Annotated in this window: 55 protein-coding genes (1 of these 55 running past the window's edge); 30 read left to right on the top strand and 25 right to left on the bottom strand. The window is 72.3% G+C overall.

The window, feature by feature from the left end; genetic code table 11:
* On the top strand, nt 1–45 hold the 3' end of the coding sequence (locus Cba03nite_RS23930; RefSeq protein ID WP_203750368.1) for a S1 family peptidase. Its footprint begins 1,224 nt before the window's first position; only the last 45 of its 1,269 coding nucleotides appear in the window; its start codon lies beyond the left edge, outside the window; its stop codon occupies nt 43–45.
* 309 nt (nt 46–354) lie between these two features.
* The gene (locus Cba03nite_RS23925) at nt 355–1,230 is read left to right on the top strand and encodes a hypothetical protein (protein WP_203750366.1); all 876 of its coding nucleotides are present in this window, start codon (nt 355–357) and stop codon (nt 1,228–1,230) included.
* Nucleotides 1,231–1,382: 152 nt separating this feature from the next.
* On the opposite strand, the gene Cba03nite_RS23920 is transcribed toward Cba03nite_RS23925, so the two are convergent.
* Complete coding sequence (locus tag Cba03nite_RS23920) at nt 1,383–1,922, bottom strand: arsinothricin resistance N-acetyltransferase ArsN1 family B (protein ID WP_203750364.1); 540 nt, start codon at nt 1,920–1,922, stop codon at nt 1,383–1,385.
* Nucleotides 1,923–1,961: 39 nt separating this feature from the next.
* On the opposite strand from Cba03nite_RS23920, the gene Cba03nite_RS23915 reads away from it, so the two are divergent.
* Nucleotides 1,962–2,531: a helix-turn-helix domain-containing protein gene (locus Cba03nite_RS23915; protein WP_203750362.1), complete on the top strand. Its 570-nt coding sequence runs from the start codon at nt 1,962–1,964 to the stop codon at nt 2,529–2,531.
* Nucleotides 2,532–2,582: 51 nt separating this feature from the next.
* Here Cba03nite_RS23915 and Cba03nite_RS23910 read toward each other — a convergent pair whose 3' ends face one another.
* Complete coding sequence (locus Cba03nite_RS23910; RefSeq protein ID WP_203750360.1) at nt 2,583–2,894, bottom strand: HPF/RaiA family ribosome-associated protein; 312 nt, start codon at nt 2,892–2,894, stop codon at nt 2,583–2,585.
* Between the two features lie 218 nt (nt 2,895–3,112).
* Here Cba03nite_RS23910 and Cba03nite_RS23905 point away from each other — a divergent pair, with 218 nt between their 5' ends.
* The 4 genes from Cba03nite_RS23905 to Cba03nite_RS23890 all read left to right on the top strand — a co-directional run bounded on the left by Cba03nite_RS23905 (nt 3,113) and on the right by Cba03nite_RS23890 (nt 8,208).
* Nucleotides 3,113–4,540: a nitronate monooxygenase gene (locus tag Cba03nite_RS23905; RefSeq protein WP_203750357.1), complete on the top strand. Its 1,428-nt coding sequence runs from the start codon at nt 3,113–3,115 to the stop codon at nt 4,538–4,540.
* A 48-nt stretch (nt 4,541–4,588) separates the two neighbouring features.
* Nucleotides 4,589–7,144 (top strand): multicopper oxidase domain-containing protein, encoded by a 2,556-nt coding sequence (locus Cba03nite_RS39975; protein ID WP_239125981.1) that lies wholly within the window; start codon nt 4,589–4,591, stop codon nt 7,142–7,144.
* Between the two features lie 75 nt (nt 7,145–7,219).
* A complete protein-coding gene (locus Cba03nite_RS23895; protein WP_203750348.1) occupies nt 7,220–7,681 on the top strand; it encodes a hemerythrin domain-containing protein in 462 nt (153 codons plus the stop codon).
* Complete coding sequence (locus Cba03nite_RS23890) at nt 7,678–8,208, top strand: DoxX family protein (RefSeq protein ID WP_203750345.1); 531 nt, start codon at nt 7,678–7,680, stop codon at nt 8,206–8,208. The genes Cba03nite_RS23895 and Cba03nite_RS23890 overlap by 4 nt, the downstream gene beginning before the upstream one ends.
* A gap of 59 nt (nt 8,209–8,267) precedes the next feature.
* Here Cba03nite_RS23890 and cysK read toward each other — a convergent pair whose 3' ends face one another.
* The 9 genes from cysK to Cba03nite_RS23845 form a co-directional block, all read right to left on the bottom strand.
* Entirely contained in the window at nt 8,268–9,257 is a 990-nt protein-coding gene (gene cysK / locus Cba03nite_RS23885) for a cysteine synthase A (protein WP_203750342.1), read from the bottom strand.
* Entirely contained in the window at nt 9,187–9,819 is a 633-nt protein-coding gene (epsC, locus tag Cba03nite_RS23880; RefSeq protein ID WP_203750339.1) for a serine O-acetyltransferase EpsC, read from the bottom strand. Before epsC ends, cysK begins: the two co-directional genes overlap by 71 nt.
* 26 nt (nt 9,820–9,845) lie before the next feature.
* Nucleotides 9,846–10,559, bottom strand: a complete 714-nt coding sequence (locus Cba03nite_RS23875; protein WP_203750336.1) for a DsbA family protein — start codon at nt 10,557–10,559, stop codon at nt 9,846–9,848.
* On the bottom strand, nt 10,559–11,803 hold the full coding sequence (locus Cba03nite_RS23870; RefSeq protein ID WP_203750601.1) for a TIGR04053 family radical SAM/SPASM domain-containing protein: 1,245 nt from the start codon (nt 11,801–11,803) through the stop codon (nt 10,559–10,561). Before Cba03nite_RS23870 ends, Cba03nite_RS23875 begins: the two co-directional genes overlap by 1 nt.
* Nucleotides 11,804–12,069: 266 nt before the next feature.
* Nucleotides 12,070–12,831 (bottom strand): YwiC-like family protein, encoded by a 762-nt coding sequence (locus tag Cba03nite_RS23865; RefSeq protein ID WP_203750333.1) that lies wholly within the window; start codon nt 12,829–12,831, stop codon nt 12,070–12,072.
* A gap of 334 nt (nt 12,832–13,165) precedes the next feature.
* Nucleotides 13,166–14,572 carry a multicopper oxidase domain-containing protein gene (locus Cba03nite_RS23860; RefSeq protein ID WP_203750330.1) on the bottom strand — a complete coding sequence of 469 codons (1,407 nt, stop codon included), beginning with the start codon at nt 14,570–14,572 and terminating at the stop codon, nt 13,166–13,168.
* A 4-nt stretch (nt 14,573–14,576) separates the two neighbouring features.
* Nucleotides 14,577–15,872 carry a hypothetical protein gene (locus tag Cba03nite_RS23855; RefSeq protein WP_239125980.1) on the bottom strand — a complete coding sequence of 432 codons (1,296 nt, stop codon included), beginning with the start codon at nt 15,870–15,872 and terminating at the stop codon, nt 14,577–14,579.
* Nucleotides 15,869–16,996: a DUF8744 domain-containing protein gene (locus Cba03nite_RS23850; protein ID WP_203750319.1), complete on the bottom strand. Its 1,128-nt coding sequence runs from the start codon at nt 16,994–16,996 to the stop codon at nt 15,869–15,871. Before Cba03nite_RS23850 ends, Cba03nite_RS23855 begins: the two co-directional genes overlap by 4 nt.
* Nucleotides 16,993–17,703, bottom strand: a complete 711-nt coding sequence (locus tag Cba03nite_RS23845) for a helix-turn-helix transcriptional regulator (protein WP_239125979.1) — start codon at nt 17,701–17,703, stop codon at nt 16,993–16,995. The genes Cba03nite_RS23850 and Cba03nite_RS23845 overlap by 4 nt, the downstream gene beginning before the upstream one ends.
* Before the next feature lie 51 nt (nt 17,704–17,754).
* On the opposite strand from Cba03nite_RS23845, the gene Cba03nite_RS23840 reads away from it, so the two are divergent.
* The 9 genes from Cba03nite_RS23840 (at nt 17,755) to Cba03nite_RS23800 (ending at nt 30,016) form a co-directional block, all read left to right on the top strand.
* Nucleotides 17,755–18,111 carry a DUF2249 domain-containing protein gene (locus tag Cba03nite_RS23840; RefSeq protein WP_203750315.1) on the top strand — a complete coding sequence of 119 codons (357 nt, stop codon included), beginning with the start codon at nt 17,755–17,757 and terminating at the stop codon, nt 18,109–18,111.
* A 288-nt stretch (nt 18,112–18,399) separates the two neighbouring features.
* On the top strand, nt 18,400–22,032 hold the full coding sequence (locus tag Cba03nite_RS23835; RefSeq protein ID WP_203750597.1) for a nitrate reductase subunit alpha: 3,633 nt from the start codon (nt 18,400–18,402) through the stop codon (nt 22,030–22,032).
* Nucleotides 22,032–23,654 carry a nitrate reductase subunit beta gene (gene narH, locus Cba03nite_RS23830; RefSeq protein WP_203750311.1) on the top strand — a complete coding sequence of 541 codons (1,623 nt, stop codon included), beginning with the start codon at nt 22,032–22,034 and terminating at the stop codon, nt 23,652–23,654. The genes Cba03nite_RS23835 and narH overlap by 1 nt, the downstream gene beginning before the upstream one ends.
* Nucleotides 23,651–24,325 (top strand): nitrate reductase molybdenum cofactor assembly chaperone, encoded by a 675-nt coding sequence (gene narJ / locus Cba03nite_RS23825; protein WP_203750308.1) that lies wholly within the window; start codon nt 23,651–23,653, stop codon nt 24,323–24,325. The genes narH and narJ overlap by 4 nt, the downstream gene beginning before the upstream one ends.
* Nucleotides 24,322–25,068, top strand: a complete 747-nt coding sequence (narI, locus tag Cba03nite_RS23820; protein WP_203750305.1) for a respiratory nitrate reductase subunit gamma — start codon at nt 24,322–24,324, stop codon at nt 25,066–25,068. The genes narJ and narI overlap by 4 nt, the downstream gene beginning before the upstream one ends.
* A 55-nt stretch (nt 25,069–25,123) precedes the next feature.
* The gene (locus tag Cba03nite_RS23815) at nt 25,124–25,471 is read left to right on the top strand and encodes a carboxymuconolactone decarboxylase family protein (RefSeq protein WP_203750299.1); all 348 of its coding nucleotides are present in this window, start codon (nt 25,124–25,126) and stop codon (nt 25,469–25,471) included.
* A gap of 149 nt (nt 25,472–25,620) precedes the next feature.
* Complete coding sequence (locus Cba03nite_RS23810; RefSeq protein WP_203750297.1) at nt 25,621–27,003, top strand: MFS transporter; 1,383 nt, start codon at nt 25,621–25,623, stop codon at nt 27,001–27,003.
* On the top strand, nt 27,000–28,418 hold the full coding sequence (locus tag Cba03nite_RS23805) for an MFS transporter (RefSeq protein WP_203750294.1): 1,419 nt from the start codon (nt 27,000–27,002) through the stop codon (nt 28,416–28,418). Before Cba03nite_RS23810 ends, Cba03nite_RS23805 begins: the two co-directional genes overlap by 4 nt.
* Before the next feature lie 230 nt (nt 28,419–28,648).
* Entirely contained in the window at nt 28,649–30,016 is a 1,368-nt protein-coding gene (locus tag Cba03nite_RS23800) for an RICIN domain-containing protein (RefSeq protein WP_239125978.1), read from the top strand.
* A 58-nt stretch (nt 30,017–30,074) separates the two neighbouring features.
* On the opposite strand, the gene Cba03nite_RS23795 is transcribed toward Cba03nite_RS23800, so the two are convergent.
* The 3 genes from Cba03nite_RS23795 to Cba03nite_RS23785 all read right to left on the bottom strand — a co-directional run bounded on the left by Cba03nite_RS23795 (nt 30,075) and on the right by Cba03nite_RS23785 (nt 32,329).
* Nucleotides 30,075–30,623, bottom strand: coding sequence for a flavoprotein (locus tag Cba03nite_RS23795; protein WP_203750291.1), 549 nt, complete (start codon nt 30,621–30,623; stop codon nt 30,075–30,077).
* Nucleotides 30,620–30,802 (bottom strand): hypothetical protein, encoded by a 183-nt coding sequence (locus Cba03nite_RS23790; RefSeq protein WP_203750288.1) that lies wholly within the window; start codon nt 30,800–30,802, stop codon nt 30,620–30,622. The genes Cba03nite_RS23795 and Cba03nite_RS23790 overlap by 4 nt, the downstream gene beginning before the upstream one ends.
* Before the next feature lie 114 nt (nt 30,803–30,916).
* On the bottom strand, nt 30,917–32,329 hold the full coding sequence (locus Cba03nite_RS23785) for an RICIN domain-containing protein (protein ID WP_239125977.1): 1,413 nt from the start codon (nt 32,327–32,329) through the stop codon (nt 30,917–30,919).
* A 374-nt stretch (nt 32,330–32,703) separates the two neighbouring features.
* Between Cba03nite_RS23785 and Cba03nite_RS23780 the strand changes: the two genes are divergently transcribed.
* Nucleotides 32,704–33,279, top strand: coding sequence for a dihydrofolate reductase family protein (locus Cba03nite_RS23780; protein WP_203750284.1), 576 nt, complete (start codon nt 32,704–32,706; stop codon nt 33,277–33,279).
* On the opposite strand, the gene Cba03nite_RS23775 is transcribed toward Cba03nite_RS23780, so the two are convergent.
* Nucleotides 33,261–33,971: a helix-turn-helix domain-containing protein gene (locus Cba03nite_RS23775; protein WP_203750281.1), complete on the bottom strand. Its 711-nt coding sequence runs from the start codon at nt 33,969–33,971 to the stop codon at nt 33,261–33,263. The two genes, Cba03nite_RS23780 and Cba03nite_RS23775, sit on opposite strands and share 19 nt — an antisense overlap.
* A gap of 217 nt (nt 33,972–34,188) precedes the next feature.
* Between Cba03nite_RS23775 and Cba03nite_RS23770 the strand changes: the two genes are divergently transcribed.
* The 4 genes from Cba03nite_RS23770 (at nt 34,189) to Cba03nite_RS23755 (ending at nt 37,177) form a co-directional block, all read left to right on the top strand.
* Nucleotides 34,189–35,391 (top strand): hypothetical protein, encoded by a 1,203-nt coding sequence (locus tag Cba03nite_RS23770; protein ID WP_203750279.1) that lies wholly within the window; start codon nt 34,189–34,191, stop codon nt 35,389–35,391.
* Between the two features lie 239 nt (nt 35,392–35,630).
* Complete coding sequence (locus tag Cba03nite_RS23765; RefSeq protein ID WP_203750277.1) at nt 35,631–35,999, top strand: TraR/DksA family transcriptional regulator; 369 nt, start codon at nt 35,631–35,633, stop codon at nt 35,997–35,999.
* A 198-nt stretch (nt 36,000–36,197) separates the two neighbouring features.
* On the top strand, nt 36,198–36,500 hold the full coding sequence (locus Cba03nite_RS23760; protein WP_203750275.1) for a hypothetical protein: 303 nt from the start codon (nt 36,198–36,200) through the stop codon (nt 36,498–36,500).
* 134 nt (nt 36,501–36,634) lie between these two features.
* Nucleotides 36,635–37,177, top strand: a complete 543-nt coding sequence (locus Cba03nite_RS23755; RefSeq protein ID WP_203750272.1) for a DUF3558 family protein — start codon at nt 36,635–36,637, stop codon at nt 37,175–37,177.
* Between the two features lie 123 nt (nt 37,178–37,300).
* Here the strand turns inward: Cba03nite_RS23755 and Cba03nite_RS23750 are convergent, their stop codons facing one another.
* A complete protein-coding gene (locus tag Cba03nite_RS23750) occupies nt 37,301–38,143 on the bottom strand; it encodes an NAD-binding protein (protein ID WP_203750269.1) in 843 nt (280 codons plus the stop codon).
* Nucleotides 38,144–38,280: 137 nt separating this feature from the next.
* Complete coding sequence (locus tag Cba03nite_RS23745; RefSeq protein WP_203750265.1) at nt 38,281–39,843, bottom strand: amidohydrolase; 1,563 nt, start codon at nt 39,841–39,843, stop codon at nt 38,281–38,283.
* 94 nt (nt 39,844–39,937) lie between these two features.
* On the opposite strand from Cba03nite_RS23745, the gene Cba03nite_RS23740 reads away from it, so the two are divergent.
* Nucleotides 39,938–40,906, top strand: a complete 969-nt coding sequence (locus Cba03nite_RS23740; protein WP_203750262.1) for an aldo/keto reductase — start codon at nt 39,938–39,940, stop codon at nt 40,904–40,906.
* 30 nt (nt 40,907–40,936) lie between these two features.
* Here Cba03nite_RS23740 and Cba03nite_RS23735 read toward each other — a convergent pair whose 3' ends face one another.
* Nucleotides 40,937–41,452: a hypothetical protein gene (locus Cba03nite_RS23735; RefSeq protein WP_203750259.1), complete on the bottom strand. Its 516-nt coding sequence runs from the start codon at nt 41,450–41,452 to the stop codon at nt 40,937–40,939.
* A 78-nt stretch (nt 41,453–41,530) separates the two neighbouring features.
* Nucleotides 41,531–42,196, bottom strand: a complete 666-nt coding sequence (locus tag Cba03nite_RS23730; protein ID WP_203750256.1) for a rhomboid family intramembrane serine protease — start codon at nt 42,194–42,196, stop codon at nt 41,531–41,533.
* Between the two features lie 68 nt (nt 42,197–42,264).
* Here Cba03nite_RS23730 and Cba03nite_RS40405 point away from each other — a divergent pair, with 68 nt between their 5' ends.
* Nucleotides 42,265–42,981 carry a GNAT family N-acetyltransferase gene (locus Cba03nite_RS40405; protein ID WP_203750253.1) on the top strand — a complete coding sequence of 239 codons (717 nt, stop codon included), beginning with the start codon at nt 42,265–42,267 and terminating at the stop codon, nt 42,979–42,981.
* A 20-nt stretch (nt 42,982–43,001) separates the two neighbouring features.
* Here Cba03nite_RS40405 and Cba03nite_RS23720 read toward each other — a convergent pair whose 3' ends face one another.
* The 4 genes from Cba03nite_RS23720 to Cba03nite_RS23705 form a co-directional block, all read right to left on the bottom strand.
* Entirely contained in the window at nt 43,002–43,955 is a 954-nt protein-coding gene (locus tag Cba03nite_RS23720) for an ABC transporter permease (RefSeq protein ID WP_203750249.1), read from the bottom strand.
* Nucleotides 43,952–44,857 (bottom strand): ABC transporter ATP-binding protein, encoded by a 906-nt coding sequence (locus tag Cba03nite_RS23715; protein ID WP_203750246.1) that lies wholly within the window; start codon nt 44,855–44,857, stop codon nt 43,952–43,954. The genes Cba03nite_RS23720 and Cba03nite_RS23715 overlap by 4 nt, the downstream gene beginning before the upstream one ends.
* A 101-nt stretch (nt 44,858–44,958) precedes the next feature.
* Entirely contained in the window at nt 44,959–46,173 is a 1,215-nt protein-coding gene (locus Cba03nite_RS23710; protein WP_203750243.1) for a GNAT family N-acetyltransferase, read from the bottom strand.
* 89 nt (nt 46,174–46,262) lie between these two features.
* Nucleotides 46,263–47,642, bottom strand: a complete 1,380-nt coding sequence (locus tag Cba03nite_RS23705) for an FAD-dependent oxidoreductase (protein ID WP_203750240.1) — start codon at nt 47,640–47,642, stop codon at nt 46,263–46,265.
* A gap of 194 nt (nt 47,643–47,836) precedes the next feature.
* Between Cba03nite_RS23705 and Cba03nite_RS23700 the strand changes: the two genes are divergently transcribed.
* The 5 genes from Cba03nite_RS23700 (at nt 47,837) to Cba03nite_RS23680 (ending at nt 51,881) form a co-directional block, all read left to right on the top strand.
* Nucleotides 47,837–47,989: a hypothetical protein gene (locus tag Cba03nite_RS23700; protein ID WP_203750238.1), complete on the top strand. Its 153-nt coding sequence runs from the start codon at nt 47,837–47,839 to the stop codon at nt 47,987–47,989.
* A gap of 75 nt (nt 47,990–48,064) precedes the next feature.
* Nucleotides 48,065–49,021 (top strand): sulfotransferase family protein, encoded by a 957-nt coding sequence (locus tag Cba03nite_RS23695; protein WP_203750233.1) that lies wholly within the window; start codon nt 48,065–48,067, stop codon nt 49,019–49,021.
* Nucleotides 49,022–49,094: 73 nt separating this feature from the next.
* Entirely contained in the window at nt 49,095–49,952 is an 858-nt protein-coding gene (locus Cba03nite_RS23690; RefSeq protein WP_203750228.1) for a sulfotransferase family protein, read from the top strand.
* A 46-nt stretch (nt 49,953–49,998) separates the two neighbouring features.
* On the top strand, nt 49,999–51,219 hold the full coding sequence (locus tag Cba03nite_RS23685; protein ID WP_203750593.1) for a cytochrome P450: 1,221 nt from the start codon (nt 49,999–50,001) through the stop codon (nt 51,217–51,219).
* Between the two features lie 194 nt (nt 51,220–51,413).
* Complete coding sequence (locus Cba03nite_RS23680) at nt 51,414–51,881, top strand: hypothetical protein (protein ID WP_203750225.1); 468 nt, start codon at nt 51,414–51,416, stop codon at nt 51,879–51,881.
* A gap of 45 nt (nt 51,882–51,926) precedes the next feature.
* On the opposite strand, the gene Cba03nite_RS23675 is transcribed toward Cba03nite_RS23680, so the two are convergent.
* Complete coding sequence (locus Cba03nite_RS23675; protein ID WP_203750221.1) at nt 51,927–52,811, bottom strand: aminoglycoside phosphotransferase family protein; 885 nt, start codon at nt 52,809–52,811, stop codon at nt 51,927–51,929.
* Nucleotides 52,812–53,003: 192 nt separating this feature from the next.
* Here Cba03nite_RS23675 and Cba03nite_RS23670 point away from each other — a divergent pair, with 192 nt between their 5' ends.
* Both Cba03nite_RS23670 and Cba03nite_RS23665 read left to right on the top strand, forming a co-directional pair.
* Complete coding sequence (locus Cba03nite_RS23670; RefSeq protein WP_203750217.1) at nt 53,004–53,336, top strand: YciI family protein; 333 nt, start codon at nt 53,004–53,006, stop codon at nt 53,334–53,336.
* Entirely contained in the window at nt 53,333–54,577 is a 1,245-nt protein-coding gene (locus Cba03nite_RS23665) for an RNA polymerase sigma factor (protein ID WP_203750213.1), read from the top strand. The genes Cba03nite_RS23670 and Cba03nite_RS23665 overlap by 4 nt, the downstream gene beginning before the upstream one ends.
* Nucleotides 54,578–54,761: 184 nt before the next feature.
* On the opposite strand, the gene Cba03nite_RS23660 is transcribed toward Cba03nite_RS23665, so the two are convergent.
* A complete protein-coding gene (locus tag Cba03nite_RS23660; RefSeq protein WP_203750210.1) occupies nt 54,762–54,989 on the bottom strand; it encodes a hypothetical protein in 228 nt (75 codons plus the stop codon).
* Nucleotides 54,990–55,436 lie beyond the last annotated feature (447 nt).

The following is a 55,436-nucleotide window of genomic DNA, read 5'->3' as shown; positions in this document are numbered from 1 at the left end:
CCGTACGTCGGTTCGCTGACCTTCTACGGAGCCAGCCTCCTGTGATGCTCTCCCCGCCGCGGCCGGATTGACCTCCGTGTCGCGGCACAGGTGCGGCGCCCCGCTCGCGAGCGGGGCGCCGTCGCGCTGACGACGTCACCGGCACCGAGGTGACGGAACTCCGACACTCCGTCGTGGACTGTTTCCCTGCCGGTCCGCACCTTCGCTACGGTCGTCTGACCTACGCGCGGTCGAGGAGAGTGCATGGGGCGACGCGGACGTGCCAGACGGGGCTCCCACCTCCGGGCAACGGGGGCGGCGCCGGAACCCTCGTCCGGCTCAGACTCCGGCACGCCGCCACGTCGGAGCAGGAAGATGGTCATCTACGTCGGCACGCTGGCGGCCGTCGCTGTCAGCACCGTCGTGACGTCACTCGGTCAGGGCGCGGGTGAGCAGCTGTTTGCGGGCGTCCGAAGCGCGGTGGACAAAGGATACGACGCGATCACCGACCAGCAGACGGTCAGCGTCACCGCGATCGTCGAGCGAGACCAGAACATTCAGGGTGAGACCTGGGTGTTACCGGAGCCACTGACGGCCACGGCCGACGAGGAGAGGCTGCTGGCGAACCCCTACAGCACGACTCACGACATGGACGCCGGTGACATCGAGCCGCTGCGTAGCTGGGCACGAGGGCGTGGCGGTGCAGATCCTGAGGTCAGCTTCCTCAAGCTCGTGGTCGAAGGCCGGCTGAAGTCCACGACCGTGCGGATCGTCAACATCAAGGCGAGCGTGGTCCGGCGCGGTGAGCCACTCGCGGGCACGCTGCTCATGGCCGGCCCCCAAGGCGGGGACACGCTCACCTCGATCGGCTTCGACCTCGACGAGAACGAACCCGTCGCCAGGACACTCGACGGAAAGACGGGGAAGTTCGGCAGCCCTTACTTCAGTACCCAGGAGACGACGACGCTCTCGCACGGCGAGCAGGTGGTCTTCCAGATCACGGCCCGGACCGAACGGCACTACGTCGAGTGGTGCGTCGAGCTGCAGTTGGTGGTGGACCGGAAGCTGGAGTCGTACCGAACCTGCCCGAACGGCAAGGCGATGCGCACCACGGCATTTCACGAGCGCCCCGGGCCTCGTGGCAAACCCGAGGTGGACCCTCGCGCCTACCAGACGCTGTACGTCTGGGCATGGGACATCTTTCCCAACCGCTTCATGCGCCAGGATCCACGTACGTATCAGTGGCGCTAGCCCGGCCGACGAAGCGGCCGGGTTCGGTCTCGGGCTGATCGTGGTGTTCGTGATCAGGACATCGTGATCACGCTCCGCCGGACCACCGCCTGGATACGGCCACCCGTGGTGTAGCACTGACACGACCTGGCGACCCGGCGGCCGCCGATCGCTCACCGCGGGTCGGCGGGTGGTGCGGTCGGGTCCTCGTCGGGGGTGAGGTCGAGTTGCAGCCAGGTGACGTCGTGCCAGGCACCCAGCTTCCAGCCGACCTTGCGATAGGTCCCGACGTCGGAGAAGCCGAAGGCTCGGTGCAGTCCCATGCTGGCCTCGTTGGGCTGTGTCACGCCGCCCATCACCCGGCGGTACCCGCGAGCGGCGAGGATGGGCAGCAGCGCGGCGTACAGCGCCCGCCCGGCACCGGTGCGGCGGCGTCCGGTGTGGAGGTAGATGCTGGCGTCGCAGGCCCAGCGGTAGGCGGCACGGGTCCGGTGCTCGGTACCGTAGGCGTAGCCGGCGACCGCGCCGTCCACCACCAGCACCAGCCAGGCGTGGCGCTCGTTGGCGGCCTCGATGCGGCGGGCCATCTCCGCGACGGTGGGCGCCTCGGTCTCGAACGTGATCGTGGTGTCGGTGACGTACGGCGCGTAGATCGCGGCGCAGGCGGCGGCGTCGTCCGCGGTCGCGCGGCGGATGATCCCATCCCCAATCATGCCTACTATAGTAGGCATGACATCTACTATAGTGTCAACGTGACCGACGACCTCAGCAAGGCCCTGGCCTCGACCGTGCGCGCGGCCCGCGAAGAGCGGGGACTCACCCTCGCCGCCCTGGCCGACATCTCCGGGGTGTCCCGCGCGATGATCTCAAAGGTCGAGCACGGTGACGCACAGCCCACCGCGGCCCTGCTCGCCAGGCTGTCCGGCGCGCTCGGTCTCACCCTGTCGGAGCTGATCGCACGGGCCGAGGGCGGCGCCGTGCAGCTCGCCCGGCGCGACGACCAGCCGGTGTGGACCGACCCCGAGACCGGCTACGTCCGCCGCGCCGTATCACCACCGGGGAGCACCGCCCTGGAACTGGTCGAGGTGGAACTGCCGCCCGGAGCCGAGGTCGCCTACCCGGCGCAGACATACCGCTTCATCAACCAGCAGATCTGGATACTCTCCGGCCACCTGCGCTTCGTCGAGGGCGAGCAGGTCCACGAACTCGACGCCGGCGACTGCCTGCAGCTCGGCCCGCCGGCCGACAGCGTGTTCGTCAACCCGACCACAGCCCCGTGCCGCTACCTGGTCGTGCTCGACAAGCTCACCGGCCCCAGATGACGCGCCGGGGCCGGGAGGGCGCGCGCCCTCCCGGCCGTGCCCGTTGCCTGCTCAGCGCCGGTGAACACGCTGGACTCGAGCGCGCAGGCGGCGCTGCATCAGGTCCACCGCCTCGGTCAGGGTCGGGGCCGCGGCCCGAACGTGCACATCGGCGCCGTTGACGTCCACGTCGACGCGCACGCAGGCCTCCGACGGCGCGGCTCCGCGGTCGTGGCTGAGCTTGATCCGCACCAGCAGCACCGGAGCCGGGGCGTGCCGCAGCACCACCTCGACCTTGCGCGCGGCGTAGGAGATCAGCTCGGCCGGCACCCGCCCGTACGTGCGTACCTGCACGGGATGGTCGGCGAGGACGGGACTGGTCATGGTGCACCTCCGATGGGTCGAACCACTGACACGCCCACATTCGCTGCGCGGAGCTGTGCCGCGGCAGGGTCTGCCGTCACGTGGTGAGGCGCCGAAAGTCCCGCCCCTCCAAAGGGACTGCGGTGACCTGAGGTCGGGACCAAAGGCCCTGCTGCGGCGGTGCAACGCGCTTCGATGCTTGCGGTGGTGACATCGCAGGCGACAGAAGGGCTCAGCGGATGAGGCACGCCGATCTACCGGTCGTCATCCAGGGCGGGATGGGGGTCGGCGTGTCCAGCTGGCAGCTGGCCCGCACGGTCTCGGCCGCGGGCCAGCTGGGCGTGGTCTCCGGCGTGGCGCTGGACACGCTGCTCGCCCGGCGGCTGCAACTCGGCGACCCCGGCGGGCATCTGCGCCGGGCACTGGCCGCGTTTCCCGCACCGCAGGTGGCCGAGCGGGTGCTGGACCGCTACTTCCGGCCCGAGGGTCTGCCGCAGGGCCGGCCGTTTCGGCCCGTTCCGCGGCTCAGCCTGCGACCGCGGCCGCAGGCCGTCGAGCTCACCGTGGCCGCGAACTTCGCCGAGGTCTTCCTGGCCAAGGAGGGACACGGCGGCGTGGTCGGCATCAACTACCTCGAGAAGATCCAGCTGGCCACACCGTCCTCCCTGTACGGGGCCATGCTGGCCGGTGTCGACTACGTGCTGATGGGCGCCGGGCTCCCCACGGAGATCCCCGGCCTGCTCGACGCCCTGGCCCGGCACCTGCCCGTGGAACTGCCGGTGGCCGTGGAGGGCGCCGACGCCGCCGAGCGGCACACGGTGCGGCTCGACCCACGCGAGCTGCTGCCCGATCACCCACCACTGCGCCGGCCGCGTTTCCTGGCTGTCGTGTCGTCCGCGTCACTGGCCGGATACCTGGCCCGCAGCGAACGCACCCGCCCGGACGGTTTCGTGGTGGAGAGCGCCACAGCGGGCGGGCACAGCGCACGGCCCCGGGGCCGGATGGCCCTCGACGCGGGCGGCGAGCCCGTATACGGCGAGCGTGACGCGCTGGACCTGGCCAAGGTGGCCGCGTGCGGTCTGCCGTTCTGGGTCGCCGGCGGTCAGGCCGGGCCTCGCCCGCTGGCGCTGGCACGGGCCGCCGGTGCCGTCGGCGTGCAGGTCGGGTCGGCGTTCGCCCTGTGCCGGGAATCCGGCATGGCCGGCTCGCTGCGGCAGCGGCTGCTGCGGGACGCGGCGGCCGGCGTGCTCGCCGTGCGTAATGATCCCGGGGCCTCGCCCACCGGGTTCCCGTTCAAGGTCGCCCAGCTGGCGGGCACCGTGGCGGACCCGCAGGTGTACGCCGCGCGGCCGCGCAGATGCGATCTCAGCTACCTGCGAACGCCCTACCGCAAGCCCGGCGGCGGGGTGGGTTTCCGCTGCCCGGCCGAGCCGGTCGACGACTTCGTCCGCAAGGGCGGCTCGGCCGAGCAGGCGGTCGGCAGCCGGTGCCTGTGCAACGGCCTGACCGCGACGATCGCGCTCGGCCAGCGCAGGTCCGGTGACTACGACGAACCGCCGCTGGTCACGATCGGCCAGGAGCTCGAGTTCCTGGCCGGGCTGCGCCAGCGCGCCGGTGACGACTTCAGTGCCCTTGACGTGCTGCACCACCTGCTCACGCAGGAGTAGCCGGACCGCCCGGCGCAGCGACCGCGACAACGAAGACTGGTGGCAGTGATGAGAAAGCCCGTCGGCCTGTCCACATCGACCTCCCGGCCGGAGCCGCCCACCTGGCGGTGGGCCTGGCACGGCTGGGCGAACGCGCTGGTGCTGGGCTGGCTCGCGCTCACCGTCATCACCGCGACGGGAGCGACCGCGGCCGAGCCCTGGCTGGCGGTGCACCTGTTCCTGCTGGGCGCGGTGACCACGGCGATCGTCGTGTGGAGCGAGCACTTCTCGGTGGCGCTGCTGCACGCGCAGGCACCTGACCGCCGCTGGTCCGCCGCGCGGCTGGCCTTGCTGACCGCGGGCCAGGCCGCCGTCCTGGCGGGCGTCAGCTCCGACGTCACCGTGCTGCTGGCGGCCGGCGCGACCGTCGTCACCGCGGCGATCGCCGCGCACGCCTACGTGCTGCTGCGGATGCGGCTGCGGTCGCTGGGCGGCAGGCTGGCGCCGCTGGTCGACTACTACCTGCTCGCCTGCGCGGCGCTGCTGGCCGGGGCACCGCTGGGCGCCCTGCTGGGGCTGGGCGTGGGCGGCGCAGCGTGGCACGAACGGCTGCACCTGGCCCATGCTCATCTGAACATCGGCGGCTGGGTGCTGCTCACGGTGGTCGGCACACTGTTCATGCTCTGGCCGTCGGCAGTGGGCACCACCATCTCCGGCGTCACGCACGTCGCGGCCCGCTGGTGCCTGCGTGCCCTGGCTGCCGGGCTGGTGGTCGCCGTCGTCGGCATGCTGGCCGGAAGCCCGCTCATCACGGTCGTCGGGGTCGGCGGCTACGCCGTCGGCGTGCTCGCCGCCATGGTGCCCTTCGCCGCGACGCTGCTGCACCGCCGTCCGGTCAGCGGCGCCGCGTGGCTGCTGGCCGGTTCCATCGGGTGGCTGCTGGTCGCAGTGGTCGCCGACCTGGTCGTCATCGCTTCCGGGGCGTCGGGTGACGGGCTCGACCGGCTGGGCCCGATGCTGCTCGTCGGCGTGATCGGGCAGGTGCTGATCGGCTCGCTGACGTTCCTGCTGCCCGTCGTCATCGGCGGCGGCCCGGCCGAGGTCCGCCGCGCTCGGGAGCACCTGCACCGGGGCTGGGCGGTGCGGGCCGGTGCGCTGAACGCCGGTGTCGCCGGTCTGGTCCTGTCCCCGGCGGCCGACTGGGCCGGACCCGTAGGCCTGATCCTGGTGCTCGGCGTCGGAGCGGACTTCGTGTTGCGCGCCGGCTGGCTGATCGCACCCAAGCTGGCACGCCCGGGCGTACGCGGGCGGATCACCGCCTTCGGTTCGGCGGCTGTGCTCACGGTGACGGCGATCGTGGTGGCCGTGGCCTTCGCCGGGCCGGTCCCGCTGGACGAGCACGCCTCCGGCGGCGCTCATGCGGCCGGTTCGGCCGGGGCTCGTACGGTCGAGGTGGCACTGAGCGGCATGCGCGCCACGCCATCGGTGATCGAGGTCCCGGCCGGCACGCGGCTCGTCCTGTCCGTCACGAACACCGACAGCCAGCGGCACGACCTGCGCGTCGACGGCGGCCCCAGGACGCCGCTGCTGCGCAAGGGCCAGCAGGCGAGTATCGACGTCGGCGTCGTCGCCGCGGACGTGAAGGCGTGGTGCGCCGTGCCCGGGCACCGCGCGGCCGGGATGGCGCTGACCATCAAGGTCGGCGGGGCCGCCGCCGCTGCGCAGGGCCACAGCGGGCATACCACCGCGACGGGACCTGCTCCGGACCCCGGCGCGGCCTACAGCACCGGCTTCACCGCGCACGACGCCGTCCTGCCACCGGCGCCCACCGGCAGGCTGCACCGCGTCGAACTGCCCGTGGTGGACAAGGAGATCGAGGTCGCGCCGGGCCTGCGGCAGAAGAGCTGGACCTTCGGCGGCTCGGTGCCGGGGCCGACACTGCGGGGCAGGGTCGGTGACGAATTCGAGATCACCCTGGTCAACCGCGGCACCCTCGGCCACAGCATCGACTTCCACGCCGGGGCCACCGCACCGGACGGCATGATGCGCACCATCGAACCCGGCGAGCGGCTGGTCTACCGGTTCCTGGCCGACAAGGCCGGTGCCTGGCTCTACCACTGCGGCACCATGCCGATGACCCAGCACATCAGCGCCGGCATGTTCGGGGCCGTCATCATCGACCCGCCGGACCTGGCCCCGGCCGACCGGGAGTACGTGATCGTCGCCAGCGAGCTATACCACGGTGAACCCGGCGGCGAGCCGGTCACCGCGGCGCTGCGGGCGGGCACCCCCGACGGCTGGGTCTTCAACGGCAGTGCCAATCAGTACGACGGTGCACCCCTGCCCGCCAAGGTCGGCGAGCGGGTGCGGTTCTGGGTGGTGTCGGCCGGTCCCGGTTCCAGGACCGCCTTCCACGTGGTGGGTACACGCTTCGACACCGTCTACCGGGAGGGCGCCTACCTGCTGCGCCCCGGTGCGGGCGCGGCGCAGGTGCTCGACCTGGCTCCGGCCCAGGGCGGCTTCGTCGAGATGACCTTCGCGGAACCGGGCGGCTACCCCTTCGTCGACCACGACATGCGCCACGCCGAAGCCGGAGCGCACGGCGTCGTCCAGGTCACCAGATGACCGACATCAGCCGCACGCCGCCGGCCTCGGGCTCCGCCGGGGCAGCGATTCATCACGAGAGAGGAAGCCGACGTCGTGTGCAACTACTGCGGGTGCCGGGAGTTCCCGCTCATCGGCCGGCTCACCGCCGAACATGAGGCGATAGCCGAAGCCGCCGGGCGGCTGCGTGACGCGATCACCAAAGGCGCCGGTTACCCCCAGGCGCTGCTGGACGCCCTGCTCGGGCTACTCAAGCCGCACACCGCCGCCGAGGAGCGAGGCCTGTTCGCCGAACTGCGCGCCGAGGGCAGCCTGGCCGGGGCGGTGGAGCAGCTGTGCGCCGAGCACGACGACATCCACGGTGTCCTGAACGCCGTGGACCGGTCCGGCCCGGACTGGCCGGCGGTGCTCGGGGCGCTGCAACGGCTGCGCCGGCACATCGACAACGAGGAACACGGGCTGTTCCCGGCCGCCGTGATCGCGCTGCCGATCCCCGCGTGGGAACGGCTGGACCCACGACCCGCGGAAAGCGGCGGCGCAGCCGGGCGGCAGCGATGACGGCGGGCGGCGGGTGTGCCCGAGCCTGGTCGGGCACCGCGCTTCGCCTGGTGCTGGGAGCGGTGCTCTTCGTCGCGGGGGCGCTGAAGGTGACCGACCTGGCCGGTTCGGTGCGCGCCGTCGGCGCCTACCAGCTCATGCCTTACGAGGCAGCGGAGACGGCCGGTGCGGTCCTGCCGTTTCTGGAGATCACGGTGGGCATCCTGCTCCTGGCGGGGCTGGCCACCAGGTTCGCCGCGGCCGTGTCCGCGCTGCTGCTGACGGCATTCACCGCGGGCATCATCTCGGCGTGGGCACGCGGGCTGTCCATCGACTGCGGCTGTTTCGGCGGCGGGGGAGCGCTCGCCGCCGGCCAGAGCCCGCAGTACGGCTGGGAGCTGCCGCGAGACGGGTTGCTGCTGGCCGTGGCAGTGGTGCTGGTCGTCTGGCCACGGACGGCGGTGTCGGCCGATGGATGGCTTGCCCGGGTGGCCGCCGAGGCGGAGCCGACCGCGGCGCGCCCCGCATCGGACGCCGAGACCGGCTAGTCTCACCGGCGTCGCAGACATGACCAGGGGTACGGCGCGCAGCGCCGTACCCCTGGTCATCACGACCCGGCTGGTGAAGCCACCGGCAGCCGTGAAGTGTGGCCGTCCTGATGCCGGTGCTGCTCGCCGCCGTCCGCCGAGAAGAGCGGCGTGCTGAGATACCGCTCGCCGGTGTCCGGCAGGATCACGACGATCGCGGCGCCGCGATGCTCGGCCCTGCCCGCCACGGCGAGGGCAGCGTGCAGCGCGGCGCCACCCGAGACACCGGCCAGCAATCCCTCGGTGCGGGCCAGCCGGCGCGCGGCGGCACGGGCCTGTTCGACGTCCACGCGAACGATCTCGTCGATGACGGCGGTGTCGAGCACGGCCGGCACGAAACCGGCACCGATGCCCTGGATGCCGTGCGGGCCGGCCGCGCCGCCCGAGAGCACGGGTGACTCGGCGGGTTCGACCGCGATCACCCGGGTGGCCGGACGCCGCTCCTTGAGCAGCCGGCCGACGCCCGTGATGGTGCCGCCGGTGCCCACACCGGCCACCAGCACGTCGACCTCTCCGTCGGTGTCGCGCCAGATCTCCCCGGCGGTGGTGCGGTAGTGCACCTCCGGGTTGGCCCGGTTGTCGAACTGGCGGGCCAGGAAGGCGCCCTCCCGCTCGGCGATCTCACGCGCCCGGCGTACGGCGCCTGGCATGCCCTCCCCGGCCGGGGTGAGGATCACGTCCGCGCCGTACGCGGCGAGCAGCGCGCGACGCTCCACGCTCATGCTCTCCGGCATGGTCAGTGTCAGCCGATACCCCAGCGCAGCCGCGGCCATGGCCAGGCCGATGCCGGTGTTCCCGCTGGTGGCCTCCACGATCCGGGCCCCGGTCACCAGCTCGCCGGACTCTTCGGCGGCCTTGATCATGGCCAGCGCGATGCGGTCCTTGACGCTGCCGCCGGGGTTGGCCGATTCCAGTTTGGCCACCAGTCGGCCGGGGGTGTCACCGGCGAAGCGCCGTAGCCTCACCAGCGGGGTGCGGCCGATCATCTCGGTCACGTTCTGATAGATCATCCAGTGCTCCTGTCGGTTCGCTGAGGTCCGGGAGAGTCGGGCCGGTGCCAAGCCGGGCGGGAACCGCCGCCGGTGCCCGCATCCGGGCTCCGGCCGGCACGTCGGCCAGCACCAGGCAGTGCGCGCCGATCCGGGCGTCGTCGCCCACGCGGATCGGCCCCAGCAGGGTGGCGCCGACGCCGAGCACCACCCGGTCGCCGACGCTCGGATGGCGGCGGGCGGCCTTGCCGTCGGCCCACCAGCCACGGCCGCCCAGCGTGACCCGGTGGTACATCGTGACGTCGTCGCCGACCCGGGCGGTCTCGCCGATGACGACGCCTGCGCCGTGGTCGATGAACAGCCGCCGGCCGATCCGGGCGCCGGGATGGATCTCGACACCGGTGGCCCAGCGGGCCAGCTGCGAGATCGCCCTCGGGACCAGCGGCACGCGGCCGCGGTGCAGCAGGTGCGCCAGCCGGTGCGCCCACAGCGCCCACAGCCCCGGATACAGCAGCACCTCCGCCACCCGGATGCCGTAGAGCGCCGGGTCGCGGCGGCACGCCGCCCGCACGTCGTCGAACATGTCGGCTCCTCCGCGAACTCGGCGGCCTACGCCTGCTCGACCGCCGCGAGCAGGGTCTGGGCGGTGGGGTTGGCCAGCTTCCGACCGTCGACGAACACCGTGGGCGTGCCGTTGACGCCCCGTCGGCTCATGCCGTCGGTGACGTGGGTGACCCAGTCGGCGTACCGGCCGTCGCGCAGGCACGGGCCGAACGTGTCATCGGACAGGCCGGCGGTTGCCGCTATCTCCACCAGCCGGTCGTCGGTGTGCCCGGCGCCGCCTTCGGCGGGCTGGTCGGCGTAGAGCGCATTGGTGTACTGGACGAGCCGGCCGGCGTCGGCGGCGCAGCCTGCTCCCGCCGCGGACCGGGACGAGTAGTCGTTGGTGGAGTACCGGTCGAGGATGGCGACCGGGTGGTACACCATCGTGATGCGCCGCTCGGCGAGCAGCCGCTCGATGGTCGCGCCGGCCTGCTGCTCGAACTGCCGGCAGGCGGGGCACAGGTAGTCCAGATACACCTCGACCGTCACGGGGCCGTCGCCCACGCGCACCCCGGTGCGGTCGTCGGTCGCCGACGCGGGCGCGGCGAAGCCTGCGGCGGGCTGCTGCGAGCGGTACACGCCGTAGCCGACGATGCCCGCGACGAGCAGCGCCACGGCCGCCACGGCCGAGGTCACCGCCGTGCGCCGCCGCCGGCGCTCCAGCGCGAGCTGCTCACGGACCACCCGGGCGGCCTGCTTGCGCCCGGCTCGCGTACTCATCAGTGCTTCTCCTCGCTGTCGTGGCCGTCCATCACGGCTCGCGGTGCGGACAAGTCGTCTCCGGGCGGGTGAATCCCGGCCGGGCGATCGCCGGCGGCCAGCGCGAGAGCGAACGAGCCCGGCTGGTAGGCGCAGGCCGGTTCCTCGGCGTACACGTCACCGGTGGTCGCGTAGGCGCGGGCGCGGGAGCCGCCGCAGACCGTGCGGAACTCGCAGCGGCCGCAGCGGCCGCCGAGCTGGTCGACGTCGCGCAGTGCCCGGAACAGCACCGATTCCCGATAGACGTCGGCCAGGCGCTCGTGCCGGACGTTGCCCGCGCCCAGCGGGAGGAATCCGCTGGGGTGAACGGCGCCGCGGTGGGACACGAACACGAAGCCGTTGCCGGCGCTGACGCGCATCGGAGGGCGGCGGGCCCGGCGTGGGCTCCCGCTCAGCCCGCGCTCGTCGAAACCGGCGCGCAGCCGGTCGTACAGGGGGCCGAGGCCCAGCACCTGGCGGGGGTCGAGCCCGCGCGCCTCCAGCGCGGCCCGCTGCAGGCAGACCCGGCGGAAATGGTGCGCCTCGGTCGTCTTCACCGGCACGTGCTCGCCCAGGTCGTACAGCGCGTGCAGGACGTCCTCGGTCTGCGCGGGGTCGAGTCCGGAGAGCGCGCGGCCCCGGCCGGTGGGCACCAGGAAGAAGACGCTCCACAGCATGGCGCCGTAGTCGCGGACGCGGGCGGCGATCCCGGGCAGCTCCAGCACGGTGTCGCGGGTGACGGTGGTGTTGATCTGAACCTTGAGCCCGGCGCCGAGCGCGGCGTGCCAGGCGTCGACCGTCCAGCGGTGCACACCCGCCACCCCGCGGAACCCGTCGTGCGCGACGGCGTCCGCCGCGTCGAGGCTCAGCGAGATCGCACGGGCTCCGGCGTCGCGCAGCCTCCCGATCGCCTCGCGGGTCAGCGTCGGCGTCCCCGAGGGCGACACCGACACCGCCAGGCCCAGGCCGGTGCCCTGCCGCACGAGGTCGTACAGGTCCGGGCGCTGGAACGGGTCGCCGCCCGTGATGACGAACAGCGGCGCGGGGCGGCCGAACGCGGCCACCTGGGCCATGAGATCCACGGCCTCGCCGGTGGTGAGTTCACCGGGATCACGCGCCGGGCGGGCGGTGGCGCGGCAGTGGCGGCAGGCCAGCGGGCACGCCTGGGTGGCCTCCCAGATGACGATGAACGGCCGCTCGGCGACGTCCTGGCGGGGCGCTCGCAGGCCCGGCCGCGCAGCGCTGCCGCCGGTCATGCGGGTCCACCGTGCGCACCCGCCAGCTGACCCGTCCGCTGCGCGCGGCGGCCGTCGGTGAGCGTCTCGTGGTAGCACATGGCCCAGCCCCTCTCTGGCTCGATGTGAGCGATCCTGGGGCCGTACAGCGGCCGGGGGCAGGGCCGATACTCACCGCCGGGCAGGACCAAGGTCCCCCGCGAAAAGGCGTTGTGCGGCAGTGCTTCCGTTCGGGGAGGGCTCGGATCCGAGTCGGCTCAGGACAGGGCGGCAGCGGTCAGCACCAGGGCGCTGGCCGCGATCTCGGCGAGACCGACCTGCTTGGGCGTGAGCCGGTGCCGGGGCAGTGCCCAGGCACGGGCGAGCAGCACGGCGAACACCGCAGCCGGGACCGGGCCGAGCGCGGCGGCGGCGACCAGCGCCAGCGCGTGGAATCCGACTGAGGCGCGCCGGTACGCCGCGCTGCCCCGCTCGCGGATCATCGTCTTCACGTACAGCACCGTGCCGGTGAAGTAGAGCAGCACGATGACGAACGGCGCGAGCACCCGGCCGGGCGGCACGTGGGCCACGACCGCGACGACGAAGACCATCAGGCAGCTCTGCGCCACCGAGGCGAGATCGTTGAGCAGCGCCCGTTCCCGGCGGCGGCGGGCGTACCAGACGTTGACCCCGAGCAGCGCCGCGTACGCCGGTGCGAAGAGCAGCACAGCCGATCGCAGGACAACCACCGGCGCGGCGAGCACGGCGGTGACCGGCCCGTACAGCGCCAGCTGCGGGCCGAACCTGCGCAGCCGGCCGGTCTTGACCGCCTGCAGGGCGAAGTAGGACAGCAGGTAACCGGCCACCCAGGCGCCGAGCAGCGGCAGGTCCAGCCAGCGGAAGCCCGCCACGAGCAGCCCGGCCAGGTACGGCACGAGCAGCATCGCCCAGGCGCCGTGCTGCGGCGGCACGAACCGCCGCGCGCTGCCGGACCGCCGGACGCGCCGCGGCGGCCGGTCGAGGGGAGCGGCCACGGTCATCGGATGCCTCCGTGGATATTCCGGCCTTCAGGCCGGAGAGGAAACGGAACGCCTGGGGAGCAGGGCAGGAGAAGCCGGTTCGCCGTCAAGGCGAATCCGGCACCCACCGGTGTCGCGGAAGTGAACAGGTGTGCTAATTTGTTGCGGCCTGGCCGGCGAAAACCAAGTCGGCCGGGCCTACCGCCGGGCTGGCGGGAAGTCAGGTCTGTGGAGCCTGTGTAAGACCGATGGGCGGTACACCGCTCCTTGCTGGTAACCCAGGTCGGCAACGGGCTGCGAAGCAGAAAGTTCGAACCGCGAGGGTCGAATCCCCCTGCTCCAGCTGGGGGAGATGTCAACGCGCGCTCACCTCGATGACGCCGCGGGCGCCGCGTTCGGCGTCGACCATGGCGTGGCTGACGAACGGGTAGTGCCCGGCCTCCGGCAGCACCGTCTCCACGAACCCGCCCCCGGCCGGGTGCAGCTGCAGCACCTGCGCCCCGCCCGGGTCGGCCGGGCGCAGCAGCCAGCGGCCCTCGGCGTAGACGGTGTCGAACTGGCCGCCGACGACGTGGAACGACGAGCTGCGGCTGGGTCCGGCGTCGAGCACCCAGAAACGCACCCGGTCCCCGGCGCGGGCGGTGAGCGCGTGGTGGGCGTACTGGGTGGCATGGCCGTTGAACACCACCGCGTCGGGACGTTCGGCCTGCATCTTGGCCAGGTCGCCGGGCTCGTCCGGAGGGCCGAGGTAGAGCTCGGACTGCACCAGGACGTACTCGCGGTCCACCGGGGCCAGGCCGGGCGGGTCGATGATGACGGCGCCGTACATGCCGTTGCCGATGTGCAGCAGCATCGGCATCGTCGAGCAGTGGTACATCCAGATGCCGGCCTTGGTGGCGGTGAACCGGTAGGTCAGCCGCTCGCCGGGTTCGATCGGCCGCATCGGGCCGTCCGGGGCCAGGGCTCCGGCGTGGAAGTCGACGCCGTGGTCGACGCTGCCGTCGTTGCTCAGCGTGATCTCGAAGGTGTCACCGACCCGACCCCGCAGCACCGGCCCGGGCGCGGTCCCGTTGAACGTCCACAGCTGCTGCCGGACGCCGGGCGCCACCTCGCGCTGCACCTCCTGTACCCGCAGGTCCAGCCGGTGCACCCGCCCGGTCGGCGGCACGGGCGCCGTGGCGTCGTGAGCCTGGAATCCGGGCCCGGGCGCGGCCATGAAGTCGATCCGCGCCGCCTGCGGGCTCGCGGCGGCGGTGGGGGCCGCGTGGCCACCGGGGTGGGCGCCGGTGCTGATGGACAGCGTCATCCCGGCCTGCCGGTGTCCGGGCAGCGAGCACCAGCCGGACACCGGCCCGGAGATCACTCCGGCGTCGAAGCGGACCGTGCCGCCCGCGCCGACCGCGCCGCTCTTGGCACCGGTGGCCAGGACGAGGTCGTGACGGCGGGTGTCGTGGTTGCTCAGTTCGATGATCAGCCGATCGCCGGCCGGGACGGTGATCTGCGAGGGCTGGAAGCGCATGCCCTCGGCGGTCACCGCGACCGTGGTCGTGCGCCCGGTGGGCGCGGCCATGGTGGCGGCCGCGGGTACCGCACTCGAAGAGCCGCCGCTCGCGCGTTCGGCGACCACGCCGACGAGCACGGCGAGCAGGACCAGTGCGAGCCCGGCCGCGAACCCGCCGAGCGGCCGCGGCGCGGCCGGCGCGGCCGGTGGGGCGAGGGGGGACGATCCGGGTTTCGGAGCGCCGGTTGCGGGTACGGACACGGGGCTACCTCCGAGCGGACAGCAGTACGCGGACCGCGGGCCACAGGAACCGCAGCAACGCGGCCAGCAGGAGCAGGGACGTGGTGATCCGGACGTAAGCGCCCACCGGCAGCAGGAACACCAGCAGCGCGGCGTTGGCCATGGCCACCCGCTGCGCCGCGTGCCGCTCGAACAGCGCCGTGCGCTCGCGGACCGCGGCCGGGCCGCCGCCCAGCGCCATCGGCAGCAGGTAGGACAACGCGCCGATCAGGACCTGCGCGACCGAGCCGACCAGCAGCGGGGTCAGTACATCGCCGAAGCGTCCGGCGGCCTCGGGCGCGCCGGGCGAGACCAGCACGGTGTACGCGTCGACGCCGAGCGCGACCAGCAGCCACCCGGCGGCCGCCGCGATCGACCAGGCGGCGAACGACTCGGGCGGCCGGTGCCGCGCCGCCCGCACCGCCGGTACGGCGGTGATCACGATGGCGGCGGCGAAGACGGCGAGCCCGGCCACGGTGACGGCCGTCCACCAGGTCAACAGCCCGGTGGCGAGCAGCGCCAGCCCGGCGAGTGTCAGCGGCAGCGCCGTGCGGGCCGCGGCGACCGCGCCGTCGGCCATCCGGGTGCGCAGCACCGTCGGCCAGAGCGTCAACACCGTGCCGAGGACGGTCAGCATGATCCAGCCGAGCAGGTTGACGTGGGCGTGGAAGAGCAGCAGCCGGGGGCGGCCGGCGTCGTCCACGACGAGCATCCACGCGCCGGCCGGGATGCCGGCCAGCAGCGCCGCCGCGGCGGACACGTAGTAACGCACGGTGATCGCGAAGCGGGCGGGCAGCGCGGCGCGCGCCCACGTGGCCAGCCGGAACAGGTGCCAGACGATGGCGGCGAACACCGCCGCCGCTCCGGCCACGCCGAGCCACGGCCGGTCCCCGCCGCCGCCGGTGAGCACTGCGGCGACGCCGATGTTCAGCAGCGCCAGAAGGGCCGCCTCGCCCCGGCGATGAGCCGGGGCGGGTACCCGGAGCACGGCGGCGGCGAAGTGGGCGCTCCACACCACGATCGCGTTGCCGGCCGCGCCGAGCAGCAGCAGGTGAATGGCTAGCCAGCGCCAGCCCGGCAGGAACGGGTGGGTGAACCCGATCGCGACGAGCGCGGAGAGGTAGGCCACCGGCAGCAGCCCGGCGCGGCGGTGCCACCCGGCGCGGCCCGAGGTGCGGGCCTGCGGCCTGCCGATCTCAGCAGGTGGTGCGGACAGGGGCGGGCGGGCCGGCGGCTCGGGCGCGGCCGATTCCGGGCACTTGAGGCGGGGCTCGCCGGTCATGACGGCACCGGCGCGGCAGGAGGCGATGTCCGCTGCGGGAAGGAGCGGCGCCCCCGGGTGAGCGACAGGGTGACCGCGCAGGCGGCGAAGGCAAGCACCGCGACGACGTTCACGACGCCCGCCCAGCGCCACGCGGCCGCCAGCCCGGCGGCGTCACCCAGCCCGATCCGGACCAGTAGAGACCCGTGCAGCAGGGCGAGCGGCGCGTACAGCACCGGGTGGTACGGCAGCGGCCTGCGCAGCACCGCGGGCAGGATCACCGGCGCGTGCACGAAGATCATGGAGACGGTGAAACCGAGGAAGACCCCGTGCAGCAGGGCGTCGTAGCGGGCGCCGCCACCGGCCGGTCCGCCGCCGGCCCAGAGCAGGCCGGACAGGGCCAGCCAGCCGTATCCGGCGAGCAGCCCGGCGGCGATGTAGCGGGGCAGCCGGGCGCCGCGGATGGTGCGCCGGGCGACGTCGTGCACGGCCAGCCAGGCGGTCATCGCCAGCAGCGCGAGCCCGAAGAGCCGGGTGCCCGCCTCGGGCCACACGGTCGCGGCGGCGGCGGTCACGGTCAGGCCGGTCAGCGCGGCCAGGAACCACGGCTCGGCGTGCGGTGCGGTGAGCCCGACGTGGGCCAGTTCGAGGCGTTCCCCGGCGATCGTGGCGACGACGAAGACCGTCATCCAGCCGACCGTGTCGGCGACCGGGAAGCCGGCCAGCGACAGCAGCGCGGCGGCGTACCACGCGAAGGCGCCGAGGCCCTGGGCCAGCAGCGCCACGGACTGCTGCCGCGCCCACAGCGCACGGTAGACGCCGAGTAGGACCACCGCTGCGAGCATCAGCAGGAACATCCCCGGCTGACCCGGCCCGGCCGCCAGGAGCACCAGCCCACCCGCGCCGGAGCAGGCCGGTGCCAGCAGCGCCCACGGGCGGCCCAGGGCTACCGCGCGCTCGAGCGCGACCAGGGTGCCGACGACGCCGAACACCATTACCGGCCCGTGCACCGTCTCCACGGCGGCCGGGGGCGCCGGCACCGGTGTGCCGAGCAGCAGCAGCGCCGCGTACAGGCCGCCGGCCAGGCACAGCCCCGCCGCGGCCAGCGCGGGCAGCCGCCAGCCGACAGCCGGCCGGGCGGTCACGGCGCGTCCGCTGCCCGCCGCGCGAGCACCGGCAGGTGCACCACGCACGCGCCCGGCGCGCCGAACGGCTCCAGGACCGTGCCCTCGCCGGGCGCGCCCTGGCTCTCCAGGACACCGCGCACCACCCCGGCGTGCAGACCGCACATCGCGTCCGGGTTCTGCCCCACCAGCTCCAGGAACGGGCAGGTGTGCAGGTGCACCTCCACCGAAGCGGCCTGCGGGCCGGCGGGCTGGCGGCGCGGGCTGAAGCCGAGGCCGTCCAGCACCGCGGTCACCGTGTCGACGGGGTCGTCCTGCGGCGCGACGCCGCGCGCGAGCTGCCTGCCCCAGTCCTGGCCGACCTGGGCTGCGGCCGGGCGGACGTCGCCGTCGCCGCGCGGCAGGTGCTGCAGCAACGCGGCCGCCAGCGACCGGTACGGCGCCGGGGCAGGGTCGGCGGCGGTCGCCCGGTAGCGCCAGGCGGGGCGGCCGGGCAGCCCGCCGCTGGCGCGGGCCCGGACCAGCAGCCCCGCCTCGACCAGCCGGTCCAGATGGGCCCGGATCGTCGATGGGTGCTGGCCGGTGTCGGCCGCCACTTCCGCGGCGGTCAGCCCGCCGCCGGCGGCACGCACCAGGCGCAGGATCGCCGCCCGGCTGTCGGAGCCCAGCGCCCGGTGCTGCGGAGTGTCGATCGTCTCGCCGACCGGGCCTTTGCCGAAGGTTTCCACGGTGTTAGACGTTATAACGTCACATGACGTCAAAACCATGAGGAGGGTCTCATGTCACAACCCGATCAAGCGGCCGCGGCCGCACAGCCCGCCGCCGGCGGCTGCGGCGGTGGAGGCTGCGGCTGCGGCGGAGACGCCCCCGGCAGCGCGGACGCCTCGGCGCCGGTGCTGAGCCTCGACCCGCGGATCGACGTCCGCGAGGTGCCGCACGGCCAGCGGCACGCCCGGGTGCTGGCGGCGCTGGACGCCCTGCCCGGCGCGGGCGGGCTCGTGCTGGTCGCCCCGCACGCGCCGCTTCCGCTGCTGGCGGAGATCGAACAGCGCTACGCGGGCCGGTTCGCGACGCAGTGGCTGCAGGAGGGACCGGACGTCTGGCAGTTGCGCCTGAGCCGCACCTCAGCCGCCTGAACGGCCCGCCCCGGCCCCGGCCTCGCCCACCGAGGCCGGGGCCGCACGCTGCCCACCGGGCCGCAGCTATCCGGCGGAGGTATGGACTTTGGTCCCGCCGTACTCGGGACCGCGGGCTCCTGACCGGAACACAGCGCTCACCGACGCTGTAAGCGTGCCGCGACACCACGCGTCACCGGCGGGACCCACACCGTCGCATCCCGACGCCCGAGGAGCACCCCCGTGTCGCCGCAGCGCCCTGCGAACGCCCACCCGCCCGCGACCGACCAGGTGCCCGGCGCCGCGCCGCTGCTGGCCGCGCGCCGCTTCCTGACCAGGGAGACCGTCGGCGACCACGGCCGGACGCTGCACCAGGTCGGCGGCGACGGCTGGGAGTCGTTCTACCGCGACCGGTGGCGCTACGACCGCGTGGTCCGCTCCACCCACGGCGTCAACTGCACCGGCTCGTGCTCGTGGAACGTGTTCGTCACCGACGGCCTGATCACCTGGGAGCACCAGGCCACCGACTACCCGGAGGTGGGGCCGGACGCGCCGGACTACGAGCCGCGGGGCTGCCCCCGCGGCGCCTCGTTCTCCTGGTACGAGTACTCGCCGTCGCGGGTGCGGCACCCGTACGTCCGCGGCGTGCTCGCCGAGATGTTCCGCGAGGCGTGGCAGCGCCTCGGCGACCCGGTGCTGGCGTGGGCCGAGATCGTGGAGAACCCGCTGAAGGCCCGTGCCTACAAGTCCCAGCGTGGGCGCGGCGGCTTCGTCCGCGCCACCTGGGACGAGGCGATCACCATGGCGGCCGCGGCCCACGTTTACACCACGAAGACCTACGGGCCCGACCGGGTCGTCGGCTTCTCCCCGATCCCCGCCATGTCGATGGCCTCGTTCGCGGCCGGCACCCGCTACCACGCGCTGCTCGGCGGCACCCTGCTCAGCTTCTACGACTGGTACGCCGACCTGCCGATCGCCTCCCCGCAGGTGTGGGGCGACCAGACCGACGTGCCCGAGGCCGGCGACTGGTGGAACGCGACCTACCTGATGATGTGGGGCTCCAACATCCCGGTGACCCGCACCCCGGACGCGCACTTCCTGGCCGAGGCGCGCTACAAGGGCACGAAGGTGGTCGCGGTCAGCCCCGACTACGCCGACAACGTTAAGTTCGCCGACGACTGGCTCGCCCCGCACCCTGGCACCGACGGCGCGCTGGCGATGGCGATGGGCCACGTCGTGCTCACCGAGTTCTTCCGCGACCGCCAGGTGCCCTACTTCACCGACTACGTGCACCGTTACACCGACCTGCCGTTCCTGGTGAAGCTGCGCCGCCGTGACGGCGGCGCCTGGGCGGCCGACCGCTTCCTGACCGCAGCGGACCTGGGTGAGGCCGATGGCGAGCACAAGACCGTGCTCATCGACGAGCGCACCGGGGAGCCGGTCGTGCCCAACGGCTCGCTGGGCTTCCGCTACGGCGACGCCGGCGAGGGCCGCTGGAACCTGGACCTCGGCGACGTCGTCCCCGCGCTGGGGCTGCTCGGCCGCACCGGCGAGTCGGTGGAGGTCGACCTGGCCAGGTTCGACGTCGGCGACACCGAGGGCGGGGCGCTCATCCGCCGCGGCGTGCCGGTGACGCGCATCGGCGAGCACCTGGTGACCTCCGTGTTCGACCTGCTCATGGCGCAGTACGGGGTCCGCCGCGGCGACCTGCCGGGGCAGTGGCCCACCGGCTACGACGACGCGGACGCCCCCAACACCCCGGCCTGGCAGGAGCGCATCACCGGGGTGCCCGCCACGCTCGCCGCCCGGATCGGGCGCGAGTTCGCCCGCAACGCCGAGCGCAGCCACGGCCGCTCGCTGATCGTCCTGGGCGCGGGCGCCAACCAGTGGTTCCACTCCGACATGACCTACCGGGCGTTCATCGCGCTGGTCACGCTGACCGGCTGCCAGGGCGTCAACGGCGGCGGCTGGGCCCACTACGTCGGCCAGGAGAAGGCCCGCCCGGTCACCGGCCAGCAGCACCTGTCGTTCGCGTTCGACTGGCAGCGGCCGATGCGCCACCAGGCCAGCACCCCGTTCTGGTATCTGCACACCGACCAGTGGCGCTACGAGCGCGTCCCGGCCGACGAGCTGTCGTCGCCGCTGGGCACCGGCCGGTTCGCGGGCATGGCGTTCGCCGACACGGTCGCCGCCGCCCAGCGCATGGGCTGGAGCCCCGGCCACCCGGCGTTCAACCGCAACCCCCTCGACCTGACCGACGAGGCCGCGGCGGCCGGGCGCGGCGTCGCCGAGCACATCGTGGCCGAGCTCAAGGCGGGCCGGCTCAAGGCGGTGGCCGAGGACCCGGACGACCCGGCGAACTTCCCCCGCTGCCTGACCCTGTGGCGGGCCAACCTGCTCGGCTCGTCCGGCAAGGGCAACGAGTACTTCATGCGGCACCTGCTCGGCGTCGACTCGGCCGCGGGCGCGCAGGAGTGCGACCCCGGCCACCGGCCCCGCGACGTGGTATGGCGCGAGGAGGCCCCCACCGGAAAGCTCGACCTGCTCACCGCGATCGACTTCCGGATGACCAACACCGGCCTGCACGCCGACCTGGTCCTGCCCGCCGCGACCTGGTACGAGAAGCACGACATCTCGACCACCGACATGCACCCGTTCGTGCACGCGTTCAGCCCGGCCGTCGAACCGCCCGGCGACGTGCACACCGACTACGACACGTTCCTGGCCCTCGCCGACAGGTTCAGCGAGCTGGCCGCCACCCACCTGGGCGTACGCCGCGACGTGCTGGCCGCGCCGCTGCAGCACGACACTCCCGACGAGCTGGCGACGCCCGGCGGCCGGGTGCGCGACTGGAAGGCCGGGGAGTGCGAGCCGGTCCCCGGGCTGACCATGCCGAAGCTGATCGAGATCGAGCGCGACTACACCCTGATCGGCGCCAAGATGCGCGCGGTCGGCCCGCTGCTGGACACGCTCGGGACCACCACCAAGGCGATCACCGTCGACGTCACCGCCGAGATCGAGTACCTGCGGCACCAGAACGGGGTGGTGACCGAGGGGCCGTTCGCGGGACGGCCGTCGCTGGCCACCGCCGACCGGATGTGCGAGGCGATCCTGGCGCTCTCCGGCACCACCAACGGCAGCGTCGCGGCCGCGGGCTTCGCGGCGCTGGAGAAGCGGACCGGGCAGCCGTTCGCGGACCTCATCGCCGGGCACGAGCACGACCGGATCACGTACCCCGACACCCAGCGGGGACCCCAGCCGGTCTTCACCAGCCCGGAGTGGTCCGGGTCGGAGAAGGGTGGCCGCCGCTACTCGCCGTTCACGCTCAACGTCGAGCGCCTCAAGCCGTGGCACACCATCACCGGCCGGCAGCACTTCTTCGCCGAGCACGACTGGGTCGCCGAGCTGGGGGAGCAGCTGCCCGCGTTCCGGCCCCCGCTGAACATGGCGCGGCACTTCGGCAAGCCCGGCGAGCTGGTCGACGGCGGGGTGACGGTGCGGTTCCTCACGCCGCACGCCAAGTGGTCGATCCACTCGATGTACCACGACAACGAGCTGATGCTGGCGCTGTCCCGGGGCGGGCCGGTGATCTGGATGAGCGTCGAGGACGCCGCCACGATCGGCGCCCGGGACAACGACTGGATCGAGGCGCACAACCGCAACGGCGTCGTGGTGGCCCGCGCCGTGGTCAGCCACCGTATGCCGCAGGGCACCGTGTTCCAGTACCACTCGCCCGAGCGCACCGTGAACGTGCCCAAGGCCGAGGGCAGCGGCCGCCGCGGCGGCTACCACAACTCGATGACCCGGCTGCTGGTCAAGCCCACCCACCTGGCGGGCGGCCACGCCCAGTTCACGTACGCCTTCAACTACTACGGCCCGATCGGCAGCCAGCGCGACGAGATCACCGTGATCCGCCGCCGTACCCAGGAGGTGGAGTACTGATGCGTATCCGCGCGCAGGTCGCCATGGTGATGAACCTCGACAAGTGCATCGGCTGCCACACCTGCTCGGTGACGTGCAAGCAGACCTGGACCAACCGCGAGGGCACCGAGTACGTCTGGTTCAACAACGTCGAGACCAAGCCCGGCATCGGCTACCCGAAGCACTACGAGGACCAGGACCGCTGGCACGGCGGCTGGAAGCTGGACGGCAAGGGGCGGCTGACGCTGCGCTCCGGCGGCCGGATCAAGCGGCTCACCCGGCTGTTCGCCAACCCGGACCTGCCCTCCATCGACGACTACTACGAGCCCGCCACCTTCGACAAGGACATCCTGGTCAACGCCCCGGCCGGGCTGACGGACACCCCGGTGAAGCGGCCGCACTCGGCACTGACCGGCGAGCCCATGGCGGTGCAGTGGGGTCCGAACTGGGAGGACGGCCTCGGCGGGACGCACGAGATCGGTGCGCAGGACCCGAACCTGGCCCGGATGCCGGCCGAGGCGGCCGCGAAGGTCAGGTTCGAGTTCGAGAAGACCTTCATGTTCCACCTGCCGCGGATCTGCGAGCACTGCCTCAACCCCGCCTGCGTGTCGGCCTGCCCGTCCGGGGCCATGTACAAGCGCGAAGAGGACGGCATCGTGCTCGTCGACCAGGACCGGTGCCGGGGCTGGCGGATGTGCGTGTCGGCGTGCCCGTACAAGAAGGTCTACGTCAACCACGCCACCGGCAAGGCCGAGAAGTGCACGTTCTGCTTCCCGCGCATCGAGGCCGGGCAGCCCACCATCTGCTCGGAGACCTGCGTCGGCCGCCTGCGCTACCTCGGCATCGTCCTGTACGACGAGGACGCGGTGCTGGCCGCCGCGTCGGTGCCCGACGAGCGCGACCTGCTCGACGCCCAGCGGGCGGTGTTCCTCGACCCCGCCGACCCCGCGGTGCAGGAGGCCGCCCGCGAGGCGGGCATGCCCGAGGACTGGCTGCGGGCGGCGCTCACCTCGCCGGTATGGCGCCTGATCAGCGAATACAAGATCGCCCTGCCGCTGCACCCGGAATACCGCACCCTGCCGATGGTCTGGTACGTGCCGCCGCTGTCGCCGGTGCTCGACGCCGTCGGGGCGGCCGGGCGCGACGACACCGACGCCGACGACGTCTTCCACACCATCCGCGAGCTGCGCATCCCCGTGGAGTACCTGGCCGAGCTGTTCTCCGCGGGCGACGCCGACGTGGTCGCCGGGGTGCTGATGAAGCTGGCCGCGATGCGCTCCTACATGCGGGCCCGCACCCTGGACGGCACGGTCGCCGGGGAGCTGCTCGACGGCATCGGGATGACCGCCGAGCAGGTGGAGGCCATGTACCGGCTACTGGCCATCGCCAAGTACGACGAGCGATACGTCATCCCCGTCGCCCACAGCAAGGACGCCGCGGCGCTGGAGGCGCAGGCCGCCGCCCAGCCGGACTGCTCGCTGGACTGCGCGGGCGGCCCCGGCATGCACGAGACGGCGGCCACCGTCACCCGCTTCCACCTGGTGGACGGCGACGAGGTGCACCCCGGCCGGGCGGGGCTGTCCGCACGGCGGTCCGACGGGCGCCTCGGCCTCACCGTCAACCCGGTGCGGGGTGCGTCATGAGCGCGCCGCCCGCCGACCGCGCCCGGATCTTCGAACTGGTCTCCCTGCTACTCACCTACCCGGACGGCGAGCTGCTGTCCGCCGGTGAGCAGCTGCGCGCGGCCGCCGCCCGTATCGAGCATGAGACCGTACGGCAGCAGGTCACCGAGTTCCTGGACTGGCTGCTGGCCGCCGCGCCCGTCGAGGCCCAGCGGCACTACGTGCAGACCTTCGACCTGCGCCGCCGATCCGGGCTCTACCTCACCTACTACCTGCACGGCGACACCCGCCGCCGCGGCATGGCGCTGCTCATCCTCAAACAGCGCTACCGCGCACACGGCCTGCGGCTGGCCCACGGCGAGCTGCCCGACCTGCTGCCCGTGGTGCTCGAGTTCGCCGCCCAGGTCGGCCCCGGCGAGGGGGAGGCGCCGCTGCGCCAGCACCGGCAGGGCATCGAGCTGCTGCGCACCGCCCTGGCCGAAGCCGGCACGCCCTACCGGCTGCTGCTCGACGCCGTCACCGCCGTGCTGCCCGACATCACCGACGCGGACCGGGCCGCCATTGCCGCGCTGGCCGTCGCCGGGCCGCCGGCCGAAACCGTCGGCCTGGAGTCGCTGGGCCACGGCCCCGACCTGGCCGGCGCCGCGCTCGCCCCCTATCCTGCCTGCTCGCCTGCGGAGGCCTCGCGATGAACACCCTCGTCTGGATCGTCCTGCCGTACCTGTGCCTGGCCGTCTTCGCCGCCGGGCACGTCTGGCGCTGGCGCCGTGACCAGTTCGGCTGGACCACGCACACCAGCCAGCTGCTGGAGAACCGGCTGCTGCGGCTCGGCTCGCCACTGTTCCACCTCGGGGCGTTCGGCGTCATCGGCGGGCACGCCATGGGCCTGCTGGTGCCGTCCTGGGTGACCGAGGCGGCCGGGATCAGCGAGCACCTCTACCACGTGACCGCCGTCTGGGGCGGCACGATCACCGGCGTCGCGCTCGTCACCGGCCTGGCGCTGCTGATCGCCCGCCGCTTCGTCAGCGGCCGGGTGCGCCGCGTGACCACCACCATGGACAAGGTGCTCTACGCCGCCCTGGCGGCGATGGTGACGCTCGGCATGGTCTCCACGGTCGGCGTCAACCTGCTCGGCGACGGCTACGACTACCGGGAGACGATCGCGGTCTGGTTCCGCGGGATCTTCTGGCTGCGGCCCGAACCCGAGCTGATGTCCGGGGCGCCGCTGGTCTACCAGCTGCACGCGCTCGGCGGCTTCCTGTTCCTGGCGCTGTGGCCGTTCACCCGGCTCGTGCACGTCTGGTCGGCGCCGCTGGCCTACCTGTGGCGGCCCTACGTCGTGTACCGCAGGCGCCGTGGTGGCGTACCCACTCCGCCGCCCGTCCCGGCGGAGGTCCGCGACCGCGCCCTGCCTGCCGTCAGCGGACGGCGCTGAGACGGATCCGCCGGTCAGGGCGCCGCCACGGCGGCGCCCTGACTACCGTATAAGCGTGCAAACCACACCGAGCGAGGCGAACACGCCCGACTACCTGCCCAGCGTCTACAAGCAGTTCCTCAACCGCTACCCGGAGGTCGCCCAGGCGCAGGGTGCGCTGGCCCGCGCGGTGGACCAGCGCAGCCCGTTCGACGAGCGGACCGATCGGCTGATCAAACTGGCGCTGGCCATCGGCGCCGAGGCGCAGGGCGCCGTGCGGTCCAACGTCCGCAAGGCGCTCCAGCACGGCGCGACCGTCGACGAGGTCCGTGCCGTCGCCCTCGCCGCGATCACGACCTGCGGATTCCCCACCGCGATCGCAGCGCTGGGCTGGATCGAGGACGTCACCACCGCCGACAGATGACGACGCCGGGTCCCGTGACCAAAGCGGAACCAGGTCCCATCGGCACAGGCACTTAGTCCCTACTGCGAACCGATCCACCACGCGACGCTGCAAGGCGAACGGCCGGCGCGAGCAGCCCGGCCGCGACAGCAGCCGACCAGGGTGGAGCAATGACCTCGCAGACCGAACCAGCACGACCCGCGGCGACGGCGGCGGGCCGCCACCGCGTCCTGTGGCTGTCGACGATCAGTTTCACGGTCATGTTCGCCGTGTGGCTGATGTTCGGCATCCTCGGCAAACCGATCAGCCAGGAGTTCCACCTCTCCGAGGTGCAGCTGTCCTGGATCATCGCGGTCGCCGTGCTCAACGGATCGCTGTGGCGCCTGCCCGCCGGGCTCGTCACCGACCGGTTCGGCGGCCGCAAAGTCATGACGTTCATCCTGCTGGCCACGGCGGCCGCGGCCTACCTCGTCTCCCGCGCCGGCTCCTACGGCACCCTGCTGGCCCTGGCCTTCCTGGTCGGCTTCGCCGGCAACGCGTTCACCGTCGGCATCGCCTGGAACTCGGCCTGGCAGCCCCGCGAGCGGCAGGGCTTCGCGCTCGGCCTGTTCGGCGCCGGCAACGTGGGCGCCTCGGTCACCAAGTTCATCGGCCCGCCGCTCATCGTCGGCACCGCCGGCGCCACCTATCTCGGCTTCGCCGAGGGCGGCTGGCGGCTCGTCCCCGTCGTGTACGCCGCGCTGCTGCTCGTCCTCGCCGCGGCGATCTGGTTCGGCGCCCCGCGCCGGGACCGGATGCCCGGCCGGGGCACCCCGCTGCGGCAGCAGCTGCGCCCGCTCAAGCAGGTGCGGGTGTGGCGGTTCAGCCTCTACTACGTCGCCGTCTTCGGCGCGTACGTGGCGCTGGCGGCCTGGCTGCCCGGCTACTACATGGACAACTTCGGCGTGAGCCTGCAGACCGCCGCCTACCTGACCGCGGTGTTCATCTTCCCGGCCTCGCTGCTGCGGCCGGCGGGCGGCTCCATCTCCGACCGCTTCGGCGCCCGCCGCGTCATGTACTGGACGTTCGGCCTGATGCTGGTCACCTCCGGCATCCTGATGATGCCCAACGGCCACATCGTCATCGCCCACGCCGACGGCACCCAGACCTCGCACCTGGGCTACCACCTCGGCATCGTCCCGTTCACCGTCCTGGTGTTCCTGCTCGGATGCGCGATGGGCGTGGGCAAGGCGGCCGTCTACAAGCACATCCCCGAGTACTTCCCGCAAAGCGTCGGCAGCGTCGGCGGCCTGGTCGGCATGCTCGGCGGCCTCGGCGGCTTCTTCCTGCCCCCGCTGTTCGCCTACACCAAGGCCTGGTTCGGCTTCCCGTCCAGCACGTTCTTCGTCCTGTTCCTGCTCACCGCGGCCTGCGCGGTCTGGATGCACCGGACGGTCGTGCGCATGCTCGACCGCGAGTCGCCCGAGCTGGCCACCCACATCGAAAGCCCGGCCGGCATCCCGGTCGGGCCCGCGACCCCCGCAGTTCGTGAGCTCGAGGAGGCCCACGCATGAGCACCACCTACGCCGACCGCCCGGCCACCTCCGCACCCGACGATGGCGAGTGGCTGCGGTCCTGGGACCCGGAGAACCCCGCCACCTGGGACAAGAGCCTCGCCTGGCGCACCCTCTGGATCAGCACCTTCACCCTGACCCTCTGCTTCGCCTCCTGGTTCCTGGCCTCGGCGATCGCCCCGAAGCTCACCAACCTCGGGTTCGACCTCACCAACAACCAGCTCTACTGGCTCACCTCGATGCCCGGCCTGGCCGGCGGTCTCATGCGCCTGATCTGGATGGTCCTGCCCCCGATCATGGGCACCCGCCGGATGGTCACCCTGACCACCGCCCTGCTGCTGATCCCCGTCCTGGGCTGGGGCGTGCAGGTCCAGGACCCCACCACGCCGTACTGGGTGCTGCTGTCGCTGTCGTTCCTGTCCGGCATCGGCGGCGGCGCGTTCTCCGGCTTCATGCCCAGCACCTCGTACTTCTTCCCGCGGCGTATGCAGGGCACCGCCCTGGGCCTGCAAGCCGGGATCGGCAACTTCGGCGTGTCGCTGGTGCAGCTGCTGACCCCGTGGATCATCGGCTTCTCGATGATCGGCTTCCTGGGCTCGTCGGCGCCGATGGCCGCGCCGCCCGGCAAGGCCGCGCAGGTCGTGTGGTACCAGAACGCCGCGTTCGTCTACGTCCCGTTCATCCTCGTCGGCGCCGCGCTGGCCTGGGCGATGCTGAAGTCCGTGCCGATCAAGGCCAACATCCGCCAGCAGTTCGACATCTTCGGCAACCCCGACACCTGGTGGATGACGCTGCTCTACATCATGACCTTCGGCACCTTCGCCGGCCTCTCCGCGCAGTTCGGCCTGCTCGTCAAGAACCTGTACGGCGCGGGCAACCCCGACATCGTGCAGGGCGTGGGCAGCGCGGCCCGGCTGCTCGTCGAGGGGTACACGGTGCCGGACCCGGTCGCGTTCGTCTTCCTCGGCCCGCTCGTCGGCGCCGGTGCCAGGATCCTGTTCAGCCCGCTGACCGACCGGTTCGGCGGCGCCCGGTGGACCCTCGTCGCGGGGCTGGGCCTGATCGCGTCGATCGGGTACACCGCCACGGCGCTGACCCCCGACACGACGTCGGCGGCGAGCCTCGACGCCGGGTTCGACCGGTTTCTCTGGGGCATGCTGGCGATCTTCCTGTTCGCCGGCATCGGCAACGCCTCCACGTTCAAGCAGATGCCGATGATCTTCGAACGCCGCCAGGCCGGCGGCGTGATCGGATGGACCGGCGCGATCGCCGCGTTCGGGCCGTTCTTCTTCGGCGTCGGCCTGACCATCATGTCGCCGACCGCCTTCTACGTCATCGGCCTCGCCTTCGCCGTGCTCTGCGTGGCGATCACCTGGTGGCGCTACGCCCGGCCCGGCGCGCCCCGGCCGAGCTGAACCAGCCTCTTTCCGGCTTGTGAGTACAGGCGCCGCCCGCTTCGGTGGGCGGCGCCTGCGCACGCCGTCCAGGTGTGAGAGCGCTTCCAGTAGTAGATGCCCGTGTCACAGGCGACTTCGGAGAGCGTTCTCCCATGTGAAAACTCTTGACTGTCGGGCGATCGAGGTCATAATTTTCACTGTCTCGATATGGGCATGAACATAATGCCCGCCGTCCCTGGGAGGCCCTCGTGTTCCGAAAACCCGCTGTCTCGAGTGCGGTGGTGCTGCTGCTCGCCGCTGGGCTGGTCAGCGTCACCGCGCCACAGCCCGCCGCTGCCGCCAGCTGCAGCGTCCTGTTCGACGACTTCCAGTACAGCTCGTCAGCCGACCCCGCCCTGGCCGCCCGGCACTGGACCGTGCGCAGCGGCGGTGGCGGGCCGGGCATCCCCGGCGCCTCCTGGCTGCCGGCCAACGTGACGTTCCCCGTCGCCGACGGGCAGAAGGTCCTCCAGCTGTCGTCCTACACCGACGGCACCGGCGCCGGCACGGCGCAGACCGAGATCTACCACCAGCGCAAGTTCTTCGAGGGCACCTACGCCAGCCGGGTCCGCTTCACCGACGCGCCGGTCTCCGGCAACGACGGAGACAAGATCGTGGAGACCTTCTTCACGATCACCCCGCTGGCGTACCCGATGGACCCGAGCTACGGCGAGATCGACTTCGAGTACCTGGCGAACGGGGGGTGGGGCGAAACGGGCTCGGCGTTCTTCGAGACCACCTGGGAGACCTACCAGCCCGACCCGTGGGTCGCCGACAACGTGCACGCCGTCCAGCGCCGCAGCTACAACGGCTGGCACGACCTGGTCGCGCAGGTCAGCGGCGGCCGGGTCAAGTACTACATCGACGGCGCGCTCGTCGCCGACCACGGCGACAAGTTCTACCCCGAGACGCCGATGTCGATCAATTACAACCTGTGGTTCATCGATAGCTCCGGGCACACCGGCGGGCGCAGCACGTACATCCAGCAGGTGGACTGGCTCTACTTCGCCGGCAACGAGGTGATCTCCGGCGACGTCGCCCGCAACCGGGTCAACGCGTACCGGAGCCTGGGCACCACGCACGTGGACACCGTCGGCACCGGCGGCACCTGCCCCGATCCCGGCGGCAGCGGCGGGCCGATCTCCTCCACCACCTGGTACAGCGTCGTCAACAAGACCAGCGGCAAGTGCGTCGACGCCCGCGCCTCGGGCACCGCCAACGGCACCGCGATCCAGCAGTACACCTGCAACAACTCCAACGCCCAGCAGTACCTGTTCCAGCCCACGAGCGGCAGCAACGTGCGCATCAACAACCGGAACAACTCGGCCCAGGTGCTGGACGTGAGCGGGGTGTCCGCCGCGGACAACGCGGTCGTGCACCTGTGGAGCTACGTCGGCGGCGCGAACCAGCAGTGGATACCGGTGGCCGAAGGCGGCGGTTGGTATCACTTCGTGTCCGCGCACAGCGGCAAGTGCCTCGACGTCCCGGCGGCCTCCACCGCCGACAGCGTGCAGCTGGTGCAGTACACCTGCAACGGGACCGGCGCCCAGTCGTTCCGGCTGTTGGCCCAGCCCTAGCCCCACGCCGGCGGCCCGGGGACCACTGTCCCCGGGCCGCCGGTCTCACCGGGCTGGGCTACTGCCGGACATCAGCTTGGCGGCTCGCTACCTCGAGCGCTGTGGACCACGGGAATACGCTCCGGCGGTCTGATCCGGTTCCGGGTTGGTGCGGCTCCCAGCGGTCGTGGGCTCCGAACAGCACGTACAAGCCTTCGTCGCGCAGCGCGGCAACCGACCGCCGGAACGGCGTTCGAGCGGCCAGCGCGGAGTTGACGAAGGGCACGACGACCGTCGGCACGCCTCGCCCGATCAATTCGGCGGCGGAAACCAGCGCGTAGTTGTCTGCGATCCCCGCTGCGAGCTTGTTGACGGTGTTGTACGTCGCGGGCGCGATGATCAGCGCCTGTGGGTCCGGCAGACCCCGCGGGGTAGACCCTGACGTGGGCTTGAAGTCGCTGCGCAGACTCACTGACGGAGGCAGGGCCGCGGCATCCAGGAACGGCAGCGCACCGGGAGTGGCTGTCACTCCGACCTCCCAGTGGTCGTCGTGGGCCAGCGCGACCAGCTTTCCGACATCCGCCGCCGGCCCAGCGCCGCAGACAAGGATCAGCAGCGTTCGCGTCATGTGCTGATTCCGGCGGCGCGGGCGAACTCGGTGGCGCGGGTTCGGACGCCTGCGCCGGCGCGGGTGCAGAGGCCATGGACGAGGCGGTGTACGGCCGGACGGTTCCGCACCTCTTGCGGGGCGATGCGGACAGCGGCGTACAGCGCGCCGAGCGCGGATTCGTGCCGCTGCTGCGCCATCCTCGCATCATAGCCAGTTGATCTATATAAGATCCGGTCGTCGGTGCCGTGTATGCACACGGCCGGGTCGCGCGGGTACCCGCACGACCCGGCCGGTGACGGCCGCCGTGACCGCTAGACGGTCGTACGCGACCACTGCTGGTTGGTGCCGGTGTTGCACGTGTACTGCTTGAGCACCACGCCGTCCGCGGTCGACGCGGCCGGCACGTCCACGCACTTGCCGCTGTGCCGCGCCCGCAGCTGGAAGTAACTGCCGCTGGCGACCATCTGGAACTGCTGGTTGTTGCCGGTGCCGCAGGTGTACTGGATCAGCTCGGCGCCGTCGGCGGTGGAGGCGCTCGCCACGTCCAGGCACTTGCCGCTGTGCCGGCTGACGAGGCGCCAGTAGCCGCTGCCCGCGTCCTGGAACTGCCACTGCTGCCACGCGCTGCCGTTGTACGTGTACTGGCCGACGCGGGCGCCGTTGTCGGTGTTCGGGGACTGGACGTCCATCGCCTTGCCGCTGTGGCGCACGTTGACCCGGTAGAACGTGGTCGGCGGCGGCGTGGGGTCGCTGACGGTGTCGCCCCAGCCGTACCGGACCCGGTTGGCGCCGGAGGTGTTGCGGACGGTCAGGTTGAGATCGGTGCCGCTGCCGCTGAGGGAGAACATCGAGTACCAGTCGTAGCCGATGGTGCCGGGCTTGCCGCCGAGGGCGGGCCAGTACGTGCCGCCCATCTGGTTGTCGCGCATGACCTGTGCCATGGCGCGGATGTGGCGCACGAAGTTGTCGGTGCTGTTCGGGTCGGCATAGTTGAGGCCGGTGGACATCGGCCCGCCGAACTCCGTCGCGACCGCGCGGGAGGCGCAGTTGCCCAGCCGCGTCTGGATGTGGCTGCGGAACGCGTCGTAGGTCATCGCGCTGTAGAAGAAGGCATAGTGGTGGAACGACAGCAGCGTCGCGTTGAACCGGCTGTCGTTGCAGACGTCGCGCAGGTCCTGGCTGTAGCCGGTGCCGCCGATGAGCACCCGGCCGGGCACCGCGGAGTAGTGGTAGCTGAGCCAGTTCGCTGCGACGTCGCGCCACTCGGCCGACGTGTAGCCGTGCGGCTCGTTCATCGGCTCGAAGTAGACGTTGCTGTTCGTGCCGTACGTGCTGGTCACACTCGACCACATGGTGTTCCACGCGGCGAGGTTCGTGATCCGGCCGCCCGAGGCCGCGCCGTCCTCCCAGTAGGCGAGGATGACCTTGAAGCCGCGCGCGGTCGCGGCGTCGATGGCGCCGCGGTAGGCGTTCCACCAGGTCGTGTTGGCCACCGTGTGGGTGTTGATCGGCAGCCGGACGGTGTTGACCCCCATGGTGGCGGCCATGTCGTCATAGAGGGCGTTGGCCTTGGCCCGCACCGTCGCGTTGCTGTCGGACAGGCTCAGCCCCTGCACGACGAGCGTGCCGGTGCTGAAGTTGTCACCCAGCACGGCCCAGTTCATGCCGCGGAACTGGCTGGTGGCGGCACTGGCCGGCGACGCGGCGACCACTAGGCTCGTCACTGCCGCGAGCGCGGCCAGCGCTAGGGCGCCCAGCACTCGGCGCGACGACCGGGCACCGGCCGATCCGGTCCTTGAATACGCATCGACGTCATGCAACGTGGTCGCTCCGTCCTTCTGAATGCCCCCGCAGGCTGATTTCGTCTGGGTTACATCGGAAAGGGAATCGACATCCGGCGCCATGAACCGATCTCATACGTTCAGGAGCGGTCAGACTCGAACGCTGCCACCGCAGTGGAGCGCCGCCGCCGTCGGTTTCGTACAAGACCGCCGGACCGGCGGCCCTTAGCATGATCCTGCGCCCGCACGTCAGCGAAGTGCAGCGGCCGATCCCGGTGCATCCGGCACCTGGCAGCCTGACTACGAGGGGAACCACCATGCGTCAACTGGTCTACACCGGATTCATGTCGCTCGACGGAGTCGTGGATTCCCCCGGTGGGCAGGCGGAGGGGCACCGCAGCGGCGGCTGGGTCATCAACGACATCGAGTTCCTGCCCGAGGCGTTCTCGCTCAAGGGCGAGGAACTCGCCGACACCACGGCGCTCATGTTCGGCCGCCGCAGCTACGAGGCGTTCGCGCCGGTCTGGCGGGACTCGGACGACCACGCCGCCTACCGCGACCTGCCCAAATACGTGGTATCCAGCACGCTGCGCGACGACGAGCTGACCGAGGGCTGGGGCGAGACCACGATCCTGCGCACCGAGGACGACATCGCGGCGCTCAAGAAGTCCGACGGTGGCGCGATCTTCATCCACGGCAGCGCGGAACTCGCCCGCCGCCTGTCCGACGCGGCCCTCATCGACCGATACCACCTGCTCGTGTTCCCGGTGCTGCTCGGTGCCGGCAAGGGCCTGTTCAGCGGAGCGGACAAGGCCAAGCAGGGACTGATCCTGCGCGACTCCGCCGCCTACCCGAACGGCGTCGTGAAGCTGATCTACGACGTCGCCGGCTGATCCAGGCCCAGGCCGATCGCGCCGCCGGCGCCCTCGCGGAGCTGGCGCGCGGTCCGGCCGATGTAACGCCGCAGCGCGTGGGCCAGGTGCGGCGCGTCGAAGTAGTCGAGCGCGAAGACGACGTCGCCGATCGGGACACCGGCCGCCAGCAGCGCCGCGGCCGATCGCGCGCGCTCGATCTGCCGCACCGCGCCCTGGGTCAGCCCGGTCGCGGCCTGGAAACGGCGTTCGAGGGTGCGTGCGGTGACCTCGGGACGGCCGCCGCGGCGAAGCTCGGCGACGAGCGGATCGCGGACCACGGCCTCGGCGCGGACGAGCCGCTCGACCAGCGCCTCCACATCGTCGGGACCCGGCGTCTCCCAGCGGCCACCGTCCAGCCGGAAGGTCCGGCGCGTGGCGTCGGGAAGCTCGACACCCCCGTCGACCAGGGTCGCCATGGAGGCGCAGCGCAGCGACGTGCCCACGGCGAACTCGACCCCGACGAAGCTCGCGCCCGGCGGCACCGGTGCCGTGCCGGACCTCGTGCCCGGCCCCGTGACGGTGGCGTGGGCACGGTCCTCGTGCCGCCAGAACACCAGGCCCCACGACACCCCGGCCACCGAGGTCATCTCGGTGACCTGCTCGCTCGTGCAGGTCCACACCGCGTCGATCCACGGCGAGCCCGATTCGCGCGTCTCGAACAGCAGTCCCACGCCAGGCAGGGTACGCCGGTGTGACAGCGCCGCCGCGTACCGGCCGGGCGGTGTCGTCGCGGGTGCGCACCGACCGCGTGTCGGCGTGTCGGGTCGGACCGGTCGTCCACGCGTCCGGCCAAAGTGGATGATCGGCGGCGGCCGGGTGAGGAGTGGCCACGGCGCTGGTCGCGTCGCCCGATGACGGTCGCGGGCGCCCGTCACTAACGTCGAGCCCATGCGCCGGAAGATCTCCATCCTGATGACGCTGCTGCTCCTGGCCGGATGCGGCGGCGGCGCCGACACCGTGGACGAGCCCGCGCCGGACTTCACCGCCGTCTTCACGGAGGTCTCCGGCGACGTCGCCACCCGCCTGGCCGCCGCGACGTCGGGGACCTCTCCCGCACCCGCGTGCGCCGAGCTGGCCGGCGCCCCGCTCGAGGGATGGATCGACCGGCTCAGCATCGGCCCGGACGCCGCCACGGCCGCGCTCAACGCCTACCTGATGCAGCTGCAGCTCGCCCTGGCCAAGTGCCAGGACGGCGAGTCCGCCGCCGCAGACGCCGCCGAGCTGGCGACCCTGGCCGAGGGGGTACGCCAGGCGGCTGCGCCCAGTCCAGCGGCCACCCCGCCGGCGACGGCACGCGCCGCGGCGGCGCTGGCCGCGCTCGCGAGCTTCTGCGAGGCGCTGCCCGCGTTCGTCGGCGCGGTGCCCGCGCGGGCCGAGGACGGGGCGCAGTTCACCCGCCGGATCGGGCAGCTCGTGCAGCCGGGCAAGGCGGTGACCGACTACCGGGCCGCGGACGCCGCGATCCGGTCAGCCGCGCCGTGCAACCAGGCGCAGCACGACTACCAGCAGGCCGAGCTGAACCTGCTCGGCTGGCTCGCCGCCGACGCGGCCTGCAAGAAGGCGTTCTACCTCACCGCCACCACCCTCGGGGACGTCGGTCTGTGGCTCGCCTGCATCGGGCCGGTCAACAACAACATCGTGAAGGCGGTCCGGGACGCCTCGCAGGCGGCGCAGACCGCGCGGCAGAGCCCGTGCACCGACGGCTACCAGGCGCCGGACCTGCTGCCCACGCGGGGCATGGTGTACGCGCAGACGACCGTCGTCGCCGGCGAGCTGAAGAAGGCGTACGACGTCATCAAGAAGCTCAAGGATCTGCGGGCGCTCGTGAAGCGCGGCTACAAGCTGCTCATCGAGCGGCCGCTGGACGTGGGCAAGGGGCAGCAGCTGCTGCGGGACACGGCCGTCTACTTCGGAAAGATCAAGGGCAAGGCGTACATCAAGGAGACTCGCGACCGGCTCGGCGTGGTGGCCCACGACAAGATCACCGAGGTGCTGCCGGACGTGCCGCTCAAGGTCGTCGTCTCCGTCACCCAGACCGCTCCCGACCTCGAACCCGCGACCTCGCAGAACTCCACGGTGGTCAAACTCTGAGGCCGGCGTCCACCCGGCAGGCACCCGCAGTGGGAAGACGGCCGTCCACGCGACCGCGTCTACGTCGTTGTCGTCGAACCGTGGCAGAAAGTGGGCCGTTCGGCTGAGTTTGCCGCTGCGTCGCGATCGGGTAGCCCATCGACAGAGATCTTGGCGGCGCGCCCGTGCGCCGCCTGACGGCTCGCGTGCCGCCGCCGAGTACGGCGAGGCGGCGGCGGCCGGAACCGGAGGAGGACGGTATGACCGCGGTGGTGCACGGAGTCGACATGGCTGCGATCGGCCGGATGGTGCGCCAGCGACATGAGCAGACCGCCGCGCAGCTGCGTGGGCTGCGTGAGCAGAGCGCCGCGGTGATCGCGAGCCCGGAGCGGGGCAGCGGTGACGCCGCCGACGCGGGCACGCTGGCTCTGGAGAGCGCCGAGCAGTCGCTGGTCACCGCCGCGCTGCAGGAGCAGCTGGAGCGGCTGCAGGTCGCGCTGGTGCGCCTGGAGAACGGCACCCTGGGCATCTGCGAGCGCTGCCAGGAGCAGGTCCCCCTGCCGCGCCTGGAGGTCATGCCGTGGGCGGCGCACTGCGTGCCGTGTCAGAGCGTCCTCGACCGCAGGTGATCTCGTGCTCACCGCCTTCATCGTGATCGCGCTCGGCGCGGTCGTCACCTTCGCGATGGCTGCCCTGTGGCCGGGAGGGGCGTGACCGCGCCCCTCCCGGCCGGAGCGCGGCCTCGCCGCACGCCGCGGCAAGTCCCGCTTGACCGACGCCGGTCAGGCCGGCCACGACCTGGAAGACCGACCTCAGGAGAAGTTTGTATGGGCCAGCCGATGTTCTCGTTCGGTGATCTGCTGATCGTCGGGCTTTCGGCGCTGGCGCTGGGTGCGCTTGCCGCCACGTTGCTGCTGTCGTCGACGGTGCGCGAGATGCGGGCCGCCCGGCGCTTCGCGGTGCGCCAGCGCGGAGAGGCGATGACGCTGCTGCAACTGGCCGAGCAGACCCCCGGCATCACCACCGGCAGTTGGGACCCCGACCAGCTGCGCCGGGTGGAGCAGGAGCCGCGGCGGGCAGCGGGCCGGCCCGGCGCCCGCCACGACCCGCGCCATCAGCGCTCCGTGTGAGGTCAGCGATCGGAGGGCGACGGTGACACGCGGTTCGCTCGAAAGTCGAGACCACGGTGACCGAACCGGCAGCGCTGCTGTCTGTTGATCGACTCAGTGTTGCCAAGGCGGAGATCATCTCCTGTCATAGGCGCATGACTCACGCGCTACGCCGAACCCGCACCCTCGCGGTGCTCGCCCTGCTGGGCTCGCTGTCGCTGACGGCCTGCGGCCCGACCGGCGGCGGGCCGGCCGCCGCCCCACCCGCCCCGGCGGCCTCCACCCCACCCGCGTCGGCCGCGGCGGCGCCGGGCGGCCTGCCGGACCTCTGCACCCTGCTGACCGCCGGCGCCGTGGCCGACGCGGCCGGGACCGACATCCCGTTCCACCGCGCCGAGCCCGGTCCGGGCATCATCTCCTGCGCCTATCACCTGGGTGCCGACGACGCGACGCCCGCGATCTTCGTGCAGTACCAGACCGGCGCGGCTGGCATCCTCGACTTCACCAACAGCGGTGAGGAGACGCGCATCGGCAGCCTGCGCGCCAAGTGGTACGAGCGCGGCGCGAAGCTCAACGTCGCCGTCGGCGAGGACCTGCTGATCGTCAACCTCGGCGTCTCGAACAAGAACCTGCGCGGCGGCGACCTGCGCGCCCTCGCGGTGGAACTCGCCGAACGGTCCCTGGACCTGATCCGCTGACCCTCCGCCGGGTCGCCGCTTATCGTCACCCCGAACCTGCGGTGCCGACGACCATCGTGTCGGGGGTGCCGCAGCAGGACGGCTCTCGTCCTGCTCGGCTCGGGCAGGGCAGCGGCCGGGTGGTCACGGACGCGGCGTCGTCGAGTGACGGAAGCCGAAGCCCGTGGACCTCAGCCGTGCCGAGGAGATCGGCACGACGGGCGCCTCGATCTGGCAGCGGTAGGTCAGCTCCGGCAGCCCGGCGGCCGTCGTGATCGCGCTGAAGACCTCCGCGTTCGTCGGCGGCGTCTGCGCATCCGGCACCGCGTTGAACACCCCGGCCAGCCCGTGCTCGGCGACGTGGCGCAGCGCCAGGGCGGCGTCGCGGTAGTCGATCCGGTACAGCAGGGCGTCGGGGCAGAACGGCACCCGCCCGCCCATCATGCTGTGGGCGAGTTCTACGCGGCGCACGTAGTCGAGGTCGCGGGGGTGCCCGTACACGTCCGGCAGGCGTACCGCGGCCCCGCGTGGCGACGCCAGCACGGCGCGCTCGGCGGCGAGGAAGTTGACCGGCGAGGGGTCTGCCGAATCGGTGGTCGGCGCCGTCTCGTCCAGCGGCGCCACGGCATCGGCCGCCCGCCCGTAGACCGAAGTGGACGACGCGAGGACCACGCGGTCATGGGCCGCGGCGGCGCTGCGTGCGGTGGCGGTCAGGGCCGCCGCGTACTCCTCGGCGCGCAGTTGCGGGCTGACGGCCCGGGTCAGGCGCGGGCTGACCGTCACCACGACCGCGTCGACGCCGGCCGCCGCCGCGGCCACCGCTGCGGCGTCGTCACCGCGCAGCACCGCGACGTCCGCGCAGACCTCGCGTACCTGCGGCACCCGGTCCGGGGTCGTGGTGGTCCCGATGACGATCTGCCCATCGGCCGTCAAGGCGCGGGCCAGCTCCATGCCGACGTTGCCGCAGCCGACTATCAGGTATCGCACGCGTTCACCCCCGTAAAGGAAACATCGTTTCCATTGTCGGAGGCGTCTTCCGCCGACGCAAGAGCGAGGGGGCACGGTCCGGTGCCGCCGTCATCTCCGCACCGCCGGGTCGCGCGGACGCCGCCGCGCTGCATGGATCAGCCGATCTGCCAGCGAATCTCGCCGCCGACGACAGTGGTCAGGACACGGGTCCGCAGGACCGCCTCCGGCGAGTCCGTGAACGGATCGGTGTCGACCGCGATGAAGTCGGCGAGCATGCCCGGCGCGAGGATCCCCTTGCGGGTCTCCTCTCCGGCGGCGTACGCGGCCCCGACCGTGTGCGCCCGGACCGCCTCGGCCATGGTGATCCGCTGCCCGGGCTGCCAGCCGCCGGCCGGGCTGCCGTCGGCGCGGGTGCGGGTGACCGCGGCGTGCAGGGCGGGAAACGGATTCGGGTCCTCGACCGGCGCGTCGGAGCCGAAGGCCAGCACGGCGCCCGCGTCGAGCAGGCCCCGCCACGCGTAGGACGCCAGCTCGTGCCCGGGCAGCAGGGCGTCGACCAGATCCATGTCGCTGGTGCAGTGCACGGGCTGCATCGACGCCACGACCCCCAGCCGGGCCATCCGGGCCAGGTCCGGCGGCTGCAGGTGCTGCGCGTGCTCGATCCGGTGGCGCAGGCCCGGCGTCGGGCCGAGCGCCTCGTACGCGTCGAGCACCAGGTGGTTGGCCTGGTCGCCGATCGCGTGGGTGGCGACGGCGATGCCCGCCTGCGCGGCGGTCCGGAACAGCCGGAGCATCTCCGGGTACGGCACGACCGCGATCCCGTGATCTCCGCCGGTCATCGGCCGGCTCATGTGGCAGGTGTGCGAACCCAGCGCCCCGTCGCTGAACACCTTGACCGGACCCTCACGGAACCAGTCGTCGCCCTGCCCGGTGCGGCGGCCCTGCGCGATGGCGCTGTCCAGATGCTCCAGCCGGATCGCCTTGTGCACCCGCAGCTTCAGCTCCCCGGCCGCCGCCATCTGCAGGTACGCCGCCCGGCAGTCCTCGCCGTCGATGTCGTGGACGCTGGTGATGCCGAGCGCCAGCAGCCTCTCCTGTGCCACGCGCAGGAGGCTGCCGAGATCCTCGGCGACCAGGAACGGCTTCAGCGGATCCGCGGCGGTCTCCCGCAGGATGCCCGTCGGCTCGCCGCGCTCGTCCCGCACGATGTGCCCGCCGACCGGATCGGCGGTCCGCGCGTCGATCCCGGCCAGCCGCAGTGCGGCCGAGTTCACCCAGGTGGTGTGGCCGTCGACGGTGGGCAGCGCCACCGGGTTGGCCGGGCACACCGAGTCGAGCGCGTACCGGTCGGGCTGGACCGGCCGCTCCCAGACGTTGCTGTTCCACCGGCCGCCCAGCAACCACTCGCCCGGCCGCAGCTGAGCCGCCCGTTCGGCGATCAGCGCCAGCGCCTCGGCCAGCGACCGGGTCCCGGCGAGGTCGACGGTGGTCAGGCTGTGGGCGTACTGCGCGGTGTGGATGTGCGCGTCGTAGAGGCCGGGGATGACCGCCGCCCCGCCGAGGTCGACGAGTTCGGCCTTGGCTCCGGCCGCCGCCCGCACGTCGGTCTCAGAACCGATCGCCAGGATGTCCCCGTCCCGCACGGCCAGCGCCTGCGCGAGAGGGCGGCGCTCGTCGCCGGTACGGATGACGCTGTGACGGTAGACCAGGGTGCTCATGCGGCGTCACTGTAGCCGCTCCCGCCGAGCCGCCGGCCGGAGCGGGTTGGCAGGATCGTCTTCATCGCGTCACCGGTCCGGCGGAGGTTGCACCATGGAGTACACGCGGCTGGGGCGCACCGGGCTGAAGGTGAGCCGGATCGGGCTGGGCTGCATGAGCTACGGCGATCCGGCGGCCGGGATGCACCGGTGGACCCTCGGCGAGGACGACGCGGCCGCCTACTTCAGGCAGGCCGCCGAACTCGGCATTACCTTCTGGGACACCGCGAACGTCTACCAGGGCGGCAGCTCGGAGGAGTTCGTCGGGCGGGCGATCGGCAGGTTCTCCCGCCGTGAGGAGATCGTGCTGGCCACCAAGGTCAGCGGCAGGATGCACGACGGGCCCGGCGGCAGCGGCCTGTCCCGGAAGGCCATCCTCGAACAGGTCGACGGCTCACTGCGGCGGCTCGGCACGGACTACATCGACGTGTACTACATCCACCGGTTCCACCCCGCCACGTCGGTCGAGGAGACCATGGCGACCCTGGACACCCTGGTCAAGGCAGGCAAGGTGCGCTATCTCGGCGCATCGTCGATGTGGGCCTGGCAGTTCGCCAAGCTGCAGCACGCCGCGCTGCTCAACGGCTGGACCACGTTCGCGGCGATGCAGGACCAGTACAACGTGCTCAGGCGGGAGGAGGAGCGCGACATGATCCCGATGTGCCTGGACCAGGGCGTCGGGCTGACTCCGTACTCGCCCCTGGCCAAGGGCCGCGCGGCCCGTCCCTGGGGCGCGCAGACGGCACGCGGCTCCTCCGACGACGTCGCCAGGGCCTTCGATCGTGATGTCGACCGGCCCGTCATCGACAGCGTTCAGACCGTGGCCGAGGCTCGTGGGGTGCCGATGGCCCAGGTGGCGCTCGCCTGGCTGCTGTCCAAGCCCGCGGTGTCCTGCCCGATCGTCGGCGCCACGAGGCCGGACCACCTTACCGACGCCGTGGCGGCCCTGGAACTGGCGCTGGCCGACACCGAGATCGCCGAGCTTGAACAGCACTACACACCCCAGGACAACTACTGGTGGTGACGCCGCGCTGAGGTGGCCGGGCGGGCGCGGTCACGCCATCGGCACGCCGACCGCCAGCTCGTACTGCACGACGTGGGATAGGTCGACCGCGCGGCCGTCGGGCAGGGTCCGAACCGCCGGCCACACGAGCGAGCGCAGCCGCTGATTATCGATTCCGCGGATCGGCTCGCTCTCCTGGAGATCGACCCCGTTGCCGTCGCACCAGTCGACGACGTCCTGCCAGAAGTGCTCCACCTGCGCCCAGCCCGCGATCGTGCGGGGGCCGCGCAAGGGCATCAGCTCCTCGGTGCTGACCAGCTGGGGCACACCGTGCGATGCCACGTTCTGCAGCGCCTCCAGAAACTTCAGTGCGGCGTACGGGGCGTCACCCTCCTCCGCCAGCAGCTCCTCGACGACGGTCAGGCAGGCCGCTACCCGGCCGCTGCCGCTGCGGGCCGCCTCTATCGCGATGTCCGGCATCCCGATCTCGCCGCCCGCCGTCGGCAGCCCCGCAGCGGCCATCAGCCGGAGAACCGGCGGCAACGGCCTTCGTTTGAACAGTCCCACGTCATCCCCGTTCGAGTCGGTCGCGGCATGATCATGCCAGCCGCGACCTATGGCGTCAGCGCCAGGCCAACGGGCAGATCACGGCGAACCATTCGCCGCTGATCCGCTCGGGGAGCGGTAGGCGAGTGCGCCCGCGGCGAGCCCACCGAGCAGCGCGGTCCCGTGCAGGTCCGCGGCCGCCGTCAGGCCGACGCCGACCACCAGGACCACCAGGCAGTACGTCCACCGGGGCACCCGGCCGCGCCAGCTGATGAGCAACCCGGCCAGCGCCGCGGCCACCACGTACGACCACGGGGTGTCCACTACCGATGCCCCGATGAGCAGCGCGTAGAGGGTGCCGACTGCGGCGGGCAGCGGATCACGGCCGCGCCAGGTGGCGACCGCAGTGCCGCCGACCAGGCCGCACAGCCCGATCGAGCTCCCGGCGCCGACGGTCCCGAACAGCAGCCCGCCGACCTGCCCGAGCGCGACACCGCCGAGGAAGGACAGCAGCCACCGGCCCGTTCCCACGGTGCGCTCCGCGAGCCAGCCGAGCACCAGCAGGAAGCCGAGGTTGCTGACCGTGCCGGACACCCCGCTGTCCTGGACGAGCGAGGACGTGACCAGGCGCCAGAGCTGGCCGTCGGCGATGAGGACGGGGTCGCGCCGCAGGGTCGTCTCCAGGGCCGGATACGCGAACTGCAGCAGGCTCGGCACGGCGGTCAGCAGGAAGACGATCGCGGTGGCACGGGGGATTGGCCGCATGGCGGGCATCCTAGAACCGGCGGAACAACTCGGTGGCACACGCGCTCGGCGACCGTCAGGATGCGGTCATGACCGGTGAGATCCTGATCGCCCGGGCTCGGCAGGTCTGGCGTGAGCTGGCCGGTGTCCCCGTCACCTTCCCCGCCGAGGGCACGGAGGTGGTCGTCTCGGCGGGGTCGCTGCTGTGTCCGCCGGGCTGGAGCGGGATCGTCGCGTTGGGCGACGCGGCGATCATCACCGTTCCCGCGGACGGCGTCGGTGAGCTCGTACGGGACCGGCTAGGCGGGCTGCCGGTCGCCGACCTGACCCACCCGGACCGGGTGCGCCGCGTCCTGCCGGTCGCCGAACTGCTGGGCCCGGCGACGCTGGCCTACTGCGACGAGCGCAGCTTCCAGCCGGCCGATCCCGGTGTCCTGGAGGCCATCCCGCCGGGCCATGTCGATCTCGCGGCCTTCCTCGCCTCGGTCCCGCCGGACGACGCCGACGAGTGCGGGCTCGACGAGATCAGCTCGTCCGCGTTCGTGGTGCGCAGCGGGACTCGCGTCGTCGCGGCGGCCGGCTACCGGCGCTGGCCGGGCCGCGCGGCCCATGTCTGCGTGCTGACCGCGCCGCGACACCGTGGGCGCGGGCTCGCCCGCGTCGTCGGCAGCGCGGCGGTGGCCGACGCTTTGGCCGGCGGCCTCCTGCCCCAGTGGCGGGCCCGTCCCGAACCGTCGCGCCGAGTGGCCCGGGCGCTCGGATTCCATGAACTCGGCACCCAGCTGAGCGTCCGGGTCACGGACTGAGGGCCCGCCGGCCGATCAGGTCACGCGATGTCGCGGCGGCGGTTGATCACGATCCCGATGATGCCGGCGATGAGCGACCAGCCCGTCAGCACCAGCACACCGGCCCACCACGGCGCGGCCTCCGCGTACAGCTTCTCCGGCGAGACCATGATCTGCGAGGCGATGGGCGGCATGACCACGGCGGACGTCAGCACCCAGTCCTCGTGGATGACGTACTCCCGGATGAGGCTGAACACGCCGATCCCGCCGATCAACCCACCGAAGTAGACGATCATCGAGGTGACGACGGCGCCGATCTGGTTGTGGATCAGTGTGCCGAGCCCGAAGCCGAGCAGCGCCCACAGCAGGTACGCGACCAGGTTGAAGATGATCGCCCGCTGCACCGGCCACTCGCCCAGGGAGTTGGTCAGGCCGAGGTTGTGGAAGAAGATCAGCCCGGCCGCGAACGACACGGCCCGCGACACGAGCCAGAAGACCAGCCCCAGTCCGAGCACGGCGAAGAGCTTGCCGAACACCACGCGGGTGCGCTGCGGCGTGGTCAGGAACGTGGCCGTGGCGGTCTGGTACTGGAACTCGTTCGTGATCACGAGGGCGCCCAGCAGCATCACCAGCAGCAGGCCGAAGAACTGGCCGCTGGTGAAGATGTTGCCGGCCGCGTTGACCGCCTGCAGTTGCAGGTCGTGCAGCTGCGCGAACTCGACCCTGGCCGCGGCGATCTCCGCGGCGTCCATGCCGCGGCCCGGCTTGAACACCGCCGCGGTGTCGCGGGCCCGCCTGATGTGCTCGGCCGCCTCGGACATGTTGATGAACAGCGCCAGCCCGGTGAAGGCCAGCGACGCGAGGCCGAACAGCCACCACGCGTTGGTGGTGGTCACCTTCCGGATCTCGCTGCGGACGAGCCGGAGCCCCGGTACGCCGACGTGGGCGATCACCGGGCGGGACGCCGCCGGGGGCGCCTGCAGGGTCGTGCTCATCGGATGTCCGCCTTTCCGGCCGTCAGCTGCAGGAACACGTCTTCGAGGTCGCGGCGCTCGACGGTCAGCTCATGGATCTCGGCGCCCGCCCGCATCGCCGCCGCGCCGATCGCCGGCCCGTCCGCGCCGATGATCCGCAGTGCTCCGCCCTCGACGGGCGTGGCCGTGACCGCGGCCCCCAGTTCGGCGACGAGCGCCTCCGGCCGGGGCGTGCGCACGAGCATCTGCGCGGCGCCGGCCGAGTCGATGACCTCGGCCACCGGACCCTGCCGGACCAGCCTGCCCGCCGCGATGATCACGACGTCGTCGGCGAGCAGCTCCATCTCCGACAGCAGGTGGCTCGACACGAGGACCGTGCGGCCCTCGTCGGCGAGCGACTTGAGCAGGCCCCGCATCCACCTGATGCCTTCGGGGTCCAGGCCGTTGGCGGGCTCGTCCAGGATGAGCACGTCCGGGTCGCCCAGCAGCGCGGCGGCGATGCCCAGGCGCTGGCGCATACCCAGCGAGTAGCCCTTGAACTTGCGGCCCGCGGCCGGGGTCAGCCCCACCGCGGCCAGCACGTCGTCGGCGCGGCCGACCGGGATCCCGGCCGCGTCGCAGAGGATGCGCAGGTGGTTGCGGCCGGTGCGGCCGCGGTGCGCGCTCGACGCCTCCAGCAGCGCGCCGACCTTGCGGATGGGATCGGTGAGGTCGGCGTAGCGCCGTCCCGCGATCGTTGCGGTCCCCGCCGTGGGGCGGACCAGGTTCAGCACCATGCGCAGCGTGGTCGTCTTGCCCGCGCCGTTCGGCCCCAGGAAGCCGGTGACCCGGCCGGGGCTGACGGTGAACGAGAGGTCGTCGACCGCGCGCACGTTCTTGTAGACCTTGGTCAACCCGCTGACAGCGATACCATCGTCGGCCATCGGCCCAGCTCCCCATCCGTTCGATACCTAGAAGCGTGATGCATAGTAGTTCTAGGTATCAGTGCGCGCAAGAACCGGGGTGTCGGCCTTCCCTCCGGCGGTCAGAACCAGTGCAGGCAGTGCGGCGTGCGCTCGGCGCGGAAGAGCGCGTCGGCGAGCGGGGCCGCGCCCGGGTGGTGGGCGTGGATGTGCCCGGCGCGCACGAGCGTGCTCGGCGCGGTGCCGCCGAGATACACCGAGCCCAGGTCGCGCACGTCCAGCGACAGGTCGGGCGCCCGATCCGTCGCGGCGCAACCGGCCTTGCCGTCCCGCACGGTCAGCAGGTAGCGGGCACGCTCGCCGAGGAACGGGTCGTCGACGTCCAGGACCAGCTCGCCGTCGGCGAACCAGCCCCGCGCGGCCAGCGCACGCGGGACGTCCAGCAGCCGCACCCACAGCCAGTCCGTGTCGTCGCTCACCTGGCCCGCGCGGAAGTCCGCGAGCTGCCAGCGCAGCGCGTGCCCGAGCGGGACGTTCCTGAACACGACCTTGGTGACCAGGTCGTGGCCGAGCGCGAACCGCGCCAGGGCGGTGAAGACGGCGTCGTCGGCGGTGATGGTCTCGTCGATCGTCAGGACGCCGCCGTCGCCGAGGGAGTAGCTGGCGTACCCGTCCGGGACACCGTCGGCGTCCCGGTGGACGGCGACGTAGCGCGGCGCCGCCGCGACCGGAGGCTGACCCGCGCCCAGCGCCCACCAGCGGGGCGGCCGCGACAGCGCGCCAGGCTGCGCGCGGCGATACCGGTCGTAGACCTCTTCCAGCAGCTCGCCGCATTCGGCCCGGCGCAGGACCTCGATCTCGCCGAGGGCCGCGGCTGCGGCCCGTGCCCGGGACGGGGCGAACGACGCCTCGTGGCGCGGCACCGTCAGCCGCTGCGTGTACGTCGCCGGTCCGTAGCCGAACCTGCCGTAGATCCCGGCCTCCGAGGACAGCAGCACGGCGAGGAACTCGCCGCGGGCCCGCAGGTCGGAGAGCTGATGCCGCATCATCGCGCTGAGCACGCCCTGACGCCGGTGCGAGGGCAGGACGCCGACGAAGCTCACCCCGGCGGCCGGGACGACGGCCTGGCCGGGCAGCGTCAGCTCGAACGAGTACGCCCCGGCGGTGCCGACGGGCCGCCCGTCCGCGGTCGTGGCGAGCAGGTTGCGGTCCATCTCGACAGCGGACCACCACGCCCCGCGGCCGTCGGCCGGGGTGTCCCGGAAGCGCCCGAACGCGGCGTGCATGGTGTCCAGGAAGACACCGAGGTCCTCATCGGTCGTAGGACGGATCTCCACCACTGCCGCTGCCTCCCGGTGCCGTCGGCGCCACGGCTCGCGGCACCGGGCCACAGTGCAGCGCCGCAGCCGTACCAAGGTCAAGTGAATTACGGCCGGCGGCGGGCGGAGCGCAGCGCGCGCAGGATCACGCCGGGCGTGGCGAGGGTCTGCGGGTGCTCGCGCATGGACACCACCTGGTTGAAGCGCCGGGCGACGGCCACGTCCGTGACGGTCGCCGCGACGATCTGCCTGCTGACCCAGCTGGTGAACCGGTATCCGCGCGGGTACGGCCCGTGGACGTGCGGCAGCGCGAGGTCCGCGGAGGTCGACGTGGACCAGGCGGCGTCGACCACCACCTTCTGCAGCTCGAGGAAGTCCCGCGCGGGCACGCCGAGGTCCGGCCCCGACCGCAGGTATGCCGACAGGCAGGCCGCGTGCATCGCGGCGGCCGTCATGCCCTGCCCGTACACCGGGTTGAACGAGGCCACCGCGTCCCCGACCGCGACCAGCCCGGCGGGCATCCGCCGCAGCGCGTGGAAGTCGCGCCGCCGGCTGTCGGCGTGGTGGTACGTCTGAACGTCGCCGATCATGCCGCTGTCGGCCACCTCGCCGAACTCGGGCGGGAACTGCTCGCGCAGCCGCCGCACGAAGTCCTCGGCCGTGCGGCCGGGGTAGCTGTCGCCGTATCCGGCCATCATGGCCATCCACCGGCCGCCCTCGACGGCGAAGAACGCCGCGCCCGCCACGTCCGCCGACACGCCCGTGCCCGGAGTGTGGATGGCCAGCACGACCGCATGCGCCGGGTCGGCCGCGGGCCGCCGGAACAGGGCCGTCGCGTAGTTGAGGTGCACGGTCATCCGCTGCGTGACCGGGCGCTCCCAGCCCGCCTGCGCCAGCCAGTCCGACAGCCGGCTCGACCGGCCCATGGCGTCCACGACCAGTTCACCGGGCTCGACGCCCGCCGCACCGCCGGCCTCGTACCGTACGCCGGTGACCGCGTCGCCGTCGAAGACCAGCCCGGTGGCGCGGGCCGTGACCGTCTTGACGTTGGGCAGCCGCAGCACCAGCTCCCGGATCAGCCCCTCCAGCAGCGGCCGGGTGCCCGCCAGGCTGTCGGCGTCATCGGGCACGACGACCTTCACCCGGCCGTCGAGGTAGTTGCGCCGCGCCGCGGGCACCGCCTCGATCGCGCCCGCCCGCAGCGCCAGCTCGCGGAACCCGGGGAACAGCCGCTCCAGGTGCACCAGGCCGCCGGGCAGCAGCGCGTGCAGCTGCGTGCCCTGCGGCACGCCGGGTCGCGCCCCGGTCGAGTGCAGGTCGTCGCGGTCGACGATGACGACGCTGTCCGCGTGCTCGGACAGCACCCGGGCGGCCAGCAGCCCGGCCACGCTGCCGCCGAGCACCACGGCCCGGCCCGTCACCCGGACCGCCGGCCGCGACGGCGGCGCGTTCAGCTCGGCGAAGACCTGGACCGGTGATCGGGACATCCGCAGTCTCCCCGTATGCGCGGCGCTTTCCGTTACGGAGGCGAGTATAGGAAAGCGCACCGTCGCTTCTGGATCCGGCCGCGCGGGCTGGTCGAAGGCAACCGCTCGTCACGCGGCCTCCGCCGGCATGCCGCAGGCATCATCGGCCGCCCTCCGGGGTACTCCTACGGCCGGGACTATCACGGAGGTGGCCGATGAGCACCGAGCCGAAGCAGCCGGAACCAGACGTACCGGACTCCGACGACGAAAAGTACGTCGACCCGGACGGCGACCAGCTCGGCGGGCGGACTCCGCACCCGGCGGATCCGGCGGAGGGGCCGGACGAGCCGGAGTACACCGGCGGCTGATCGCCTCGGCAGCGGAATCGGGCGAGCGGGGATATTTCGTTGCGAGGGCGCGGTGGCGAGAGTTAGCTGAACGCCATGTCTACGCCCTCGCCGATCTTCGTAGCAGGTACCGGCCGTTCGGGAACGTCGCAGCTCGCGGACGTCATCGGCGAGCACCCGCAGATCCACCGGATCCCGATGGAGACCCGGTTCATCATCGATCCGGGCGGCCTGCGGGACCTGGCGGACGCCCTGACGATCCGGTACGACCCGTTCGTCGGGCACGATGCGCTCCGCCGGTTCAGCGAGATGATGACCGTGCGGATGCCGGATAGGCGCGACGACCGCGGTCGTACCGTGCCCGAGATCGTCGGCGAGCGGCGTTACTGGGACGCGGTGGGACGCCTGTGGCCGGAGCTGGTCGCGACCACGTTCGACGAGCCCGTGTCGGCGGCCGGAGCCGGATATGCCGACTGGCCCGCCGGGCCGTTCGAGCCGCAGAGCCGCCTGCGGGTGGTCCCGAAGTACTTCAGCGACCGGCGCGAGCTGATCGCGATCCTCCGCCGCGCGGTCGACACGATGTTCGGCGGCGCGGCGGCCGACGCGGGAAAGCCGGGCTGGTGCGAGAAGACGCCGTACAACCTGCTGTGCATGGACTTCCTCTGGGAACTCTTCCCCGAGGCGACCATCGTCCACATCAAGCGCCACCCGGTCTCGGTGCTCGCGTCACACGTCGACCAGCCCTGGGCGCCGCCCACGGTCGACGGCGCGCTGGCCTGGCTCAAGCCGGTCTACGACCGGTGGCTCGCCTGGAAGGCCACGGCCGAACTGACGGGCAGACGATACGTGGAGGTCAAGGCCGAGGACCTCGCGGCCGACTGGCCCGGACAACGCCGCGCCCTGTTCGAGCTGCTCGGTCTCGACGACTTCGCGACCGCGTCGGCGTTCCAGCCGCGCAGCCTGAATCATCGCAACGACCAGTTCGACCCCGAAACCCGGGCCTTCGTCGAACGCGCGCTCGACGGCGTCATCCCGGCCATGGGGTACGAATAGACCTCTTGACATGCCGGAGAGGCGGCAGATAGACACATGCGACTGTAACGTAGTGTCTACATTGGAGTACGCAATGTTGCGAGCCTTCTTCGGACGTCACAAGACCGCCTCGACGTGGGCCCGCAGCATCCTTCACGACGCCGCCCACGCCCTGGGCCTGAAGATCCTCACCATCCACGTGCCGAACCAGTGGGCCGGGCACGCGACCGTGGGCGACTACGTCCGGGCGGAGCGGCCGGACATCCTGGTGATGACCAATGTGACCCAGGCACAGTTCGAGACGCTGCCGCCGCTGCGCGGCCTCAACGTCATCCGCGACCCGCGCGACATCATCGTCTCCGGCTACTTCAGCCACCGCAACAGCCACCCCGAGCAGCTGATGGGCATCGTCTGGGAGGAGCTGGTCGAGCACCGGCGCGTGCTGGCCGAGGTCGACGTCGAGGCCGGGCTGCTCGCCGAGATCGAGTTCAGCGGGGTCTTCCTGGACCCGATGTGCGAGTGGAACTACGCCAACCCCGGCGTGCTGGAGCTGCGCATGGAGGACATGGTCGCCGACCCGTACGCGCACTGGACCCGCGCGCTGACCCACCTCGACCTGCTCGTGCCGGGCCCGTTCGACCGGCTCCGGAACGCGGCGTGCACGTGGAACCTCGCCGACCGGCGCTCGACACCGCGCGTGCCGGCTCTGGCGCGCCGTGTCCTGCCGCGGGTGCCGCTGCGCCGCCTGCCGCAGGCGTACGTCGCGGGCGCCCTGGCCCGGTTCTCCTTCGAGCGGCTGTCGAAGGGGCGGCGGCCGGGGGAGGAGGACGTGCACAGCCACTACCGGCGCGGGGTGGCAGGGGACTGGCGCAACCACCTGACCGAGGTGCACCTGAAGGCGATCACCGCCCGGTACGGCGACATCGTGCAGCAGTTCGGCTACGCACCGTGAGTCGCACATCCGACACTGTCGCCATTCATCCACATTCATCAATATGATGGGTCGGGTGTCCGCTGCCGCCACGCTCCAGGCCCTGCGCACCGAAGAGGGCCGCCGCAATCCGTATCCGCACTACGCCGCGCTGCACGCCGAAGGACCGGTGATACCGCTGACCGGCTCCTACGCGGCGGTCGTGCACGGCTACGACGCGGCCAGCCGCGTGCTGCGCGACCCGGACTTCCGGGTCCTGGACGCCGAGAAGCTCAGCCGGGCGATGCCCGCCTGGCACGAGCACCCGTCGCTGATCGTCCTGATGAACTCGATGATGTTCATCAACGGCGAGCAGCACACCCGCCTGCGCCGCCTGATCACCCGCGAGTTCACCGCCCGCCGCGTCACCTCGCTCGCCGACACCGTCGTCCGCCAGGTCGACCACCTGCTCGACCGCATCGCCGAAATCGGCGCCGACGGCGCCGAGATCGACTTCATGCGGGAGTTCGCCTACCCGCTGCCGTCCAACGTCATCGGCGAGCTGCTGGGCGTGCCCGCCGAGGACCGCCCCTGGTTCCAGCCCCACGTCGCGGCGATCGGCGCGGTGCTGGACGCCGGCGGCGAGGGCAAGTTCCCGGCCGCCGACAAGGCCGCGGCCGAGCTGAGCGCCTACTTCGCCGACCTGGTCCGGCTGCGGCGGCAGGATCCCCGCGACGACCTGGTCACCGTGCTGTCGGCCGCGGGCGCGGACGACGACCCGCTGACCCACGAGGAGTTGCTGTCGGCGCTGGTGCTGGTGTTCAACGCGGGGTTCGAGACCACCACCCACCTGCTCGGCAACGGGCTGGAGGTGCTGCTGCGCCGGCCCGAGGCGGCGCGGCGGCTGCGGGAGCAGCCGGAGCTTGCGGCGTCCTACGTCGAGGAGTTCCTGCGCCTGGAGGCGCCCGCGCAGCTCACCACCCGCTGGAGCGCCGTCGACACCGAGGTCGACGGGGTGCCGGTCCCGGCGGGCGCCACGGTCCTGGTGCTGCTGGGCGCGGCCAACCGCGACCCGGCCCGGTTCGCCGACCCGGACGAGTTCCGACCCGAGCGTCCCGACAACGCGCATCTGACGTTCAGCGCCGGGGTGCACTTCTGCCCGGGGGCGCTGCTGACCACCGCCGAGGCGGAGATCGCCTTCCCGCGGCTGATGTCGCGTTTCCCCGGGCTGGCCCTGGCCGGGGAGCCGGCCTACCGCCCGCAGCTGACCCTGCGCGGGCACACCCACCTGCCGGTCACCGTCGGCTGACGCGGCAGGGCGCCGCATCGGGCGCCCTGCCGCGTTCCTTTCAGCTTGCGTACGCCTCCGGCTCGTACTCTCTCAACGCCGAGTTTCCGGAAAGTCTCCCTGTGGGCCGGCCGTCGCCGCCCGATGTGGAGTGTCGCGCGGACGACTGTCCCGCGCCTTGTGGCGCCGGGGATCGCAGTGCGACCCTGGCCGCCGTGGATATCGCTGTCGCCCTCATCGGTCTCGCCGGAACGCTGCTCGCCGCCGGGCTCGGCTACTGGCAGTGGCGCCGGAGCGCGCGCTCGGCCGCACCGCTGACGCAGGACCGCGGCAACGCCGCCCGCGAGCTGTGGGAACGGCTCCAGCAGGCACACCTCGACCTGCGCGCGGGCAAGAGCGGCGCGACCCGCGAATCCCTGCGCGAGCTGAACCAGTTCCTGATCGCGAAGACGCCCTACCTGGACCGGGACCTGTCCACGGCGGCAGGGGAGTACCTCACCGCGCTGATCACGCTCAACGACCTGATCGCCGCCTCCGAGGACGAGGAGCTGCAGGACCGCTGGGAGATCACCAGCCCCGACCTCGCCACCCCGAACCAGATCCAGGAGATCATGGCCGCGAGCGCCGACTGCGACGCCAAGCGCGACCTCGTCGTCGCCCGGGTCCAGGCCGCGCTCGCGTAACCCGCGCCGCCCGCAGACAGGCCGCGGTGCAGCACGCCGTCGGTTTCAGTCGTGGCGGTGCCGCACGATGTAGTCGATGTAGCGGAACGTCTCGTCGCGGTTCTGCTCGCTGAGCGAGTCCCACAGGTCCGCCAGCCAGTAGAGCGCGCCCGACAGCGGCCAGGCCCAGCCGCGTACCCAGGTCGCCTCGTCGAAGCCGAGCGCCTCCCGGTAGGCGGCCCGCCCGCGGGCGTCGAACAGGCTCCAGCCCGGCCGCACCTCGACCGCCGGATCGCCGCGGCCGAGGCCGCCGAAGTCGATCACCCCGGTGAGCCTGCCCCGATCCACCAGCAGGTTGCCTTCCAGCAGGTCGCCGTGCAGCCATACCGGCGGTCCGGGCCACTCGTCCGCGGCCATCGCCTCGTCCCACGCCGCGGTCACCGCTCGCCCGTCGATCCGGTCGCCCAGCACCGCGATCGACCGGCGGGTCAGCTCGTCCCGCTGCGCCAGGGGCACGCCGCGCTGGATGCCCTCTTTGACCGGCCCGTCCATCGGGTCGATCGCGATCATCGCGTGTACGAAGCCGGCGAGGTCGACGGCGAGCTGGACGAGGTCCTGCCCGGCTTCCGGGTTGCGCCCCTCCAGCCACGGGACGACCGTCCACGGCCACGGATAGTCCCCGCCCGGCCTGCCGACCGCGATCGGCACGGGCACCGGCACCGGCAGCTGCGGGGCCAGCCGCGGCAACCAGGTCGCGTCGGTCGTCACCTGGTCGACCGCCCATTCCGCCCGCGGCAGCCGTGCGGTGAGGGAGTCACCCAGCCGGAACAGCGCGTTGTCGGTGCCGTTCAGCGGCTGCGCCACGATCGGCAGGTGCGACCACTCGGGGAACTGCTCGTCGATCAGGGTGCGTACCTGCTCGGCCGCGACGGTGATCTCTCCGGGACGCATCGCGCGACCGTAGAACCCGCTCGATCACCCCGTCAATCGAATTGGATGACGCCGCACCTGAGAAACTGCAGCTGACGGTCGGAGAACTTTTCGAAGAATCTCGGGCGGCAGGTGTCGGATCGAGGCGGCGCCGTCCGTAGCAGGGGTGAGAGGCGGCCCGAGGGGCAGCCACAAGCACAGGAGATGATCCCCATGGCGCAGTACCTGATGTCCGTTCTGCATGACTCGGACAGCCTGGCTCCCCCCGAGGAGATGGCGGCGATCGACGTCTTCAACGAGCAGCTCCAGGCCGACGGCCACTGGGTGTTCGCCGCGGGCCTCGCCTCGCCGGGCTCGGCCACCGTCGTCGACGCCCGGGACGGGGACCCGGTCTTCACCGACGGGCTCTACCTGGAGTCGAAGGAGCACATCGTCGGCTTCTGGATCGTCGAGGCCCCGCACCTGGACGTGGCGCTGAAGCTCGCGGCCGGGGGGTCGAAGGCCTGCAACCGCAGGGTCGAGCTGCGGCCGATCCTGGGCGAATGACCGGCGTCGGCGACGAGATCACCCGGATCCACCGCGCGGAGTGGGCCCGGGTGGTCGCCACCCTGGCCAGGCGGCTCGGGGACCTCGACATCGCGGAGGAGATGGCGGCCGAGGCGTTCGCGATCGCCGTCGAGCGCTGGCCGGTCGACGGCGTCCCGCCGAACCCCGGCGGCTGGCTGACCACGACCGCGTACCACAAGGCCGTCGACCGGCTGCGGCGCGAGATCCGGCGCGAGGAGAAGCACAGGGAGGCGCTGATGCTGTTCGACACCCCCGAACCGCTCGGCGTCATCGACGACGACCGGCTGCGTCTCGTGTTCACCTGCTGCCATCCCGCTTTGGCGGTCGAGGCGCGGGTCGCGCTGACCCTGCGGATGGTCGGCGGGCTCACCGTGCCCGAGATCGCCCGCGCGTTCCTGGTCGAAGAGGCCGCCATGGGCCAGCGGATCACCCGCGCCAAGGCGAAGATCAAGGCGGCGCGGATCCCGTACGGCGTGCCGTTCCGGGAGGACCTCCCGGCCCGGGTCACCGGCGTCCTCGCCGTGCTCTACCTGATCTTCAACGAGGGCTACCTGGCCTCGAACCCGGGCAGGGAGCCGATCCGCGGCGAGCTGACCGCCGAGGCCATCCGGCTGACCCGGCTGGTCCGGGACCTCCTGCCGGCCGACGGCGAGGTCGCCGGGCTGCTCGCGCTGATGCTGCTGACCGAGGCCCGCCGGGCTGCCCGGGTGTCGTCCAGCGGGGAACTCGTCACCCTCGGCGAGCAGGACCGCGGGGCCTGGAATCGCGAGCTGATCGCCGAGGGGCACGCCCTGGTCCGCGCGCGTCTCGCCGCCGGACAGGCGCCGGGGCGCTACCAGATCCTCGCCGCGATCAACGCCGTCCACACCGACGCCCGCGACCTGCGCGACACCGACTGGTCGCAGGTCGTCGCGCTCTACGACCAGCTCGTCCGCCTCGACCCGTCGCCGATCGTGCGGCTCAACCGGGCGATCGCGGTGGCCGAACTCGACGGCCCGCAGGTCGCGCTCGCCGAGGTGGACACGCTGCCGCTGGAGGGCTACCACCCGTTCCACGCCACCCGAGCCGACCTGCTGCGCCGGCTCGGCCGCAGCGCGCAGGCACGGGCCGCGTACGACCGGGCCATCGAGCTGGCCGGCAACACCGCCGAGACGGCGTACCTCATCCGCCGCCGCGACCAGCTCGCCGGGGCCTGTTCGTGGTGGCCGCCACCGGGGTGACCGCATACCAGACGATGCGCGGTCAGCCCGCCGACCCGGAGCAGCTCGGCGGCGCGACGCCGACGGCGTCAATCCCGACCACGCCCGCCGTCACGCCGGGCGGTACGAGGACGGATGCCGCCGATCGGGCAAGTGGGTCGTGTTCGACACCATCAGAGCGGTGCGGGTCTGAGCCGTGCTCTGTTCATCGCCCGGCGACGGCGATGGTCGGCAGCTCCATGGTGGCGTTCAGCAGCGCGAGCACGGTGCTGTTGTGCTCGTGGGCCCGCGAGCTGGCGATGGCCACGGTGCACGGCAGCAGCCGCCCGCAGGAGCACAGGGTAGTGCCTGCCGGCTGGTGCTCGGACAGGAGGAAGGTCGCCGCGGCGATCTGCCTGCGGGCCGACTCCGCCGGCCGGATCGATCGTTTCATGAGGACCACCTCCGCATCGGTGCCCGCGGCGGAAACTCCGCGGACGAACGCTCACTCACAGCAACCATGGACCGACACATGGTATCGATATCGCGGGATCTAAATATGCACGAGCTGTTTCCGGCAGGTGAATGATTCGGCCGTGACTGGCCGGAGTGCTCGCGGAGGCCGGACCGGCGCCGATGATGACAGCTACGTGACGATCGTGAAAGTTCTGTGACAACCCGGTAGGCGGTGACGCCGGAACTACCGGGCGGGGCCGGGTGTGCGGCATGATTTCGCCGGATCTGCGACCCAGCAGCCGACAACGGCACACGGGCCGGCCTCCCGGCCGTTCGGCGACCTCGCCGCTCCACGTCCCGAAACGCGGATCCTTCGCGCCGCGGGCACACCCCTCCCGCAGGCGACGACCGTGGAGTCCGCAGGGGCATCAGCATGGAGGAAGTA

Source organism: Catellatospora bangladeshensis, assembly GCF_016862575.1.
Classification (GTDB): domain Bacteria; phylum Actinomycetota; class Actinomycetes; order Mycobacteriales; family Micromonosporaceae; genus Catellatospora; species Catellatospora bangladeshensis.
Note: the sequence above shows the minus strand (reverse complement) of the source record. Positions and strands in the feature narration are given on the sequence as shown.

What these genes read in the sequence shown, in the direction of transcription:
- Cba03nite_RS23920 (WP_203750364.1), bottom strand. Translation starts at nt 1,922, where the DNA reads ATGATTGGGGATGGGATCATCCGCCGCGCGACCGCGGACGACGCCGCC.
- Cba03nite_RS23795 (WP_203750291.1), bottom strand. Translation starts at nt 30,623, where the DNA reads ATGACGCGAACGCTGCTGATCCTTGTCTGCGGCGCTGGGCCGGCGGCG.
- Cba03nite_RS23675 (WP_203750221.1), bottom strand. Translation starts at nt 52,811, where the DNA reads ATGCGTCCCGGAGAGATCACCGTCGCGGCCGAGCAGGTACGCACCCTG.
- Cba03nite_RS40405 (WP_203750253.1), top strand. Translation starts at nt 42,265, where the DNA reads ATGACCGGTGAGATCCTGATCGCCCGGGCTCGGCAGGTCTGGCGTGAG.
- Cba03nite_RS23865 (WP_203750333.1), bottom strand. Translation starts at nt 12,831, where the DNA reads ATGACCGTGGCCGCTCCCCTCGACCGGCCGCCGCGGCGCGTCCGGCGG.
- epsC (WP_203750339.1), bottom strand. Translation starts at nt 9,819, where the DNA reads ATGTTCGACGACGTGCGGGCGGCGTGCCGCCGCGACCCGGCGCTCTAC.
- Cba03nite_RS23760 (WP_203750275.1), top strand. Translation starts at nt 36,198, where the DNA reads ATGGGCCAGCCGATGTTCTCGTTCGGTGATCTGCTGATCGTCGGGCTT.
- Cba03nite_RS39975 (WP_239125981.1), top strand. Translation starts at nt 4,589, where the DNA reads ATGAGAAAGCCCGTCGGCCTGTCCACATCGACCTCCCGGCCGGAGCCG.
- Cba03nite_RS23730 (WP_203750256.1), bottom strand. Translation starts at nt 42,196, where the DNA reads ATGCGGCCAATCCCCCGTGCCACCGCGATCGTCTTCCTGCTGACCGCC.
- narI (WP_203750305.1), top strand. Translation starts at nt 24,322, where the DNA reads ATGAACACCCTCGTCTGGATCGTCCTGCCGTACCTGTGCCTGGCCGTC.
- Cba03nite_RS23715 (WP_203750246.1), bottom strand. Translation starts at nt 44,857, where the DNA reads ATGGCCGACGATGGTATCGCTGTCAGCGGGTTGACCAAGGTCTACAAG.
- Cba03nite_RS23745 (WP_203750265.1), bottom strand. Translation starts at nt 39,843, where the DNA reads ATGAGCACCCTGGTCTACCGTCACAGCGTCATCCGTACCGGCGACGAG.
- cysK (WP_203750342.1), bottom strand. Translation starts at nt 9,257, where the DNA reads ATGATCTATCAGAACGTGACCGAGATGATCGGCCGCACCCCGCTGGTG.
- Cba03nite_RS23840 (WP_203750315.1), top strand. Translation starts at nt 17,755, where the DNA reads ATGTCACAACCCGATCAAGCGGCCGCGGCCGCACAGCCCGCCGCCGGC.
- narJ (WP_203750308.1), top strand. Translation starts at nt 23,651, where the DNA reads ATGAGCGCGCCGCCCGCCGACCGCGCCCGGATCTTCGAACTGGTCTCC.
- Cba03nite_RS23705 (WP_203750240.1), bottom strand. Translation starts at nt 47,642, where the DNA reads ATGTCCCGATCACCGGTCCAGGTCTTCGCCGAGCTGAACGCGCCGCCG.
- narH (WP_203750311.1), top strand. Translation starts at nt 22,032, where the DNA reads ATGCGTATCCGCGCGCAGGTCGCCATGGTGATGAACCTCGACAAGTGC.
- Cba03nite_RS23890 (WP_203750345.1), top strand. Translation starts at nt 7,678, where the DNA reads ATGACGGCGGGCGGCGGGTGTGCCCGAGCCTGGTCGGGCACCGCGCTT.
- Cba03nite_RS23685 (WP_203750593.1), top strand. Translation starts at nt 49,999, where the DNA reads ATGGGTCGGGTGTCCGCTGCCGCCACGCTCCAGGCCCTGCGCACCGAA.
- Cba03nite_RS23660 (WP_203750210.1), bottom strand. Translation starts at nt 54,989, where the DNA reads ATGAAACGATCGATCCGGCCGGCGGAGTCGGCCCGCAGGCAGATCGCC.
- Cba03nite_RS23695 (WP_203750233.1), top strand. Translation starts at nt 48,065, where the DNA reads ATGTCTACGCCCTCGCCGATCTTCGTAGCAGGTACCGGCCGTTCGGGA.
- Cba03nite_RS23740 (WP_203750262.1), top strand. Translation starts at nt 39,938, where the DNA reads ATGGAGTACACGCGGCTGGGGCGCACCGGGCTGAAGGTGAGCCGGATC.
- Cba03nite_RS23670 (WP_203750217.1), top strand. Translation starts at nt 53,004, where the DNA reads ATGGCGCAGTACCTGATGTCCGTTCTGCATGACTCGGACAGCCTGGCT.
- Cba03nite_RS23690 (WP_203750228.1), top strand. Translation starts at nt 49,095, where the DNA reads ATGTTGCGAGCCTTCTTCGGACGTCACAAGACCGCCTCGACGTGGGCC.
- Cba03nite_RS23875 (WP_203750336.1), bottom strand. Translation starts at nt 10,559, where the DNA reads ATGAGTACGCGAGCCGGGCGCAAGCAGGCCGCCCGGGTGGTCCGTGAG.
- Cba03nite_RS23810 (WP_203750297.1), top strand. Translation starts at nt 25,621, where the DNA reads ATGACCTCGCAGACCGAACCAGCACGACCCGCGGCGACGGCGGCGGGC.
- Cba03nite_RS23780 (WP_203750284.1), top strand. Translation starts at nt 32,704, where the DNA reads ATGCGTCAACTGGTCTACACCGGATTCATGTCGCTCGACGGAGTCGTG.
- Cba03nite_RS23855 (WP_239125980.1), bottom strand. Translation starts at nt 15,872, where the DNA reads ATGACCGGCGAGCCCCGCCTCAAGTGCCCGGAATCGGCCGCGCCCGAG.
- Cba03nite_RS23770 (WP_203750279.1), top strand. Translation starts at nt 34,189, where the DNA reads ATGCGCCGGAAGATCTCCATCCTGATGACGCTGCTGCTCCTGGCCGGA.
- Cba03nite_RS23700 (WP_203750238.1), top strand. Translation starts at nt 47,837, where the DNA reads ATGAGCACCGAGCCGAAGCAGCCGGAACCAGACGTACCGGACTCCGAC.
- Cba03nite_RS23805 (WP_203750294.1), top strand. Translation starts at nt 27,000, where the DNA reads ATGAGCACCACCTACGCCGACCGCCCGGCCACCTCCGCACCCGACGAT.
- Cba03nite_RS23765 (WP_203750277.1), top strand. Translation starts at nt 35,631, where the DNA reads ATGACCGCGGTGGTGCACGGAGTCGACATGGCTGCGATCGGCCGGATG.
- Cba03nite_RS23755 (WP_203750272.1), top strand. Translation starts at nt 36,635, where the DNA reads ATGACTCACGCGCTACGCCGAACCCGCACCCTCGCGGTGCTCGCCCTG.
- Cba03nite_RS23905 (WP_203750357.1), top strand. Translation starts at nt 3,113, where the DNA reads ATGAGGCACGCCGATCTACCGGTCGTCATCCAGGGCGGGATGGGGGTC.
- Cba03nite_RS23665 (WP_203750213.1), top strand. Translation starts at nt 53,333, where the DNA reads ATGACCGGCGTCGGCGACGAGATCACCCGGATCCACCGCGCGGAGTGG.
- Cba03nite_RS23910 (WP_203750360.1), bottom strand. Translation starts at nt 2,894, where the DNA reads ATGACCAGTCCCGTCCTCGCCGACCATCCCGTGCAGGTACGCACGTAC.
- Cba03nite_RS23720 (WP_203750249.1), bottom strand. Translation starts at nt 43,955, where the DNA reads ATGAGCACGACCCTGCAGGCGCCCCCGGCGGCGTCCCGCCCGGTGATC.
- Cba03nite_RS23925 (WP_203750366.1), top strand. Translation starts at nt 355, where the DNA reads ATGGTCATCTACGTCGGCACGCTGGCGGCCGTCGCTGTCAGCACCGTC.
- Cba03nite_RS23790 (WP_203750288.1), bottom strand. Translation starts at nt 30,802, where the DNA reads ATGGCGCAGCAGCGGCACGAATCCGCGCTCGGCGCGCTGTACGCCGCT.